The following is a 57671-nucleotide window of genomic DNA, read 5'->3' as shown; positions in this document are numbered from 1 at the left end:
TTTGGCTAGATTACTCTGTCGTGGTGTAAAAAACAAAACAAGGTCGTGGGGCATCACTCTACAGCCTAATGCCGTTAAGCCTTTGGTACGGCAGATAGTCTGTTACTTACAATTTGGACATGCCAAGAATTTAACAATGGGTGTTTTGTTAAACAGTTGTGGAATCTTTCTTCGTTAAATTATTTAAAAGCAAAGTCAAAGTCGTGGGGCTTCACCCCACACCCGACCAAGAGGGGAGCAACAGCAATTCCCTCTTGGATCTCCCTTGCCGCCTCCAACGGAGTTGAAAGCCCCTTGGGCATTAAGTGTCCTTATGCTATAGCGTCAGACGCTCGTCCCTGATTCGACTGACGCTATCTCGGCATCCATGCCTCGCTCACGCAACGAACGCAAATGCCCTGCGGCAACTCCGAGGGGAAGTGTATTCTGTTACGTCGGAGTTAACTGTTAATCCCAAAAGATTCAAGCATATTAAAACGTTGCCGCAGATTACACCGAGATTTGCTAAGGCGAATTCGATTGCGGACGTGACCTTCGATGATATGGATATCATCGCAGAGCCGCCATGGATGGCTTCACGGCGTGTCACGGAAGCAATGGAATTCGGCGTATCTACGACTGAACAGAAGTGCTTTATATTTGTTATCTCACCAAGCTTTCTGCCAATTTAGCCTGCAAACAAAAACAGCCGCAATATTTGCGGCTGTTTTTGATTAACATTCTGTATTTGAATGCGATTTAAAGCTTACGCTAAATCACTCGCTATTCATTGGTCATAGCTAATAGCGCAGGTAAGAACTCTTTATCTAATGCGGCAATTTCACCTTGCTCAATAAGCACTTGATTTAGGATCTCATGGCTAGTCAAAGGGTTGGCTAATACCACGCGAAACACCACTGTGGGTTGTCTAAAGTAACGCGCGGGTTGAATGCGGGTTCGGGAGACGAAGGATTTGCCCTGTTCGCGTTGGTGTTTTTGAATAAATTGGGTTAGACCATCGAGCAGCTCATTAAAGCGCGCGAGTTTCACCTTATCGTCTTGTTCAATCGCTACTTGCATAGTGGCCTGCACCTGCGAGGGCACATAACGATAGGTGAGCAGGCACAGCTCTGGCGCGGTGACCAGCTCAAAGTCAGGGTGTGCGTCGATTTGCTCGGCAAAATAACGGGCTTTTTCAAGGCTGTTGTTGATCAGGATTTCGTAACCATCGCGGCCGATAATCTGCAAGCAGGCATGTACTAACATGGCCATGCCGGGGCGTGAGCCTTCGAGCGTTTGGCTGCCTAAATCCTTAGAGCCTCGGCGCAAAATATATTCGGCGTGGTGGGCAATGGCATGGGCAAACTCAGGATTTTTAAACAGCACCATACCCGCGCCCATGGGGACATACATTTGCTTATGAGCATCGATGGTCACTGAGTCTGCGAGTTCAATACCATCGAGCAAGTGACGGTATTTATTCGATAATAAGCTTGCGCCGCCCCAAGCCGCATCCACATGGAAGTGGCAGTTTAGCTCACTTGCTAAGGCGGCAAGTTCGCGCAGTGGGTCGATATTGCCCGTCTCGGTTGTGCCAGCCACACCAACAATCGCCATGACTTTAATGCGTTTATTCGCTAGTTCCGCGGCGACTTCGCGCATTTTGGCTACATCGACTTTGTTATTGCCATCGGTTGGGATGCTGATGATATTGTCGCGACCGATACCGAGTAGATCGACGGCCTTACCTAAGGAGTAGTGGCCGCGCTCGGAGACCAGAATTGCTAAATCATCGAAGCCATAGTGGCGCAGCGCCTTGATTAAGCCTTCGCGGGTCACGCCTTTAAAGTCGCCATCGGCCTTGAGTAATTGGTTGCGGGCAATCCACAGGGCGGTGATGTTAGCCACTGTGCCGCCGGAACAAAATGCGCCGAGGGAATGGTTGGCACTGTGCATCCAATTACGATAAAAATCATCATCTTGAGCGTAAATCAAATGGTGCATCATGCCGAGCACTTGACGCTCAAGCGGCGTAAAGGCTTTGGAGGTTTCAATTTTGACCAAGTTTTGATTCAGCCCCACCATCATCTTCGACAGTGGTAACACGAAATAGGGCAGTGCCGAGGTCATATGGCCGATAAAACTGGGCGCCGCCGTATGCACCGAATGTGCCACCAGATTTTGCATGATTTCGTCGGTATAGTCGGAGACAAAACGTGGCTGGCTTGGAATTTCAAAGGCTTGAAAATCGGTTTCGATTTCGGAGAGCGGCTTTTCCAGCGCGGCAATGCTGTCACCCAAAAAGCCGGCTAAGTCCTCGGAAAGCTTCTGCTCGATAATGCTTAAGGTGGATTCCGCATCTTCGGGCACAGTGAAAATTCGCATCAAACTGTCTTCGGATGCGATGGCTTGGCGAGGGAGTTTTTGGGTCATGGGGCTTGCCGTCTATTAATTCTTATAGTGAAACCGCAAAGGTGATTAAGAGTATAACCAAATACATGGCGCTTAAACCCGTTTACGGATTACCAAAAAGGGAGCTCACTTTACTGCAAGGCCTTTTAGGCATCAAGCACTAAAACACCGCTTAAGTCTGTGCTTGGGTTACAGAATAAACAAAGGCGCTATGAATAGCGCCTTGGGTGTATGTCGTTAGCTATCACAACACTAAGGTAAAGTTAGCGCTTGCCCAGCATCAAGACCGCGCCAATATTACGGGCGGTATTGGTCAGATTCGCTTTGGCATTCGCCAGCACATCGTCCAGTGGACTTAAGTGTGGAATGATGGGGAAAATCGCCGCCATACCTTGCTCAAGCACGGCATTGGCATTGTCGCCAAGGCAACCCGCAATCCCGATAGTCGGAATATTTTGCAGCTGCGCTTGTTTTAATACGCCCATTGGGGTTTTGCCAAAGATGGTTTGGCCATCGATTCGGCCTTCGCCGGTGATGACAAGATCCGCGCCGCGAATTTTGTCAGCCAGTCCCACCGTTTGCATCACAATCTCAACACCGGGTTTAAGCTCGGCGCCTAAAAAGGCCATCACGCCAAGTCCCATTCCGCCTGCTGCGCCCGCGCCAGCTTGGTTGCGGTGATCGGTGACACCACTTTGGGCGATCACATCGGCATAGTGACTCAGTGCGGCGTCTAAAATGCTCACCATCTCTGGCGTTGCGCCTTTTTGCGGTCCAAATATGGCCGAAGCACCACGCTCGCCGCACAGCGGATTATCGACATCGCAGGCCACTTCAAAGGTACATTCTTTCAGTAGCGGATGAGCGTGGCTCATATCGATACTGGCAAGCTGAGACAGCGCCGCGCCACCCGCACTTAAGGTTTTACCTTGTTTATCCAGCAGCAAAATATCCAGCGCTTGGGCCATACCTGCGCCACCATCATTGGTCGCACTACCGCCTAAGCCTAAAATAATGTGTTTTATCCCGCGATTGAGCGCATCACAAATCAGCTCGCCCGTACCATAACTGGTGGTGAGTAGCGGGTTACGTTGATCCCTTGGTACATGGTGTAAACCCGAGGCAGAGGCCATTTCAATCACCGCAATCGTGCCTTGGGCTTGCTGGCCTAAAATACCGTAATGGGCTTTGACTTTATGGCCGAGTGGCCCCATGACCTCTAAATTGACAATGCTGCCGCCAGTGGCATCGACCATAGATTGCACCGTGCCTTCGCCGCCATCGGCGACGGGGATTTTGACAATCTCACAGTCTGGGATCACTTGTGTTAAGCCTTGTTCGATCGCATTAGCCACATCGAGTGCACTTAAGCTTTCTTTAAAGGAATCGGGGGCGATAACTATCTTCATTCAAAATCCTACAGCTTTTTGGGCGCAGGGGTGCGCCCAAGGATGAGAAAAGTGCTGCTTAGAGCAGCACTAAGCTTAGTACATACACGGTCAGCATTGCGGTGACGCCTTGGATAAGGGTCGCCATGGTTTGTGCTTTATAGGCTTGTTTAACGCTCATGCGGCTAAATTGAGTCACTACCCAGAAGAAACTGTCGTTGGCGTGGGAGACTGTCATGGCGCCGGCACCAATGGCCATTACGGTTAACACGCGGCCCATATCACTGCCAAGACCAATATCGCCGAGCATTGGCGCGACTAGAGCCGAGGTTGCCACTAGGGCGACGGTGGATGAACCTTGCGCCGATTTCAGTGCGGCGGCGACGATAAAGGGCATAAAGATACCCACCCCGAGTGCCGACAGTGAGCTACCTAGGTAGTCGCCAATTGGTGTGGCTTTTAAGACAGCGCCGAAGGCACCACCGGCACCAGTGATCAAAATAATCGGTGCTGCGGCAACGAGGCCTTGGCTAATGCGTTCGCTAAACTCGGCGATCTTGTTATCGCTTTTCAGTAACAGCAGTGACAGGAACAGACCAATAAGCAGGGCGTTAACGGGTTGACCAAGGAAGACTAACAGGCTGAATAGACCCTCTTTGCCCAGTGGTGCAGACGGGAAGTTGGCGATAGAGCCTAAGCAAATTAATAGGATAGGCACAAAAATCGGTGCAAATGCCTTTAATGGGCTAGGGAGTGTGCCATAGCTTTGTTTTAAGGCTTCAAAATCAGCAGCTTGAGCTTTGAGTTCTTCCGCACCTTCGCCATCGGGTTCAACACTGGCAAAACGGTTCGCCCAGAACATCCCCGCGAGCGCGGCAACGGCAGCAACCAACAAACCGACACCAATCACTAGGCCCAAGTTGGACTCTAACCCTAAGTTACCCGCCGCGGCGATAGGGCCTGGCGTGGGCGGCACGAAGGTGTGAGTGGCATACAGGCCTGTGGCTAATGCCACACTCATGGACACGCTCGAGACCTTCATGCGGTTGGCCATGGATTGTTTAAGCGAGTTTAAGATCACGAAACCCGAGTCACAAAACACCGGAATCGACACTAAATAACCGATGATGGACATAGTGAGTGTGGGGAAGCGTTTACCCAAGACTTTGATCACCACGTCCGCCATGGTAATGGCAGCGCCGCTCTTTTCGAGGATGATACCGATAATAGTCCCTAACACGATTACCAGACCGATATAGCCGAGGATATTACCAAAGCCTGTGGTGATGGTTTTGGCAATATCGCCACTCGGTAAACCATAGGCGAAGGCAGCGATAAAGGCGGCCAGAATTAAGGTTAAAAATGGATGGAGCTTAAATTTTGAGGTCGCGATAACAATAAATGCAATCACGCCGATGAGGATGAGCACTAAGTTCATAGGTTGTCCCGTTCAGTCTTGGCTGAAGTTCTTAAGTGGTTTTGGCTGTTTTTGTAGGGCGCAGTCTTTATTTAACCCCAAGTCAAATAAAGGTTGCTTTAAGATCAGCCTATTATTGAACACTGTAAACTGAATAGCTTTGGGTAAATCGACGGAATTACGGGCGGAATTGGCCATTATTTTGTGCGTGCGCACAAAATAATGGCCGTGAATTCGAATGTAATGCTGAGAATATTGTTTTGCTAACGCGAACCGCTAGCCACGAACCGTGCTTATTGACGACGGATAAAGGACTCGACATATGCCGCGGTGCGGGCATTGAGAATTGGGTCATCCGACGCTGCTATGCCTTTGGGTAGGAGCAGAGGGTTAAAGATGCTTCTATCACATTGTTGTACTTGATGATCGCTGTCGCGCTTACCATCAATCACTACTTGGCCGACGAGAATGCGCTGGCGGTTTTCGGGCCAGAGCACAGTCGGGTTATTGATATCATCGCCTTGTTCCGCTAACTGAATATACAGATCCCACTTGGCGGGTTGAGACTGAATTCGCTTGAGTAACTCAGGCTTGAGAAAGTCATCATCGAGCTGTGCCAATGCTTGTGGAGTGAGTGCTTGTGTGCCCGCTACGGGTTCAAAAATCCATTTACCCGCAATGCTGTTATTTTGCTTATCGGTAAACAGAAAGCTGTTCACTCCAAAGTACTGGCTATTGGCAAAGCTCGGGCTCGGTGGCAATTGTTTTAGATAGTCGAAAAAGGCTTTGGCGTCGGGCTTATTATCGATAAGCCATTGCTTACCTTCGGCGCCTTGCTTGGTTTTAGTTTGGAACAGGTAAAAATCCTCAAGGTTACTGGCAAAGAAGACTGGCACATTGGTGGTAACAAAGTTGAGGTTCTCCCGCTCCCCATCGATTTTCAATGACATAAAGCGCCCTGGAGTCTTATCGGACAGCTTAGGATTGGTGCCGCCGAGGGAAAAACGGGCGGTCACTTTAATGGGATTTTGATTAAAAAAGGGAATGTTGAGTGAATCGTGCAATTGGGGATTGGGGGCAAAGTAGCCCGAGGTACAAAATCCTTTTGTATGATTACGCAGTTTCACTTTTTTACCCGCCTCGCGACTCGCTGCATCTGGCGTGCCGTTCACTGCATCCACTAATTCGGGAATGGTACGCTCCGCCGCGCTGGCAAGTGGGGCGACAAACACTGAGCCGACCATTAGGCAAGCGGTGGCGAGTGAGCTGAGTTTGGCATGATATGGCTGCATGGGGTTTCCTTCCTTAAGCAATTTAACCGTATGGGTGTCTTGTGCATTTATAGGAAAGGACGAGGCGAAATTATCTTTCACTTATTTTGTGAATATCTGATCAGCGGACAGCAAAATTACGCAACGCCTGCTGGATTAAGTCTGCGTTTGAGTGAGTGATAATTGCTCGCTCATTTCAATTTATTCATTGAGTTAAAACTTGCTGATGTTGAGTTTTACTCTAGCGGTGATATGGGGCTCTACTCGAGTCGGTAATTTGAGGTATCTATCAACTGTCCAAGATAAAGACTTAACAGTCCGTGGAGGGAATGGATGTCACTCTTGGTGAGTTGCTGAATTTTATCTAACCGATATCTTAGGGTATTTCGATGAATAAACAATGCATTAGCACATTGCTGCGCATCACCAAAGTGAGTGATATAGGCGGCTAAAGTCTTACGTAGCTGGCCATTTTTATCGGCCTTGGCTAGCTGTTGGTAGGGGCTGGCCAGCGCCTGACCACGCCAATCATGCTTGAGTCCCGATAACAGCACTTGCAAGGAGTAGTCCTCAAACAGGTATTTAGTGCCCTCGGGGTTAAGCTGTTTGCCTAAGCTTAAGGTTTCCTGCGCGGTTTGGTAGGAGCGGGCAATGCCGCCTTTTTCAGGGAAAAAATGCCCAAGGGCGATTTTAAAATGTAAATCCATCTGCGCCGGTAACCGCTGCAGCAGTTTATCGATACGCTGGTTTTCAAGCTCGGGATCCCATTGTTTACCATCCAGAAACGCCGGTTTTAAAATCACCAGTTGCGACATGGAGGTCATGGCAATCAAGTTGCCGCGATCGGGGTTTTGCAGCAAATGCAGCACTTGTTTGAGGATTTCGCTGACTCTGGGGTTACGCTCGTCTGCGCTTTGCTCGCTCTGGATTAATGAAGAAAACGCAGCGGATTTTTGCTGGGGTGGCGCGGATTGCTTTTCACTGACTTCAATAATGGCGGCCACTCGCGGCAAACTGATATCGATATCAAGCTGTTTGGCCCAGCGATGCAATTGCTCATCGTCATCGGTTTGCGCCTTAATCAACTGCAGAATAAATTCCTCACGCTGGCGATTTTCCCACTGCTGCTGATCCTGCTGGTTGGCTTGTTCGACAATCATCTCGGCGGTCATTTTGAGCAGCTCGCCGTAGTGGGTTAACTCGGCCGGATCGCCAGTAATACCAATCACCCCAATAATTTGCCCTTGATAATGTAAGGGTAAGTTGATGCCGGGTTTGACGCCATGTAAGCCTGAGGCCACTTCTTCACTCAGTTCCACATTGCGGTTTTGGGCAATGGCGAGCAGCGCGCCCTCGTGGGTCGAGCCAATACGTTTGGGATCGCCCGAACCTAAGATCACGCCCTGACCATTCATCACATTGATATTGTGCCCAATGATTTTCATGGTGCGACTCACAATTTGTTTGGCGATGTGTTGATCCAAAACGTACATAACTCACCTTAGTTTTCAAACGATTGAGAAAGGGACTGGCGCAAGCGGCAATCTGGTTAGGGTAATGGCAAATAAGAGAAAAGGGCAGGTGTTTTTTAATCTTCTATACTGAGAATTGAACCTAACTCTCGTTAACTTTGTTTTAACAAATGAGAAGGGTGCAGATTGTAGCCAAATTTTGTTCCCTTAAGTGTCATTGGTTCCTCTGTGACCTATGGCAAAGGATATCGCGATGAAAGTTTATCTCTTACCTTCAGCAGTGGCGGTCTGTATTGCGGCGAGTCTTCAGGCGCAAGCAGTCGAAATCAAAGTGAATCACGGGCAATCCCTCTCGGCAGCGGCTGGGTTAAGCCAACAACACAGCTTTAAAGCGGTCAAAACGGTAACGCTTAATAAAGGTCAAACCAAAACAAAAGCGTTGCAATATTTTAATGGCGTACTCGTATATGGACATCATCTGGTGGTGAGTAACGATGATAGCGAGCAGAGTGCGATTGGGGATGTGGCACAAATTGCGGATGATTTTTCGGTAGAGGCAGGGATTTCTCAAGGACAGGCGATTGCGGCTTTGAATCGGTTATATCCAGGTTCGGCGGCAACAGGGAAAAAGGATGTTGAGCTAGTGATCCTGATGCAGGACGATACCCCGAGATTAGTGTATCGGGTGTCCTACTTAAGCGACCAAACCGATGCACTGTCTCGGCCAACGGGCTTTGTCGATGCGCAAACCGGCGAGGTGCTTGAGCATTGGAATGAAATCATGACTGCCAAGAATAACGCGGGTAAACCCGGTAGTGGTGGAGGCGGTTCAGGTGGCAGTAGCACTCCCTTTGATGCAACGGGCCCTGGCGGCAATGCCAAAATCAGCGGTTACTACTACGGCAGTGATTACGGTTTTCTTAAGGTGAGTGAGTCTAATGGTACATGCACTATGACCAATGCCAATGTGAAAACCGTGAACATGGCGAACTCGACCCGCCGTGGCTCGGTGTTCACCTTTACTTGCCCGGAGAACACCTATCAGACGGTCAATGGTGCTTATTCGCCTTTAAATGATGCCCACTATTTCGGTGGCGTTATTTTTAATATGTATAAGGATTGGTACAACACTGCGCCGTTAACCTTTCAGTTAGAGATGCGGGTGCATTATGGCCGTAACTATGAAAATGCCTTCTGGGATGGTTCTGCCATGTCCTTCGGTGACGGTGCCAGTTACTTCTATCCACTCGTGAGTTTGGATGTTTCCGCCCATGAAGTGAGCCACGGTTTTACCGAGCAAAACTCAGGCTTAAATTACAGTGGCCAGTCCGGCGGTATCAATGAGGCGTTTTCGGATATTGCCGGTGAAGCAGCAGAGTTCTACATGCGTGGCAGTAACGACTGGAAAGTGGGCTACGACATAGTCAAAGGTAATGGCGCACTGCGTTATATGGATAATCCGCCTAAGGATGGCCGCTCAATCGACAATGCCGCCAACTACACTAGTTCCATGGATGTGCATTACTCCTCTGGGGTGTTTAACAAAGCCTTTTACACGCTAGCGACCAAGAGTGGTTGGGATACCCGCAAGGCGTTCGATGTGTTTGTTTTAGCGAACCAACTTTATTGGACACCGACCTCGACCTTTAACAAAGCGGCCTGTGGGGTTCAGCAGGCGGCGAGTGCCAAAGGTTCTGGTTATCCGGTGGCGGATGTGGCTGCGGCATTTTTAGCGGTAGGGGTTAGCTGTCAGTAATCTTGTTATGAGTGCAGCGATTTGATGACAATTAAGCCGTAAGCCTAAAACCGTTTCTAAACTCCAGTTTTCAAGCTCTAATTTCGAAGCCCCTTAATGGGGCTTTTTATTGGGATTTGAGCAGGTTTTATTTCGGTTCGGGAGTGCTCGCCAGCAGGTCTGCGATTCTTGCTTGAAGTGTTGGGAGCTGTTCGCGCTCAAACTCGGGATGCTGTTTTAGCCAAAGATTGTTGCGCGGGCTAGGGTGGGGCATGACCATCAGCCTTGGCCAATATAACGACCATTGCTCAATGGCTTGGGTCACTGTGATCTTCTTGTTCGCTTGTGGGTTCGATACCGCTATCGTTTGGGAGTTTAACGCTTCGTCTGTGGTATCTATGACACGTGTGCGCGGTAGATGGTAATCAATGGCATATTGACCAAGGACGAGCACTAACTCTATCTGTGGCATCAAGGACAATAACTTCGCATGCCAAGTTGCGGCGCATTCAGGGCGTGGTGGCTTATCACCCTGCTTTTTACCATTGCGTTCAATGGTTCCCGGAAAACAAAATCCCATCGGCACTATGGCAAATAGTGCGGGGTCATAAAATTGTTCCCGACTGACATTAAGCCAAGCGCGCAGACGCTCGCCACTCGCATCGTCGAAGGGGATGCCCTTATGGTGGGTTTTTACGCCGGGGGCTTGGCCAGCAATTAAGATCCGTGCTTGGCTACTGGCTTGCAAAATGGGCTTCGCTGGCAGGGGCAATTCGGCCTGACATAGTTGGCAAGCGCGAATTTGTTTGAGCAGTTCACTTAGCTCGGCTGAGCTATTTGGTTCGCTAGCTGGGCGCGACATATCTGTCATCATCAAGCCCCAAATTTGCTCAATAGATGGTAGAGCCAATAGCCAAAGAGCGCATAGGACGCTACTAATACAAAATAACTCAATAACTTGCTGCCCAAGGCTTTAGTGGGGGCATTGGCATTAGAGGCTAAAGCAATATGGCCCAAGATAATGGCAAACAGGGCGCAGGGTGGCAGTAGATAACTGATGCCTAACATGAATAAAGCACCAAGACTCAGCAGCCAGTTCGCATGTCGGTTGCTGGGCTGGTTAAGTTGGCGTAATTGTAATGGTAATAAAATCAACCCAACGCCGACAATGATCATGCCGAGATTGAGTGCAAAGTCGCTCCAGGCACGGTGATCATAAAGGGTTAAGGCAAAGGCGAGCAGTGGTGCTATCAGTGCGATCAGCACATGGCGTTTAGCAAAGAGGGGATTACGATACTGACCCGCAAAAAAGAACAACCCCTGCATCAATGCGTTGATCAGGGTAAATCCACCCAGTCCGACGATGATAACTAAGCTCGCCGTGCCACCGCTAGAATCGAATGCCATAGCTGGGGTGGCGAACAAACTTAAGCCTATCGAGGCGGGCAGAGGCGATAAACGCCAAAAAGAACAACTAAAGGACGACATCTAAGATCCACTGATAGTTAACTCACTGAATTAACATCCGCTAAAGTGCCAGTAAACTCAAGGAATACCGCATCCTCGGCGCAAGTTTTGCCTCAGAGTCTGATCTTATTCAAGATTTTTGCTTCTGGAATTGCCAGAGCTTGCATGTAAAGCGCGGTGAGTTTTTGTTTTCATAACTAATAAAAAAGCCCGCAGTGCGGGCTTTTGACTATCAATAAACGCAGATTAGAGCTTGTAACTCATGCTCAGCATCAGCATTTGTGCGGTGTAGTCATGGCTGTTGCTGCCAAAGCCTACGACGTTCCAAATACCATCAACGGCGATATCGTTGGCGGCGTCATTGTCCTTATAGTTTTCAATTTTGTAATCGAAGCGTAGCGCGAGTTTCTCAGTCGCTTGATATTGAGCATATAAGTTAATGTTATGGACTTTGGCGAAATAGTCGCCATAGTCGCCGGTGATACCTTGTCTGACTTGAGTGTTACTGTCGGAGTCTGAGTAAGTGTAATCCAGACCTAGGCGTAACTTATTCTCCAGCAGATTGTTGTAGCTGATGCCTGCGCCCACCACATCCACTTTGTCTTCAATAAAGCCTGTCCAGGTTGGGGTGCTGTAATTGCTGCTACCCGCTTGTTCTGACTCAATGGTTTGGTGGTTGTAGAAGGCCGTTGCCAGTAAGTCAGCGGTGATCATATAGCTGATATTGGCGTCATAACTGGTGTCTTTTGACTCAGTTAAGCCAATCACTGTATCGGTATAATCATCCAGCGCATAACGGGCACCGAAGTCTATGGTCAGGCTGTCGAGTGGCGTATGGGTGATGCGTGCTTCGATTTGGGTTCTGTCACGGTCAGCCAGATTGTACTTACGTAACAGACTGTTGGTTTCAGAAGAGGTCCATTCAGACGCTTGGTATTGTGAGCCGTCACGGTTGCCGTAACTGCCTTTTACCCACATGTCCCACATGTCGAAGCTATTGACGCGCAAACGGGCCCAAACGGTGTTCTCATCCGTGCTTTCACGGTCTTGATACTCACGTTCGTCGCGCTTGAAGTCATAACCACCATCGAGCTTAATGCCGTGGGTAATGCGATAATCCGCCGCCACTTTAAAGCGCTGTGTGCGGTTATCGTAAGGGGTGTTATAGGCCACCTTACCGCTGACATTGTTGATGCTGATCTGCGTCCACTCTTCGATTGGGGTATTGTTGTCACGGTCGTAATAATCGTAACTACCACTCAAGCGAAGCGAGTTGCTGACTTTGCTCACCACTTTGAGGTTCATGCCCAGCAGATCGACTTTGGCGTCAACAGCATCCGTTGGCAGTTGATAACCGTAGCCCGAGGTCACCAGTGACTGATCTTGGCTCATTTGTCCGGTTAAAATACGGCCAGACAGTGAGTTACTGCCGTCGTTATACTGACCCATCAGCGACACTGTGTGTGACTGGTTATCGGGATCGAGTGCAATGGCACCAGAGGTTTGCGCACCAAAAGTGGGGTTGAAGGCACTGTCAAAGTTCAGCTGGTTGTATTCATTTTTGAAAATTGAACCATTGTAACTGAGCGCAGTGAACCAACGATCGCCTTTGAGTTTCACGCCCGCTTCTATGGTGTCAGTGGTGTAATCCACGGGTTCTGCCAACATCATAGATTGGTTGAAGAAGCTACCAGAGGTTTGTTTTAACCCGGTTTTTTCTTCACGCATGTAGTTCACATAGGTGCTCCACAGCGATTCACCCTGATATTCGAACCCAAGGCCTGCACGTTCACGTTTCAGTGATAACTCGAGGCTGTTGAGGCTGTCCATCAATAGTGGCATTTGGCTGCTCGAACCTGCGGTAACCCAGTTATCGGGCAAGGTCAGGTTGTTGCCGCCGATACCAGAATAGGGCGAGAGGGCGCTATTGCTATCGTAGGTGGCAATTTGACGGTAGTTTAGATTGATATTGTACTGGCCTTGTTTGCCCGCATTCACATCTAAACGTCCGCCATCCATGCCCAATTGATAGGCTTCAACACTGGCGCGGTAACCTTTTTCACCACGGTAGGCAAGGTCTGCATCGAACTTGCCCGCGACTTCGTTTTTAGAACCAAAGGCATTGGCAGAGCGAATATCCTCTTCGCCATTGTAACCGACGCCGACACCGACAGTGCCAGATACACCGGTTTCAACCACGCAGCCTTTACAGCTCCACGCTGAGAGTTTCACTTTGTCGGTATTGGCATTGGCGAGACCATAACCATCGGCAGCTACGGCGAAACCTGTGTTGGCTAATAACGCTAGAGTGATCAAATTGAGTTTGAATTTCATCTTCTCGTCTCCTTAGCGCTGTAATAGCTTGCCAGATGGATGGTTAGAACCATGGACCTGACTATGGCAATTTAAGCAGCTTCTTCCACCCGTAAAGGCATTGTCACCGACATTTGAACCTAAACCAGTGTTACCTAAGTAGGCATTGCTGGCATGGCCATCGCTGGCGTGACATTGCTGACATAACTGCGGTGCACGGGTTTTCAGCATGGCATCATTCACACTACCGTGAGGATTGTGGCAAGTAACACAACTCTCAGTGACGGGTGCATGCTCCCAGAGTTTTGGGCCGCGCTTCTCGGCGTGACAGGAATAACAAGTTTCGTTAATGCTTGGCTTGTTCAGATCAGAATCTGTCATGCTCCCATGGGGATTGTGACAGTCGCTACAGGTCATTTGTGCCCATTTGAGTGGGTGACTTGAGCGTTTGTTCATATCCGCTTTTTGCTTAGTGTGGCAGCTTGTACAGACGTCCATCTCAGTGTTTTTAGATAACACAGGGTCTTTCGCGACGTGTACTTGGTGGCACGAGGCACAAGCAACATCGGCGTTGTCATGGTGACCGCCATTCCAAGACATACGCTTATCGTCTTGGTGACAGCTCATACATACGCTGTTTTGCTTGTCGGCACTTAAGGTCGATTGCTTACCAAAAGTGATCATCGGCTCGTTGCCGCCCTTGTTGTGTTGACCCATAGGTCCGTGGCAAGCCTCACATTGTAGGCCAGCCATTGGGCTCTTAGTGGAGTCAATGGCGCCGTGGACACCTTTGAAAAGGTCCATGACTTTTTCAGATTTTTTATGGCACATCAAGCAAGAGTCGGCGCCTTTGGGTGAGTAGTTACCTTCGGCAAACTTCTTATCTAAGGTCGCTTCGACTTGCTCAGGCGTCATTTTTTCATCCCACTTGGAGGCGTGAGCGCTCGGTGCGATGGCAAATGCCATGACCGCAGACATCATCAATGCCGGCAGTAGGTTTTTCATTTTGTGGATGTTCTTCATAATAGGCTTCCCAATTTGTCCCAACAAAATTCAAGAAAGGGGGAGCGAACTCCCCCTGCTTGGGCAAATTACATTTTCACTTGAGTGTGATCTGCAACTGTTGGGGTATGGCAGTAGAAACAGGTTTCTGACTGTGCCGCTTGGTTGGCTTGAATATAATCACCGTTCACAATCGCGCCCATATTTTCTAAGCCGTGGCCAATAGATTCTGGCGCGTGGCATGAAGTACAAGTTGCTGTGATTGGCGTGGTGTATTTACCAGCAGAAGTGGCCAGTGCACCCTTCACTTTGAATGCGTCTAAGTTGAAGTCGTTGTGGCACTGAGTACATTCTTTGATAACGCCTTGCTCACCGTGAACCACGTGCAGTTTCATTTCGAAACCACCTTTGTTTGCACCGCTTGCATAGGTACCATCTGGGGTATGACAGGCCACACAGGCATCCACACCTACGATTGGTTTACCGCTTGCGTCTTTGGCATGTGAAACTTGTTCAGTCATCACAAAGCCTGAGTGGTGACCTTTGTGTAGCTCGAAGGTATCACTGTGACAGTTTTGACAAGTGCTGAAGTTCACTGAGTTCACATGGCGCATGCTGGGTGCATTGCCTGATTTAGTACCGAAGACTAAGTCAGCTTTCATGCTGGTGGTTGTGCTATCTGCAGTACAAGCCGTCAGCGTGGTGCCAGTGTTACACATTTCCAGACCGATAAAGGTAAAGGCGGTATCAGTATCGCCAGCACCAAATGGCAGTGCAGGGGTGGTGAATACCAGTTTACCGTCAACTAAGGTCACACCATCTTGCAGTGCACCATCTTTAACGAGGTCTTTGGCTACCTTAGCAGCACCGCTACCTGGGCTCTTGTTGTAGCCCATGATCGGGAAGTTAGGACCGACGTTAGTGATTGTTTCTAAACGTTTGATCTTATCTTGTACGCTTGCTGCATCGATGGCATTACCGTCTTTATCTAAGATAGATACGGTTAATACCGCAGTATTGTCTTCTTGACCCGCGAGTGTGGCAGACATACCTAACTGAGCCATAACCGCTTTCTTCTCAGCGGTTTTACCAGTGTGTAACTCGGCAGTCCAATTGCTGTTGTGACAAGCGATACAGTTAGAGTTATCTAACTGCTGAGAGTGGCCTTTGCCTGCGGCAAAATCAACGGCTGTATGGCAGCTGCCACAGGTAGCGGCAGTTGGGATACGTGACCAGTTGCCCCAATCAGGCGCGGCTTCGGTTTCAACGTGACAGCTTTGGCAGCTTTCTAACGAACCTAAGGTGAGGTCTTTATGTTTAGCGTGGACTAACACGTTAAATTCTTTACCTACACCCACTTTGCCAGAAGTATGGCAAGTTGCGCAGTAGTTAACATCTGAGTAAGCACCGCCGTGTTTCACATTGGCTAAGTCTTGGTGACAAGCATTACAGCTTTCAGTGGCGACGACTTTACGGCTGTAACCCGGTGTTGCACCAGTGTCAGCGGTAAAATCAACATAAGCGTTGCTGTTAGGGACTTGTGTGCCGTCTGGTAATGGCGTGTTGTAAGCGCGGATCAGAACACGTTGAGCCAGTTGGTCGTTATAGGTGATCTTAGCGTTGGCAGTGAGATTCATGTTGAAGGTGTAGCTGTAGTGGCCGTTCTTCATATCCACGAAGGTACCAGGACAGGTTGATGCCACATCGCAGGTCTCATCACCAAAGTATTGCCATTGAGAGGCATTACCTGCACCTGTTGCACCCTGTGGAATCAGCTGAGCAGCAGCAAAGCGCATTTTTTGCAGGCCCACTACTGGCAAATCGTCTTCGTTAGTGACAGTGAATTCCACACTTGGGACACCGTTAGTCACTACTGATTTGTTAAAGGTAAAATTGAGTTTTTGAATGGCTGGAGCTGGCTCGCCACCGGGTTCACCGGGTTTACCATCGTTACCATCACTTCCACCACAGCCAGTTAAGGCCATAGTGACGGCACTTGCTGCGAGCAGCAGTGCGATTTTTGATTTTTGTGCGTTCATCATTTTTTTCCCTGCATAGGTTTGGCATTACTTAAGCGCTTATCTTCTTCGCCCGACAGATTCTTTGTCTGTGCTTTGGTCTCGAAGGCGACTTAAGTGGATGCTGGAAATAGAATTCCCCAAGGAAAGGCTAACCTAACATGCCCCTAAAATCTTCAAGGCCTTTGCTAATGTGTGACTTGGATCTTTCTATTTCTAAAGAGGTAGTTAAACCACAGGGGAAAAACAAATTTAGATCAAAAAAACGGCGGATTGTGAGGTGGAAAATAAAAAAGAGAGAGGGGTTACCTCTCTCTTTTTGTCCAGTCTCTTTAATCGCTAAAGAGGTGGTTTATTTAGTTACCGTGTGCTTCGCGTAACTGAGTTGGAGTATGGCAAGTTGCACAGCTTTCAGACGCACGGGTTTGAACATCCGCAGCACTGGTACCATTTAAGATACCGCCGTTAGCTTCAATGTGAGACTTAGTCGCATCAGACAGATACTTCTGGTGACAGCTTAAACATGCACCCGCATCTGAAGATACCCAAATATCCGCGCCACTATTGGTGATGTCGCCATAGCGCCATACACGCTCAGGAGCACGTCCTAGGGTGATACCTTTATCAGTGTGACAGGTTGAGCAATCGGTCTTGAGTACAGTACCTGATTGAACGCCCGCATACTTGAGGTAATGGCCTTCACGTTCGTGGGCTTTCCAAGCAAAGCTGGTTGGGATCTTGCCGCCTGGATAGGCTGCATCATTCTTCAAGGTCTTATCCGATGTATGACAAGTTTGGCAGTTTACGCCGTTGTCATAGTGGTGGATTTCCTGATTGTGACAGCCTTGACACTTAGTTGGGTCGATGATTTCACGACGTGTTTTAGCGGTTGCAGCGCTATTTACACCTGTGTCTTTCCAAACGAAGTGGTAAGGGGCTTCTTTCACGGGCACTTTGCGCACGTTCGCCACACTACAATCGGTTGGAACGACTTCGGCAACACCGTAACCACCGCTGTTGAAACACACTTCTAATGTAGACCAGAGTTCAAAGGTTTTACCGTTAGCATCCGCTGGCAGGCTGAATTTAGTGCCAGTTAATGTATAGGTTTTGGTCGCTTCGTTGTAAGTGCCTTCGCTCAGTGCGATACGACGGTTGCTGTAAGAGGCGTCAGCATAGCTTGGGTAATCTTTATCAGAATCCCATGCAACTACAACGCGTGAGCCTTGGTTTACAAGTGCTTTATCGATAGCGTTGCCATCTTTATCAACCACTTGAACATCAAAGGTAATCTTACCTGTATCATTCACACCCACATTGCTGAACTTGATGCCCATTGCTTGAGTATCAGAATAGGCTTTCAGTACATCACCATGGCGTTTAGCTGCACTGCCAGTACCGCCGTAAGGCTCAGTAGCATTGTGGCAAGACGTACAATCTGTGCTGCTGTGGTGAGAAGATGGTTTTTCGGTGTGACAAGCAATACAAGCTTGATTGCTTAAATCGGCTTTGAAGAGGTCTGCATTCGCAGGCGCGCCCGCACCTTCAACGTGACATGCAGAACAGTCCGCGGCAGGTTTCAATGGGAAGCCTACTTTGCCGTAGTCGTGTAATGAACCACCGTAACCAACAATCTTGTAAGGTGCTGGAACTTCTGCGCCTGTCTCATCGAAGGTATGACGCTCACCACCTTTGTGGATAGCGTGGATCATGTAAGTGAATTCAATGCTATTGCCTGATTCTGGGTCACCAGAAGTTGCAGTATGGCAAGAGGCACAGTTTTCAAGATCGATACGACGACCACCATGCAGCTCTAAGCTTTCTGGTTGGTGACAGGTGTAACAGGCTTGAATAGAAACCACATTGCGGGTTTGAATGCCTTCAGTTTTGCCTGTAGAGGGTTGCCAATCGAAATGGGCGTTGGCCACAACCTGTGGTAAATCAAGCTCCATTGTGGCGCGTTGAGTCGCGTCGGCACTGTAAGTAACTGTGAGTGGCTCAGTTACATTGGCAATATTGGCCTGATAGGTGTAGCTATAGCTACCGTCACCGTGGTCAACTAAGCAAGTGTCGCATTTATTTGCCGCTTCAACGTTGGCTTGGAACTGGGCTGATGGATTAAGGTTATCGACACCTGATGGGACTGTGCCAGGCTCTTTTTTGGCATTGATATAGGCTTGCCATTGATAGCCGCGATCCGCTGGTTTAGCTGGATCATCCGTTGCTTCAGTCACATGGGTGAGCTGAGCAATACCAAATCGTAAATCGTGATCTTTCGTTAAGCCGAGTACGGCCACACCATTGGCATTTTCCAATGTAAAATCAACGGTGACTTTGCCAGCATCAACAGTGGCATTTGTGAATTTCGCTTTTAACGTTGAGGTTGAGTCGATATTAACACCAACAACGCCTGGTTTACCGTCTTCACCATCTTTACCATCACTGCCACCGCAACCAGTGAGAAGAAGTGAAAGTAAACCGGCACCCAACATCGCTTTTGTTGCGGTATTGAAATTGAACCGTTTCATCATGATATTTCCCTGCAATAGTTTTATTCATCATTAAGCGCTTAGCGAATAAGAATAAATCTCATTAACCGCATTTAATGTGTGGAATTAGATCCCACCTGTAAGGCTAACTAAGTCATTGGTATTTATCAGTCACTTTAAGCGGGTAATGTGATTGAGATCTGACTATTTCTTTAGAGGTAGATGACTGCATAGTATGAGTTCCTTTTATATCTGCAGTAGCAGGCCTTTCGGCCTGCATCATAGGGTTATTTAATAGGGTGGACTTTCAATACGTCAGCGACAGCACCTTGTCCGTGGCAGAAAGCACAGGTTTCTGTACCTGCGGTGGCGTCGGCTTTTGTTCCCGCAAATACCGCACCTTGCTGCATCATATGATTGTGGGTGGTATCACTTGAGTGACAGTTACTGCACACCGCGGCAATCGGACTCGTGAAGGTGCCGTTGTTTAGCGCAAGTGGTTGAACCGCCGCGTTTAAGGGCAGGGCAACCGTTGAAACTCCCGCCGCATCTTTGATATGGCATTGAGCACAATTACCGATTTTGCCTGGGTAGTTGAGGTCCTCAAAACCGGCAAATTGGCTGGTATGGATCCCATGGATTAACTGCTTAAAGTCAAAGGAGGTAATGGAGGGATTTGCCACCGTGGCGTCGGCCTGCATATTCGGGTTGTGGCAAAGTTGGCATTGGCCCGCTAAATCGTTGCGTGCGCCATGAATATTCAGTTGTTGATCGCCGTGGCAGTTAGCACAGTTGGCATTGCTAATGACTTCGCGTCTGCCAGTGGCAGTTAAGGCTGACATATCAAAGTAACTGTGGCTTGCCTTGATAACCAGAACCTCGGCAAGTTCAGTGCTGCAATCCACTAATGCTTTATCTTTGGCGCAAACTCGACCTTGAATCGCTAAGCCGCCGTGGTCGGCCTCAGTTCCCGCCGGAACCGTGAGACCCGAAATGGTATAAGTGTAAGTGCCGTTGCTGCCAGAGACTGGCGTGGACTCAGGCAGACGAATCGAACGCGCGGAGCGGGTACTGTAATCGAAACTGGTTCCCCAGTTGGCATAGACCCTTAGATCGCTGATAAATTTGAGCTTGTCGGCGCTATCACTGTATACAGTGCCGGTTGATGGATTGCTTAGCGTTACGGCAACGGTCACTGTGCCATTGGTATCCATACTTGCGCTACTGATGCTAGGACTAAACTGGGCTAACGCGGCTGTTTGATCTTCATTACCGTGTACGTTGGCGGTCCAATCGGCATTATGGCAGGCAACGCAATTGCTATTATCTGCTTGCGCAGGATGGCCTTGGCCCGCAGGGAAGTTAATTTGGGTATGGCAGGCTCCACAGGCTTCCATGGTGGGGACTCTATGCCAGTTTTGAGCTTCGGCTAAATCAGGATTATCAACGTGGCAAGTCTGGCAATTACTGATGGATTGAGGGAAACCCGCTAAGTGTTTGCTGTGGATCATTTGCGGGAAAATATCCGCAGGATTGCTGACTTTTTTACTGTTATGGCAAGTTACGCAGGTTTCAACTTGGTTGTAGCGTCCACCATGGAACGCCAAATTACTGTGGCAGCTATTACAGGTTTCAATGGTGACTAAGTTACGGGTGTAGGCTAGGGTATTACCCGAGGTTTGCCAATCGTAGTGTTGATTGGTAATAGGGAGCGCCGTGCCATCGGCTAGTGCATCTCCGCCCAATTTGATGACGACTCGTTGGGTTGCATCGTTAAGGAAGCTCACACCATTCATGCCGTTAAATGTGGCACTAAAACGATAACTGTAATGGCCGTTTTTATGGTCGACAAACGTGCCAGGGCAAGAAGCGGCGCACGTTTCAGAGGTAAAATGTTGCCACTCACTGCTATTGCCTGCACCTGTCGCGCCCTGGGGCAGTAATTGCGCCGCAATGAAGGTGGCCGAGGGAATACCAATCACAGCTTCATCATCTTGGTTTCTCACCTGATAATCGACTTGGGCGATGCCGTCGGTCACGGCGACTTTATCGACCATGATGTTTAGGCTAGTAATCGTCATCGCGGGTGGTTTACCTGGCTCACCGGGTGAGCCATCGTTACCGTCACTGCCACCACAGGCGGTAAGCAGGGTGGTTAAGGCCAGTAACAGACTGAATTGTGTGCTAAATCTTGCAAACTTGTTCATATTTCTATCCTTGGAATACGCTGTCAGTGCCTAAGTTACATTTGGTAGCTTAAGGTCAAACCTAAGTAATGAGCATTGTAGTCGTGGCTGATGTCGCCAAAACTGAGCACATTGGGGACTGTGTCCCAAGTGGTGTTTTGGTTTTGCCAGTTTGCATCTTGATATTTCTCGAACAACCAATCGAAGCGTAACGACATACTGTCGGCCAGCTTATATTTGGCATAGGCGTTAATATTGTGCTTGCGGCTGTAATAGTCACCGTAGGGACTGTTGATACCGTAGGTGACTTCGGAGTCGCTTTGGCCGTCGGAGTAGCTGTAGTCCAAGCCCAGATCTAAACGATTATCCAACAGGTTTTGATAGGCGATACCCGCGCCAATCAGGGTCGATTTCTCTTCAGATGTGCTGTACCAATCTGGGGTTGAGAAACGATTGCTTCCAGCCTGATCGGAATCGCGCCAGTCTTGGTTGAGATAGCCGTTGATACTCAAATTATCGCTAATCAAATACTGTGCTGAAACGTCATAGCCAAGGTAAGAGACTTGGGTGAGCCCGACCAAGGTGTGGTCATAGTCATCGTCGATGCTGTGTAAACTCGCTCCCACAGATAAGCTGATATCACTTTGATAATCTGTGTGTAGGGTGACTTTTTGACGTTTTCTGTCCGCGAGGTAGGATTTACGCAGCCAAGGGTTGCTCGGACTTTGGGTGCTGGTCACTGGATCGTATTCACTGCCATTGCGGTCTAATGCTTCTCCCTTTAACCAAGCTGACCAAGCAGGTGAATAACGGTAGCTGAGTTTGGCAAACAGCCCCGATTCGTCAACGGATTGCCTGTCTAGTTCAGAATAGATAATTTCATCACGACTATATCCTGCTTCAGCATAGGCTGACGGGGTTAGGCGGTATTTTCCTTTAAGGTCGAATTGTTTGCTGCGTTTATCGTAGAGGCGGTTTTGTTCTGCACCTTGATGAAAACTGTCGGTCACGACCTGTGGGAAATCTAGTTGAGCCGTCTTGTTTTCCCTGTCTTGATAGTTATAACTGGCTTGAACACTCAAATCCTGTGTGATGCGGCCTGAATACTTAAGCACCATATCTAGGATGTCCACTTGGGCATCTAAATTATCGGTTGGCAGTACAGGGGAGGGGCCATTAATGGTAGCAGGAAGAAAAGCTTCATCCTGCGACATTTTGCTGATACCCGCATGCATGAGGATGTTATGGCCATTTTGGCCACCACTGGCCTCGGCGGCGATCCGATAGGCCTTGTTATCAGGGTCAACAGCATTTTGCCCAAAGTAGGCCGCACCAAAGGTGGGAGTATAGGCCGATTGCCATAGCAGCGCCTGATGGTCATTCTTGTATTGGCTTATCTGGCTGTTAATGCCCGCTTGCCAGCCTGCGCCGCCAAAATAGACTCTGGCATCGATTTCATCTGTGCTGTCATCGATTGGCTGCGCCAACATCACACTGTTAGTGAGAATATTTGCGCTGGTCTTTTTCGCGCCGCTGCGGTTTTCATGCTGGTAGTTTACCGAGGTTTTGTAGCGGCTGCTCGATGAGATATGGCCAGCATAGTAACCGCCGAGGTTGAATCTATCCCGCGTAATGCTTAAGTCCTGCTCGATTAAACTCGATTGCAGTAACGGCATGGATTGGGTTGTTGCTCCCTCTACCCAATTTTCAGGCAAGAGCATCTTATCGTTATCGGTGAGATAAGGGCTCTTTAGCTGATTGTATTGGTAATTTGCGAGCCCTTTATAACCCAATTGGATTTGATAGTGCCCGGGTTGGCCTGTGGTGAGCTTGGCAGAACCCGTGTCAAATCCCAGTTTATCGGCCTCAAGCCTAGTTTGGTAACCACTCTCAGCTTGGTATTGCATATCGGCACCCACGGCACCGACCAAGCCATCCTTATCCGTGCCAGTGCGATTACCAAAACGGCTATCTTCGCCGTCATTGTAGGCGAGCGTGGCGCTGACGTTGCCTTGGCGCCCCGTCTTGGTCTGGCATTGCTTACAGCTCCAAGCCTCACTTTTTATGCCACTGCGATTCGCTTTTTGGATTTCATATCCTTCAGCATGGGCCGTGTTGAGGACGCCACTAATCGCCCAAGCCAGTAATGTGAGTGAGAAACAAGCTTTAGGAGTCGATATGTTCATTATTTGCATGATCATTCCCTTGTTATCTCTGGAGCAACTTGCCGGATGGATGGTTTGAACCATGCACTTGTCCATGGCAATTCATACAGGAATTACCCGAGGTGAAGGCGTTGGTTTGATTACCAAAGTAAGCATTACTGCTGTGGCCATCGGAGGCGTGGCACTGCTGGCATAACTGTGGCGGTTTGCTAATGAGCATGGATTCGTTGACGCTGCCGTGGGGGTTATGACAGTTCGCGCAATTGTCGGTGACTGGCGCATGTTCCCACAATTTAGGACCGCGTTTTTCGGCGTGGCAGCTGTAACAGTTTTCGTTGACGCTCATTTGTTTGAGACTGGCATCATTTAAACTGCCATGGGGATTGTGGCAATCGCTACAGACCATTTGTTGCCATTGCAGTGGATGGGATGAACGTTTGTGCATATCCGCTTTTTGTTGGGTATGGCATTGGGTACAAATCGCCACTTCGTTGGCTTTGTCGCTGATAGGGTCTTTTGCTACGTGTACTTGGTGGCAGCTACTGCAGGGGATATCGGCATTGTCATGGTGGTTACCTTTCCACGCGATGCGTTTATCGTCGTTATGGCAACTCATGCAGACACTGTTTTGTTTTTGCGCGGGCACCGGGGAATTCTGGCCGAAGGTGATCATCGGCTCTTTGCCGCCCTTGTTATGATTACCGAGTGGACCGTGGCAAGCCTCACACTGTAAGTCGGCCATGGGGGAATCTTTGATATTGGGATTACCATGTACGCCATCAAAAATAGCCATTACAGTGGCACTTTTCTTATGGCACATCAGGCAAGTGTCAGCCCCTTTAGCCGAGTACTTACCTTCGGCAAATTTTTTGTCCAAAGTCGCGACGACCTCCTCAGGGGGCTTGTCATCCCAAGGTGTCGCTAACGTTGAAAGGCTGAGTATCGATAACATCACAGCAAGCATAACCTGAGTTATGCTTTTGAACTTTAACCCAATATCCATGTTCATCTATTCCCGAGTGCGTTTTATTTGTTATTTTTCAAGCTTTCGACATCGCTAATTTAGCTGATTAATACTAGAACAAGTTTGAGACAATCGCGTAACATTTTTGTGGGCATTGACAGTAAAGAAGGATGATTTTGCTCGTGATAAATAACGAAGTGTGATCTTGTTCTCACTTTGGTTTGTGGGGCACTCGTTTACAGCTCGTTGACTTTTACTCTAACTTGCACAGCGTGATGTACCTTTATGGGGATTTTTATTTTTGGTCAGGCGTTTATTCATTGAGATTTTTGTCACATAATACTCAACACAATTGAAAACTATTATCGTTACCAGTCATAAAGCTTGATCTAGGTAAAGTTATTAGAGCCATCGCTCAGATACAATGGGCGCAGTTTTTCAAGCTGAAGCTGTTACAAGGTGAAATAGGTAATGAAGTTAAGCGAACTCAGTCCCGGTGACCGTGGCATTATTTCTGAAATCGGGCGATTAGATCTGCCGCAGACAGTGAAGCGTAAATTATTATCAATGGGTATCACCCCAAATACACGATTTTCGTTGATCCGCAGAGCGCCAATGGGCTCTGGTTTAGAGTTGGATATTCGTGGCAGTAAGCTTTGTATGCGCAGAGATCTGGCAGACATCATAGAGGTGGAAAAGGCGAATGACTAAGCAGTTTCATTGCGTCACTGTTGGTAACCCAAACGCGGGAAAATCAACACTCTTTAACGCGCTTACTGGCGCGAATCAACAAGTAGGTAACTGGTCCGGTGTGACCGTTGAGAAAAAAACCGGTCATTTTACTCTTAATGGCGCCGACGTTTACTTAACTGACTTACCCGGCATTTACGATTTACTCCCTGCGGGTAACAGTTGTGATTGTTCCCTCGATGAGCAGATTGCTCAGCAGTACCTCGCCGAACAACGTGTCGATGGCATCATCAACTTAGTCGATGCGACCAATATCGAGCGTCACCTCTATTTGACAGCACAGCTTCGCGAGCTATCGATCCCTATGGTGGTGGTATTGAATAAAATCGATGCGGCCATCAAGCGTGGGATCCGAGTCGATTTAAAGAAAATGAGCCAAGAGTTAGGTTGCCCTGTGATTGGCGTGTGTTCTCGCGACCCTGCCGATGTGGCCAAAGTGCAAGCGCAGGTATTGGACTTACTCCAAGGCCGCGTATCCGAAGCACCTTTAATACTCGATTACGACGAGCAAATTGAAGCGGGCGTGCAACTCCTTTGCAGCAAAGATCCCAACTTAAGCCGTGGCCGCGCCTTGGCGATGTTAGGTAATGGTTCTGGTTGTGGCAGTTGTAAAAATGCTGAACTGCAGGATGAAGTGAATACTTGCACCCAGCAAATTGCGCAGCAAGGGCATGACATCGAAGTACTGGTCGCCACGACACGTTTTAACTTTGTCGAGCGCGTATTCCAAGGTTCAGTGAAAGCGGATGGCTTTCTAACCTTAAGTGACAAACTCGATAAATTAGTCTTACATCCCGTACTTGGCATTCCGGTGTTCTTATTTGTCATGTATCTGATGTTTATGTTCAGCATCAACATTGGCAGTGCGTTTATCGATTTCTTCGATGTGCTTGTCGGGGCATTGCTGGTAGACCATTTTGGTGCATTCCTTGGCAACATGGGCGCGCCGGCATGGCTTGTGACGATTCTTGCGGGTGGTGTCGGTCAAGGTATTCAAACCGTTTCAACCTTTATTCCGGTTATCGCAGCGCTATTCCTCGGTTTATCCATTCTTGAAAGCTCAGGCTATATGGCCCGCGCGGCCTTCGTGGTGGATGGCTTAATGCGCCGTATTGGCCTACCGGGTAAAGCCTTCGTACCTATGATTGTGGGCTTTGGTTGTTCGGTGCCAGCCATTATGGCAACTCGTACCTTAGGCAGTGAGCGTGAGCGTATCGTGACAGGTATGATGGCGCCCTTTATGTCCTGCGGTGCACGTCTACCTGTGTATGCGCTATTTGCCGCGGCCTTCTTCCCTGATTCTGGCCAAAACCTGGTGTTTTTACTGTATGTGATTGGGATTTTTGCGGCGATTGGTACTGGGTTATTACTGCGCAGCACCTTATTACCCGGTACTAGCAGTGCGGTGGTGATGGAGCTGCCAAGCTATGAATTACCTAAATTTAAAGCCGTGATGGTGCGTACTGGTAAGCGGACTAAGAGCTTTATCTTAGGTGCGGGTAAAACCATCGTACTTGTAGTGACACTGCTCAACTTTATCAATGCGATTGGGGTTGATGGCACTTTTGGCCATGAAGATAGCCAAGCGTCACTCTTAAGTGTGGCGAGCCAAAAGGTGACTCCTATCTTTGCTCCAATGGGGATTGAACAAGATAACTGGCCTGCGACTGTGGGTATTATCACGGGTATTTTCGCTAAAGAAGCGGTAGTCGGTACACTCAACAGCTTATATACCAATGCCGCTCATGACGATGGCGAATTAACACCATTGGCTGACAGTTTCAGCGAAGCGTTGGCGACGATTCCTGCTAACTTATTCGGTTTGGATTTGGAAGATCCGCTTAAGTTATCTGTAGGTGATGTATCGAGTACCGATGTTGCCGCAGAGGCGCAAGGTGTCGCAACATCAACCTTTAGTGCCTTGCAGTCAGGCTTTACTACTACGGTCGCGGCGTTTGCTTATCTGCTGTTTATCTTACTCTATACACCCTGTGTCGCCGCGATGGGCGCCTTAGTGAATGAGTTTGGTACTCGCTGGGCAACCTTTGCTGCCACTTGGACATTCTCACTGGCCTACGGCAGTGCAACCATTGCTTACCAAGCGGCGACCTTTAGTTCGCATCCACTGCAATCGAGTCTGTGGATTGGTTTCTTCCTCGTGGCGCTCGTGGTGTTCTACCTGTGGCTCAAACGTAAGGGCCGTAGAACCCAACAGATCATTCCTGGCGTTAGGATCATTACCGAGTAACCGCTGAGTAATAAATGTCAGCTTAGTAATGACAAAGATAAAAGCAGCTTTCATGGCTGCTTTTATTGTTTTACTATCCATGCCATAAACCATAGTTTTTTATACTGGGCATTGTAACTGGCCGAGATCTGTAGGATCATGCGGGTTTTGTTAAAATTGCCATTGTTCGCAAAGAGGAATTCCATGAGTCATGTGGACACTGAAGTACGTCCGAGTAACTTTATCCGTAATATCATTGATGAGGATCTGAAAAGCGGTAAGCACACCAGTGTGCAGACGCGTTTTCCTCCCGAGCCAAATGGTTATCTGCATATTGGTCATGCTAAGTCTATCTGTTTGAACTTCGGCATTGCGCGCGATTACCAAGGTCTTTGTAATTTACGTTTTGATGATACCAATCCTGAAAAAGAAGACATCGACTATGTGAATTCTATTCAGGCGGATGTGCGTTGGTTGGGATTCCAGTGGGATGGTGAAGTCCGTTATTCCTCTAACTATTTCGACCAATTACACCAATACGCGGTTGAGTTGATCAACAAAGGCTTAGCCTATGTGTGTTTCCTCAATGCCGATGAAACCCGTGAATACCGCGGCACCTTAAAAGAGCCAGGTAAAAACAGCCCGTACCGTGACACTTCCGTTGAAGAAAACCTGCAATTGTTCGAAAAAATGCGTAAGGGTGAATTCAAAGAAGGTGAGTGTGCGCTGCGTGCCAAAATCGACATGGCATCGCCTTTCATGTGTATGCGCGATCCGGTGATTTATCGTATTCGTTTTGCTCACCATCATCAAACAGGTGACAAGTGGTGCATTTATCCAATGTACGACTTCACTCACTGTATTTCCGATGCGCTGGAGCACATTACTCACTCGTTATGTACGCTTGAGTTCCAAGACAACCGTCGTCTTTACGATTGGGTTCTCGACAATTTAGATGATTTCCAAGCGCCGAACCGTACTCGTCAGTACGAATTTTCTCGCTTAAATCTTGAATATACGTTGATGTCTAAGCGTAAATTAAATGACTTAGTGACGCGTAAGTTAGTCTCTGGATGGGATGACCCACGTATGCCAACAATTGCTGGCTTGCGTCGTCGTGGTTATACCCCAGCGTCTATCCGCGAGTTTTGCCAACGTATTGGTATCACTAAGCAAGAAAACATGATTGAAGCGGCAATGCTTGATGCTTGCATCCGTGAAGAGCTCAACGAGTATGCGCCACGTGCGATGGCCGTACTGCGCCCATTAAAAGTCGTGATTGAGAACTACCCAGAAGGTCAAATCGAGACGATTCAAGCGGCTTCTCATCCAAGCGATGAAAGCATGGGCACTCGTGAACTTGCCTTTGGTCGCGAACTGTATATCGATGTGGCGGACTTCAGAGAAGAAGCCAATAAGCAGTACAAGCGTTTAGTAATGGGCAAAGAAGTGCGCCTGCGTAACGCTTATGTGATTAAGGCTGAGCGTTGTGACAAAGACAGCGAAGGCAATATCACCACCGTTTACTGTAGCTACGATGCGGATACCTTGGGTAAAAACCCTGCCGATGGTCGCAAGGTAAAAGGCGTAATCCATTGGGTTGAAGCCACTACAGCTAAACCTGCTGAATTCCGTTTATACCAACGCTTGTTCACGGATCCAAATCCTGCAGCAGCAGAGACAGTGGATGAAGTACTTAACCCTAACTCACTTGAAGTGGTGAATGGTTTAGTTGAGGCAAGCCTTGCGAATGCGCCAGCGGAAAAAGCATACCAGTTTGAACGTGAAGGTTATTTCTGTGCTGACAATAAAGACTCGTCAGCCGAGCATTTAGTCTTTAACCTAACAGTTGCACTGCGTGACTCGTTTGAATAGCAAGTCGTTAGTCGCGAGTAATGGTTGTCACTCTATGATTCATTGCTGTCGCTGCTAGCAACAAACTGCATTAACGAATAAAAAGGCCCTTAGTGATATAAAACCTAAGGGCCTTTGCTTTTTACATCTTTTAGATTTCACAATTTTTATCAGCTGTTATCGCTACTTTTAAGCCATCTCTTGCTTGTTGATTAAACGTCTACTGATACCTTATTGGTACATAGGACCAAAGCCAATGCTCCAGAGGATTACGCTGGTGGCCATTAGACCGACCAAGAGCACTAAACCCGCAGTGACCATAGAGCTAGCGTAAATAAAGCCTTTCTCTTCAGGGATATTCATAATGATAGGCACACCTGCGTACAGCAGATAAACCGAGTAGGCTAAGCCAATCAACCCAACAATCATAATAAACCAGAGTACCGGGTAGAGCGCCGCCAGACCGACCATAAACAGCGGTGTTGCAGTGTAGGACGCGAGTTCTAATGCTTGGGTGAAAGTCGGCTGGGCATCGAAGGTTTTGGCCATCCAATAGGCTAAATAGGCGAGGGCAAAGACGCCCACAATCAGGCCAAAGTACATTCCCACAGACATAAACATGGCGCTTTGTGGTGTGAGATAAATCGGATCGCCCGAACCCGGATTCCAACCAATATATGCGGTGGCGATAAAGCTACAAACCGCCGGAATGAGTGCGATGAGAATAACGTGACTTAAACTACTTTTGAGAGCCTCGTGATTCTTCTCAATCGCGTGCCACTCTTGTTTTGGATGAGTGTATAACCCCATTAAGTGATTCAGTATCATTATAATTATCCTTGTTCAGCATTGATGATGGCTCGCCAAACGTCAGACGAGCTGACAACAGCTCTACAATCAGGGTTAAACGCTCTCCTATCCCTCAACGCCCGACTGTGTACACTCCGAATTGAGACGCGGTGTGATCAGGATCTCAGTTCTTAAGGTGTAGATTATTTATTGAACAAAAAGTTCATCTCGTCAAGTTTACTGCGGTGTAAAGCTATAGCTTGTCGATAATTACGCGTAAAATATGACGATATTTTTTTAATGATTTTGAGTGATCCCATGCTGCAATTATTGGCACCTGTTCATGCGTTTCTTCGTTGTGAGACGCCGCAAGCTTGGATTGATATGGCTCGAGCCTCTGCCTCGTTAGATGAACTCTTAATTGACCATTGTAATTGTGAGCTAAAAGCGGCGCAGACTGCGATGTTCTTATTGAGGCGATACGCATTAGATAAAGACAGCGGGCAATCGCTATTGGCGTGGGCAAAACCCTATGAAGAATTTGTTTATCACAAGGATCGTGATATCGAGCAGTTTTTGGCTCGCGACGTTAAAAAGAACGAGCTGGTTGCCAATCTACAGCCGAATCAGCATTTTGCCTTTGCTCAGGATCTTATTCCGCCACTGATCCGTCTGATAAAAGAAGAATTCCATCATTTTGAGCAAGTGCTGGAGCTGATGCACGCACGGCACATTTCGTATCGCAATATTCGCGCGGGACGTTACGCAAAGGGCATGATGAGCCACGTGACCACCCATGAGAAGGATATTCTGCGGGATAAATTGATTGTGGGCGCGTATATTGAGGCGCGCTCCTGTGAACGCTTTGCTAAATTAGCGCCTTACTTGGATGCAGAGTTAAGTAAGTTTTATGTGTCCTTGCTGCGCTCTGAGGCGCGTCATTTTGAGGATTATCTTAAGCTGGCGCAGCTGGTTTCAACGGAAGATATTACCGAGCGGGTCGCTTATTTTGGCGAGAGGGAAGCCGAATTGATTATGGCGCCCGATGACGAGTTTCATTTCCACAGTGGTCAACCCTTAGTTGCCTAGTGAAAATACACATAGCGGCCTCAACCATATACAGGTATGAGGCCTAAGCGCTTCGATGCGTTAATGGTGAAGACGCTATGGGTTCTTAGCTGGCGTCGAAGGGCAGGCTTTTTAACTCCACGCCATCTGTGCTGACCACTAACACACTGCCTTGCTCGTACCAATCACCGACCACAATACGTTTACAGCCATGAGTTAAGTCGTGGATGGCGGGTCTGTGGGTATGACCGTGGATCATCTGCTTGCAGTGGGTCTGGGCAAATAACGCATCCACCGCACTCGGTTCCACATCCATGATGACATAGCTTTTTTGTTGATTGCTGCTCTGACTATTGCTGCGGATCTTATTGGCAATGGCTTGACGTTTCCTCTTCGGCAAACAGCTATACAGCCAACGGGCGAAGGCAAAACTGCGTAATTTGCGAAAGCGTTGGTAGGCTTTATCTAAGGTACACAGGCTATCGCCGTGCAAGATAACCGTATTTACACCATAGAGATCTAAACAAGTGACTTCGGGTAACATTTGCATGCCCGCAGCATCGGCAAATTGTTTGCCTAACATAAAGTCACGATTACCGTGAATAAAGTAGATGGGCAATCTTTGGGAAACTTGCTTGAGCTTGCGCGCTAATTCGAGGGCAAAGGGCGCAGCTAAATCGTCGCCGACCCATACCTCAAATAAATCCCCCAAAATATAGAGGGCATCGGCATCATCAAGTTCTGTATCGAGGAAACGATTAAAGGCTTGGGTGATATCGAGGCGATCGGCACTTAAGTGCAGATCGCCAATAAATAAGGTCCGCATCCTAGGGAATTAGGCCGCACTGACTTTTTCAATCACAACCGCTTCTAATGGCACATCTTGGTGCATGCCACGGTTACCAGTGCTGACAGCTTTGATTTTTTCAACGATGTCCATGCCTTCAACCACTTCACCAAATACACAATAACCCCAGCCTTGCATGCTTTCAGATTTGAAATCGAGGAAGGTGTTATCGTTTACGTTGATGAAGAACTGAGCCGTCGCAGAGTGTGGATCAGAAGTACGCGCCATCGCGATAGTACCAGTACGGTTTGATAAACCGTTGTTGGCTTCGTTTTGCACTGGCTCATGGCAACGTTTTTGGCTCATTTCAGTGGTGAAGCCACCACCTTGGATCATAAAGCCGTCAATTACACGGTGGAAAATGGTGCCGTCGAAGAAACCTTCGTCAACATATTTCATAAAGTTTGCCACGGTCAGCGGTGCTTTTTCGGCGTTCAGTTGCAGTTTAATGTCGCCAAAATTAGTGTGTAATGTGATCATGTTTTCATACTCTCAGTAAATAGTGGCGCGATTCTAACTTATCTCGGATTGCACGCAAAGTGCAGTATTCAAAACCCTTGTCAGCGTGGTAGACTGACCCCTTGATTTTACACTCGAATCTATCATTGAAGAGAATGCCGATGTTGAAGATTTACAACAGTATTACCCGCCAAAAACAGGAATTTAAGCCAATTACTCCCGGAAAAGTTGGGATGTATGTATGCGGAGTGACCGTATACGATTTGTGTCATATTGGCCATGGGCGTACTTTTGTTTCCTTCGATATGATCGTTCGCTACCTGCGTTACGCGGGTTATGAGGTGAATTTTCAACGTAACATCACCGACATTGATGACAAAATCATCAAACGCGCCAACGAAAATCAAGAAGATTGCAATACATTAACCGATCGCTTGATTGGTGAAATGCACAAGGATTTCGATGCGCTGAATATGATCCGTCCCGATTTCGAGCCACGTGCCACTCTGCACATTGCCGAAATTATCGATATGGTTGAGCGTTTACTGGCCCGCGGTCATGCCTATGTGGCAGCCGATGGCGATGTGCTGTTCAGTGTGGCCTCTTTCCCTGAGTACGGACGCCTATCAGGTCAGAATCTGGAGCAATTGCAGGCGGGTGCACGGGTTGAGGTTGACGATAACAAGCAAAATCCAATGGATTTCGTGCTGTGGAAAATGTCTAAACCGGGCGAGCCAACATGGGAATCGCCATGGGGACCGGGTCGTCCTGGCTGGCATATCGAATGTTCGGCAATGAACAGCAAGCACTTAGGTCTGCATTTCGATATTCACGGTGGCGGCTCAGATTTACAATTCCCTCACCATGAGAACGAAATTGCTCAGTCTTGCTGCGCCCATGATACGCCATACGTGAATTACTGGATGCACACTGGCATGGTGATGGTTGACCGCGAGAAGATGTCAAAGTCTTTAGGTAACTTCTTCACCATTCGTGATGTATTAGGCCATTACGACGCTGAAACCGTGCGTTACTTCCTGCTATCGGGTCACTATCGTAGCCAAATCAACTACTCAGAAGAAAACCTCAAGCAGGCACGTGCCGCCCTAGAGCGTTTATACACTGCGATTAAAGATGTTGACCTGACTGTTACAGCAGCACCTGCGGAAGAGTTTGTCGCTAAGTTTAAAGCGGCCATGGACGATGACTTTAATACGCCAGAAGCTTATTCAGTGCTGTTTGATATGGTACGTGAGATCAACCGTTTGAAAACCACCGATATGGCGCAGGCGTCAGCTATGGCTGTAGCCATGAAGCAACTGGCCGATGTATTGGGATTATTGCACCAAACGCCCGATGCCTTCTTTAAAGGCGAGGGGAGCGATGATGAAGTGGCAGAGATTGAAGCGCTTATCGTTGAGCGTAATCGTGCCCGCGCCGAGAAAGATTGGCCAGCGGCTGATGTTGCGCGCAATCGGTTAAATGAGCTTGGTGTAGTCTTAGAAGATGGTCCAAGCGGTACCACTTGGCGTAAGAAATAGGTTGGCGTAAGAAATAACCTCATCGCCTAAGTGAGATTTGCATCGATAATAAAAAACCTGCCAATGGCAGGTTTTTTATTGGTTTCACGCGTTTGATTAAGTTTACGTTATTCGTTACAGGCTACTGGAGCTTAGATGGCTAAATAGCAGGTTTAAATGCTGCGATTTACGCCATCATTTAAGCCATTATCTACGCGATGGCGAAGCTGATTAGTCGTGATATTGCTCTGCAGCATACAGGGTATTTTCAAGTAAGCTGGCAATCGTCATAGGGCCAACACCACCGGGTACTGGGGTGATAAAGCTGGCGTTTTGCGCAGCAACCTCATATTGCACATCGCCCACTAAGGTGCCGTTTTCTAAGCGGTTGATGCCTACATCGATAACAATCGCGCCGGGTTTAATCCATTCACCTGGGATAAAGCCCGGTTTACCCACGGCTACCACGACTAAATCTGCCTGACGGATTTTTTGTTCGAGATTTTTTGTAAAACGATGGCATGTGGTTGTGGTGCAGCCCGCCAGCAATAGCTCCAGTGTCATTGGGCGACCGACAATATTTGATGCGCCCACTACAACGGCATCTAGTCCATAGGTATCGACACCCGTTGATTTGATTAAGGTCATGATCCCCATTGGGGTGCATGAACGTAATACGGGAATGCGCTGGGCTAAACGGCCAACGTTATAGGGGTGGAAACCGTCGACATCTTTATCGGGGCGAATACGCTCGATCACTTTAGAGTCTTCGATATGCGCAGGCAGAGGAAGCTGTACTAAGATACCGTCGATCGTCGGATCATCATTGAGTTCGTCGATAAGGGCTAATAATGCTTCTTCGGTATAACTGGTATCGAGATCGTAGGAGCGAGAAATAAATCCCACTTCTTCACAGGCTTTACGTTTACTACCAACATAAACCTGAGAAGCGGGGTCGGCTCCCACGAGAATGACGGCTAAACCTGGTACGCGTTGTCCTGCCTCTTTGCGGGCGGTTACTTTTTCGCGAAGTTGTGTGCGGATGGATTGAGCAATCGCCTTGCCGTCGATTATTTGGGCTGTCATGGGTGTAGGATATCCTTTATATGGGCGATGGTGAAAACTGTCGTTAACACAGAGAGTGGCAATCGCGGCTATTTTAACAGGGCGTTGCGGGTGTGTCATGGTGAAAGCCGCAGCGAAATGGATAAAAACAGGCGTATTCGCCTGATAATTCAGCATCTAGTTTGAATGCTTAAAAAAATCGTTGACGGGTGCAAAGTGAGGGGCTAAGATGCGCTCCGTTCTCAAGCAGATGTGCTCATTTGCTATGAAAACAAAGATTCTCGGTGATTAGCGCAGTCCGGTAGCGCATCTGGTTTGGGACCAGAGGGTCAGAGGTTCGAATCCTCTATCACCGACCACTTTAATATTATTGGCTCATTATTATTTAGTTAATTTGAGCGGGTAATAGCGGATAACCTAAGTCAGTTATCCCACGTAGGTTAGGATACAGCAGAGTCTGTAAACCATGCGCCCGTAGCTCAGTTGGATAGAGCATCCGCCTTCTAAGCGGATGGTCGCAGGTTCGAATCCTGCCGGGCGTGCCAGTTTCAGTGGTGATTGTAGCTCAGTTGGTAGAGTCCCGGATTGTGATTCCGGTTGTCGTGGGTTCGAGCCCCATCAGTCACCCCATTTTTAAGTACTTTGAGTACAAAATAAAAAAAGCGACCTCTGGTCGCTTTTTTTATACCCTAGATTCGGCCGTAGAGGCTCGACTCTGCACAAAACGGTGGCTATAATGTCGCGTCTTGATAGATATCAACTAACAGCGACCTGTGCCGAAAGCCAATAGTGGTGGGCATTGTAGTCAAATTTAATGATCAAGAAACGAATACCTGAATAGTTGATGACTCGACTATTACAAAGGACGTTAGACAAATTTCGAGGTAAAACAATGCAAGTTTCTGTTGAAGCAACCCAAGGCCTAGAGCGTCGCCTGACCATTTCTGTTCCTGCTGAACAAATTGAAAAACTGGTTAAAGACAGTTTACAACGTGAAGCTAAGCGTGCTCGTATCCCAGGTTTCCGTCCTGGCAAAGTGCCTGTTACTGTAATCAACAAACGTTATGGCGCCGCTATTCGTCAAGACATCACTGGTGAAGTGATGCAACGTAACTTTATCGAAGCGATCATCGCTGAGAAATTAAACCCAGCTGGCGCACCCACTTTCGTACCTGGTGCGACTGACGGTGAAAAATTCGAATTCGTAGCGACTTTCGAAATCTACCCAGAAGTTGAGCTGAAAGGTTTAGATGCAATCGAAGTAGAACAACCAAAAGCGTCTGTAACCGATGCTGACGTAGACAGCATGATCGAAACTTTACGTAAGCAACACGCGACTTTCGCCGCTGTTGAGCGTGAAGCGGCTGATGGCGACAAAGTGAAAATGAACTTTGTTGGTTCAGTTGACGGTGTTGAATTCGAAGGCGGTAAAGCTGATGATTTCGAACTGCAATTAGGCAGCGGCCGTATGATCCCTGGTTTCGAAGCGGGTATCTTAGGTCACAAAGCCGGTGAAGAATTCGTTATCGACGTGACTTTCCCTGAAGAATATCACGCTGAAAACTTAAAAGGTAAAGCGGCTAAGTTTGCTATCACTTTAACTGAAGTGTTAGCGGCTAACTTACCAGAAGTAAACGATGAGTTTGCTGCATTATTCGGTATCAGCGAAGGCGGCTTAGAAGCGCTGAAAACTGAAATCCGTAAGAACATGAACCGTGAACTTGAGCAAGCGTTAAAAGCAAACGTGAAAGAGCAAGTGATCACTGGTTTATTAACTAACAACGACATCGAACTGCCAAAAGCACTGATCGATGGCGAAGTTAACGTACTGCGTCAACAAGCGATGCAACGTTTCGGCGGTCAAACGGCTAACATGCCAGAACTGCCAGCGGAATTATTCACTGAGCAAGCGGCTCGTCGCGTGAAAATCGGTCTGTTATTAGGCGAAGTAATCAAGACTAACGAGCTGAAAGCGGAAGATGAGCGTGTACAAGCGTTAATCGCTTCTATGGCTTCTGCATACGAAGATCCAAGTGAAGTTGTTGCGTATTACAACAGCAACAAAGAGCTGATGCAAAACATGCGCAACGTTGCGCTTGAAGAGCAAGCTGTTGAAGCATTGCTGAAATCTGCCAAAGTGACCGAAAAAGAAGTCGCTTTTGAAGAATTTATGAACAAGGCTACAGGTCGCGCATAAGCTAAGCTTGACTTGATTGGCAGTTCGCCATTTATAATGGCTCGTATGAGGCTCCTCATGCGAGCCATTTTTATTTAGGGAAACGAATAATGCATAATGCGTCAGACATACAAAGTGCTTTAGTGCCTATGGTGATCGAACAGACGGCTAAGGGTGAACGCTCATTCGATATTTATTCTCGTCTGTTAAAAGAGCGGATTATCTTTTTAGTGGGTCAAGTTGAAGAACATATGGCGAATCTGATTGTGGCGCAGTTGCTATTCCTCGAGTCAGAAAGCCCAGATAAAGATATCTTCTTATATATCAACTCACCCGGTGGCTCAGTCACTGCGGGTATGGCGATTTACGATACCATGCAATTTATTAAGCCGAACGTCAGCACTGTGTGTATTGGTCAAGCGGCCAGCATGGGCGCGTTTTTATTAGCGGGTGGTGAAAAGGGCAAGCGTTTCTGTTTACCTAACTCACGCGTGATGATCCACCAACCACTGGGTGGATTCCAAGGTCAGGCTTCTGATATTGCTATTCATGCCCAAGAGATCTTAGGCATCAAGCATAAACTGAACCTGATGTTGTCAGAGCACACTGGCCAGCCACTCGAAGTGATTGAACGTGATACCGATCGCGACAATTTCATGAGTGCGACTCAAGCAGTTGAATATGGTTTAGTTGACGCAGTGATGACTAAACGCGGCTGATTTTTACTTTTGACTGGGCTATGCTCTATTAAGCAAAGCCCAGTAAAGGGTTAGCAAGTTTAAGACAAGCAGTAGAGCAGACTGCAAATGAGGTAATTAATGGGCGACAACAAAAATAATGGTGACAGCGGTAAATTGCTGTACTGCTCTTTTTGCGGTAAGAGCCAGCATGAAGTCAGAAAACTGATTGCAGGCCCATCAGTATACGTATGCGACGAATGTGTTGAATTATGCAACGACATCATTCGTGAAGAGATTAAAGAAATCTCCCCTAAGCGTGATAATGATAAATTGCCAACGCCACATGAGTTGCGTGCGCATTTAGACGATTATGTGATTGGTCAGGACAGAGCTAAAAAAGTACTGTCTGTGGCTGTGTACAATCACTATAAGCGCCTGAGAAATTCTTCTCCTAAAGATGGCGTGGAATTAGGTAAGAGTAATATTCTGCTGATTGGTCCAACGGGCAGTGGTAAGACGTTGCTGGCCGAAACGCTTGCGCGCTCATTGAATGTCCCATTTACTATGGCAGATGCCACCACCTTAACCGAAGCGGGTTATGTGGGTGAAGACGTTGAAAACATCATCCAAAAGCTGCTGCAAAAGTGCGATTACGATGTTGAAAAGGCACAGCGCGGTATCGTCTATATCGATGAAATCGACAAGATCAGCCGTAAATCGGATAACCCATCGATTACCCGTGACGTATCGGGTGAAGGCGTGCAGCAAGCGCTGCTGAAGCTTATCGAAGGTACGGTTGCCGCGGTTCCGCCTCAAGGTGGCCGCAAGCATCCACAACAAGAGTTCTTGCAGGTAGATACCTCTAAGATCCTGTTTATCTGTGGTGGTGCATTTGCTGGCCTTGAAAAAGTGATTGAACAGCGTGCTCACGTAGGTTCTGGTATCGGTTTCGGTGCGCAGGTTAAGGGCGAGAAAGATAAGGCAACGATTTCGCAAACCTTATCTCAAGTCGAGCCCGAAGATTTAGTCAAATATGGCTTGATCCCTGAGTTTATCGGCCGTCTGCCCGTTGTTGCGACGCTGACCGAGCTGGATGAAGAAGCCTTAGTGCAAATCCTGTCTGAGCCTAAAAACGCGCTGACAAAACAGTACAACGCGTTGTTTGAGATGGAAGGGGTTGAGTTAGAGTTCCGCGAAGATGCACTCAAAGCGATTGCACATAAAGCCATGTCCCGTAAAACAGGTGCCCGTGGTCTACGTTCAATCGTTGAAGGTATCTTACTCGATACTATGTACGATATTCCTTCAATTGAGGGCGTGGTGAAGGCGGTTGTCGATGAATCTGTAGTGAATGGTGAGTCTGCACCTATCCTGATTTACGAGCGCAACGAAGCGCAAGCGGCCTCTGGCGAGCAATAATTGTACTGATTGCTAATAATCTGAAAATCAAGGAGTCCATCGGGCTCCTTTTTTTATTTTGCCCATTGAAACCCTGTAAAGCGCCCCAATATACTCCTTAACTAATCCCTTTCATCTAAACGGAATCGAACTATGACCTTAGAGCGTGAAGCGCATATCGAACTCCCCGTGCTACCACTGAGAGATGTGGTGGTCTATCCCCATATGGTAATTCCGTTGTTCGTTGGCCGAGAAAAATCGATTCGTTGTCTCGAAACGGCAATGGCCCAGGATAAGCAAATTATTTTAGTAGCTCAGCGTGACGCTGAGTTAGACGAGCCGACCAAAGACGATATCTTTGAAGTCGGTACCGTGGCGTCTATTCTGCAACTGCTTAAACTGCCTGATGGTACGGTAAAAGTGCTGGTCGAAGGCGGTCGCCGCGCTCGTATTAAACGTTATACCCAAGAAGCGGATTTCTTTGTGGCTAAGGCGGAGTATCTTGAGTCTGAGCCTTTGGAAGACAAAGAAGAGGAAGTCTTGGTTCGTAGCGCGATTGGCCAATTTGAAGGCTATATCAAGCTCAACAAGAAGATACCACCTGAAGTCTTGACCTCACTCTCGGGCATCGATGAAGCGGCGCGCCTTGCCGATACCATGGCGGCCCACATGCCACTCAAGCTTGAAGACAAGCAGTCTGTGCTGGAAATGACTAACGTAGGTGAGCGTCTGGAATATTTAATGGCGATGATGGAGTCGGAAATTGACCTGTTACAGGTCGAGAAACGCATCCGTACCCGCGTTAAAAAACAGATGGAAAAGAGCCAGCGTGAGTATTATCTGAACGAACAGATGAAAGCCATCCAAAAAGAATTGGGTGACTTAGACGAAGGCCACGACGAGTTTGAAGTCTTAAATCGTAAGATTGAAGAAGCCAACATGCCTAGCGATGCCAAAGAGAAGGCCGTCGCCGAGCTAAACAAATTACGCATGATGTCACCTATGTCTGCCGAAGCGACCGTGGTTCGCAGCTACGTGGATTGGATGACCTCAGTGCCTTGGAGCCAACGCTCTAAAATCAAACGTGATTTAGCCAAAGCCCAAGAAGTGCTAGATACCGATCACTATGGCCTGGAAAAGGTCAAAGACCGTATTCTGGAATACCTGGCAGTACAGAGCCGTGTGCGTCAACTTAAGGGGCCTATCCTGTGCTTAGTCGGCCCACCAGGGGTAGGTAAAACCTCATTAGGTCAATCGATTGCGAAAGCAACCGGTCGTAAGTATGTGCGTGTTGCCTTAGGCGGCGTGCGTGATGAAGCGGAAATCCGTGGTCATCGCCGTACTTACATTGGCTCAATGCCGGGTAAAGTCATTCAAAAGATGGCGAAAGTGGGCGTGAAAAACCCCTTATTCTTGCTCGATGAAATCGACAAAATGAGCTCGGATATGCGCGGTGACCCAGCGTCAGCACTGTTAGAGGTGCTTGATCCTGAACAAAACGCGACCTTTAACGACCATTACCTCGAAGTCGATTACGACTTATCCGATGTGATGTTCGTGGCGACCTCGAACTCGATGAATATTCCTGGTCCATTGCTGGACCGTATGGAAGTCATTCGCCTGTCGGGTTACACCGAAGATGAGAAGCTCAATATCGCTAAGCAGCATTTACTGACCAAGCAAATCGAGCGTAACGGCCTTAAAGCGAACGAAATTCATATCGAAGACAGTGCAATAGTCGGTATCATCCGCTACTACACCCGTGAAGCTGGTGTGCGTGCACTAGAGCGTGAATTGTCGAAGATTTGCCGCAAAGTCGTGAAAATGATCCTGCTGGATAAATCCATCAAGTCAGTCACAGTGACCGCGGACAATCTCAAGTCTTTCCTCGGTGTGCAGCGTTTTGACTACGGTAAGGCGGAGTCGAACAACCAAATCGGTCAAGTCACAGGTTTGGCGTGGACCGAAGTGGGTGGCGATCTGCTCACCATTGAAGCGACCTCAGTGCCAGGCAAAGGCAAGTTGACCTACACAGGTTCACTTGGCGATGTGATGCAAGAGTCGATTCAAGCGGCGATGACCGTCGTGCGTGCCCGTGCGGAACAATTAGGTATCAATGGCGACTTTTATGAGAAGCGTGATATCCATGTTCACGTGCCAGAAGGGGCTACGCCAAAAGATGGTCCATCTGCGGGCGCGGCAATGTGTACTGCGTTAGTGTCTAGCTTAACGGGTAACCCTGTGCGCGCTGATGTAGCGATGACGGGTGAAATTACCTTACGCGGAGAAGTGTTACCGATCGGCGGTTTAAAAGAAAAACTGCTCGCGGCACACCGTGGTGGCATTAAATTGGTACTTATTCCAAAAGAAAACGAGCGTGATCTGGAAGAAATTCCTGCCAATGTGATTGCCGATTTGGAAATTCGTCCCGTGCGTTGGGTCGACGAAGTGTTAAAACTGGCGCTAGAAAGACCGGTTGAAGGCTTCGAAGTGGTTAAAAACTTGGCATAACGCAAGAAAATGCGCTATCACGCTAAAAAAAATGAAAAAAGGGGCTTAACAAAGCGCAGACCTGTGGTAGCCTAGGTCTGTGGAGAGTCGGTTGCTCCAAGCCCTTGGCGCAACTGGCTTTGAGCTGTATCCAGTTTTATTTCTTTGGTTTTCGAACTCAGCTTGAACTTTGAATTCAAGCTTGTTATAAAAGCCTCCGCAGACCGCTCTAGAGACGGATTTGGTTGCGGCGCAAAAAAATTACATTCAAGGGGATGACATGAACAAATCTGAACTAATCGAGAAAATCGCTTCTGGTGCTGACATTTCTAAAGCCGCTGCTGGCCGTGCACTGGATTCTTTTATCGCTGCTGTGACCGAAGGTCTGAAAGAAGGCGATAAAATTTCTCTTGTTGGTTTTGGTACTTTTGAAGTGCGTGAACGTGCTGAGCGTACTGGTCGCAACCCACAAACGGGTCAAGAAATCAAAATCGCAGCAGCAAAAATTCCAGCATTCAAAGCTGGTAAAGCTCTGAAAGACGCTGTCAATTAATTTTTGATATCGTAGCCTTTGTAAGGCGTTCGTAATGATAAGCACTGTTTAAACAGTGCTTTTTACGAATTGAAAGTAATGGATTTTGAAGCACAATTTCTACCATTACTCGGGGTTTTAGCACTTACCAGTGGTAGCGTCTGAATAATCCCCATAAATTACAGAAAGGCGCATCTCAAGTTGATGCGCCTTTTTATTTTGTTAATCGCAACGAGCGAGAAATCTGATGTTAGAAAAGATCCGCGACGGTTCGCAAGGCGTGATTGCTAAAGGCATTCTCGTACTTGTGATTTTATCTTTTGCATTTGCAGGCGTGAGTAGCTATTTAGGCTCAAAATCGGACGTCCCTGCCGCAGAAGTCAACGGTGACAAAATCACTAAAGCCGAGTTAGAGCAGGCCTATCAGAGCGAACGCGCTCGTATGGAGCAACAACTGGGCGAAATGTTTGCTGCGTTATCTGCCGACGAAAGATACCTAGAAAGCATCAAGCAGAGCGTACTCGAACGTTTAGTGGCCGATAAATTGATTGACCAAGCTGCCGCCGCGATGGGGCTGCGTGTGTCTGACGAGCAAATTATCACGGCGATTAAATCAGAACCCGCTTTCCAAACCGATGGCAAATTTGATAACGACCGTTATCAAGCGATTTTGCGTCAGTTAGGCTATCAGCCACAAACCTTCAGAAGCATGATGCGTGTCGATATGACCCGTCGTCAGTTAACTGCGGCGTTAGTGGGCACTGAATTCGTATTACCTGGTGAAGCTAAGCAATTAGCTGAGCTGCAAGGTCAAACTCGCGACATTCGCTACTTAGTAGTCGATTCTGCGCCATTCCTTGCGAATGCCTCTGTGACAGACGAGCAAGTTAAAAACTACTACGACACTAATCAAGGCCAGTTTATGAGCCCTGAGAAGGTGAGCTTAGAGTATGTCGAGTTAAACGCGGCTGATTTTGCTAAAGACAGCAAAGTGACCGATGAAGAAGCTCAGGCTTACTACGATGAACATAAGACGCAATATGTGTCTAACGAGAAACGTTTAGCGGCGCACATTCTGATTGGCCCAGGCAGCGATGAAGCGGCGGCAAAAGCCAAGGCTGAAGATTTAGCTAAACAGTTAGATAACGGTGCTGATTTTGCTGAGTTAGCTAAAGCCAATTCTGAAGATACCTTAAGTGCGGAGCAGGGCGGTAAATTAGACTGGTTTGAACCCGGTGTCATGGACCCAAGCTTTGATACTGCACTGTTTGCACTGCAAAAAGGTCAGCATTCAGCGGTAGTGAAAACGGATTTTGGTTTCCACATCATCAAACTGTTAGACGTTCAGCCTGGTACTACCGTGCCATTTGCGGATGTGAAAGCGAAGATTGTGGCTCAGCTACAAGAGAAGAAAGCGGTCGATCAATTCTATAGCTTACAAAGCAAACTGGCTGATACCAGCTACGAGGTGCCTGATACCTTAGCTGAAACCGCAAAAGTGGTGGGCGTTGAGATTAAGACTACGCCAATGTTCTCACGTGATGATGTGCCAGCGGCATTGAACAAGCCTGATGTGGTTAAAGCGGCATTCTCTGACACTGTGTTACGCCAAGGCTTAAACAGTGAAGTCATCGAGCTTGAGCCAAACCATGTTGTGGTTATCCGTATGAAGGAACATCACGATGCGGGCACTATGCCATTAGCCGAAGTGAAGGCTGACATCGCTGAGCGTTTGAAGCAAGATCAAGCGAACGAAGCAGCTCGTGCTAAAGCTCAAGAGCTGATGACCCAAGTTAAAGCGGGCGCGACTGATGTGAGTTTAACGGCTAAGACTAAACTAGGCCGTGGCGCACAAGACGTAGACGCAGCGATTGTAGGCAAAGCCTTCCAAATGCCAACACCGAGTGCTGCACCTGTGGTTGACACTGTTGGTTTAGCCAATGGCTATGCTGTGATTGCGCTGGATAAAGTGAACGCGGCAGAGTCGGTTAGCGATGAGTTAGTCAATGCGCTGAAACAACGCTTAAATGCACAATACAGCGAAGCGGATTACCGCGGTCTGATTGAGTCACTCAAAGCGAATGCGAAAGTTCATTACCCTGTAGAAGGTTAATGATGATAAGGGATAACTGAGCTTATCCCTTATATTTGCGAAGCAATAAAAGCTTTCGCGAAGCAAATAGAAAAGGCCAAGTGTTTACTTGGTCTTTTTGTTTATCTTGAAACCGTGTTATCAAACGATCTGGGCGCTATACTAGCCGCTTAATCATCCACGCCAATCATCACGCTGCTAGCTTTAATGAGTGCGTAAGCCGAATCACCCACCTTCAAGTTTAAACGCTCACAGGAGGCTTTAGTCACGACAGAGGTTAACACTACGCCAGGTGCCAGTTCGATAGTGATTTCGTTGTTTACAGAGCCAATTTCAATCGCGGTAATAGTGCCACTCAGGGTATTACGTGCACTGATCTTCATTCTTTGTCCTTAGTTAGTGTTTGAATGGTCATGCTAGTTTAGCCTATTGCCGTGGGTTTGCAGCAAATAAAAACGCCACCCGAGGGTGGCGTTTAAAGGTAAGGTGTCATCGCCGATTACAGCTCGATCACATCGAACTCAACGTATGGATTCACATCAGCATCGTAGTCGATGCCTTCGATACCAAAGCCGAACAGTTTAATAAACTCGGCTTTATATTCTTGATAATCGGTCAGTTCTGACAGATTTTCAGTGGTCACTTGTGGCCACAGATCACGGCAATGCTGCTGGATATCTTCTCGCAGTTCCCAATCGTCTAAACGCAGACGGTTGTCGCTGTCGGTCTCTGGTTTTGCACCATCGGCACGGAACAGGCGCTCGCTGAACATGCGGTAGATTTGTTCCATACAGCCTTCGTGCAGGCCTTCTTGGCGCATCTTCTTAAATACCATCGCGATATACAGTGGCATTACTGGGATAGCAGAGCTGGCTTGAGTGACAACGCTTTTGAGCACGGCAACGTTAGCGCTACCGCCTTTGGCCGCGAGTTTATCATTTAAGGCTTTAGCCGCGCGGTCTAAGTCCATCTTGGCTTGACCTAATGCGCCGTGCCAGTAGATTGGCCAAGTTAGCTCAGTGCCGATATAGCTGTAGGCAACGGTTTTGCAGTTATCGCTTAATACGCCAGCCTCGGCGAGTGCATTAATCCACAGTTCCCAATCTTGACCGCCCATCACAGTGACAGTATCGGCAATTTCTTGCTCAGTCGCAGGCTCAACGGTGGCTTCGATAATGCAGTCTTTGTTGGTATCAACGGCGGTCGCTGTATACACTTCACCGATTGGCTTGAGTGCAGAACGCACTAGCTCACCTGAGTCAGGCAGTTTGCGCACGGGTGATGCTAATGAATAGACCACCATGTCCACTTGACCTAAATCTTGCTTGATAAGCTCGATAACTTTTTGCTTAGCTTCATGGCTGAAAGCATCGCAGTTGATGCTCTTAGAGTACAAACCTTCAGCTTTGGCAAACTTGTCGAAAGCGGCAGAGTTGTACCAGCCCGCGGTACCAGGTTTTGCTTCAGTACCAGGCTTTTCGAAGAACACACCAATGGTTGCAGCATCGCTACCGAAGGCGGCGGCAATGCGTGAAGACAGGCCATAGCCACTTGATGAACCAACAACAAGTACTTTCTTTGGACCGTTGGCGATTTTGCCTTTGGCTTTGGTTAAAGCAATTTGTTCTTGAACGTTAGCTTCACAACCAACGGGATGAGTTGTGGTACAAATGAATCCACGAATTTTGGGTTTGATAATCATGTTTAAGCTTCTTCTATCAAAATGACCAATAGGATAAATACTTCGGCGGCTAAATGGCATCTATTTTTAGCTAATTCGCCTGAATATTTAAGTGGTTGGAGCAGTTTAACGCTTATGAACAAACAGGCTCTGCTCCTGAATCAGCCTTTGGGTATATTCGTGCTGAGGCGAATTAAATATCTGTTCTGTTGGGGCTTTCTCAACCATCACGCCTTTGTGTAACACCATAATTTTATCGCTGACATGGCGAATAATATTCAGGTTATGGGACACGAAGATGTAGGACAAGCCTAAGTCCTTCTGCAGTTTAAGCAGCAGGTTGAGGATCTGTGAGCGTACCGAGAGATCCAAGGCGGTTAATGCTTCATCGGCAATGATAATCTTCGGATTGAGCATCAGCGCCCGCGCCACTGCAACCCGCTGTTTTTGACCTTCGGAAATCATATGGGGATAAAAATCCGCATGCTCGGGTAATAAGCCGACTTTCCTTAAGGTATCAATCACTTGGCCACTACGCTCCTTGGCGGATAACTCAGTGTTAAAGCGCAGCGGTTCATCCAGTAATTGGCCAATGGTGAGCCTTGGGTTGAGTGAAGTATTGGGATCTTGGAAAATCATCCGAATAAGGCGACAGCGCTGCTTAATATTGCGACTATCAAGCGCCTCGCCCTCAAAGTAAATTTCACCGCCGCTGCGGGGCTCTGCGCCCACCAAAATACGCGCTAACGTACTCTTACCTGAACCCGCTTCACCCACAATCGCTAGGGTTTCGCCGCGGTTTAATTCAAAGGAAACCGGGGCTAAGGCATCGTTATATTGGCGGGTAAAGCCTTTATAGCCGGTATCGTACCTCTTAAAGAGATCGTTAACTTTAAGCAGTGGGGTCGTCATTTGTCGTTTCACCGTGGTAAGGGAAATGGCAGGCAAAGTAGCGGTCGCGTAAATGACTCAAACTTGGCTGATTAACACATTTCTTTTGTGCCTCAGGGCATCTTGGCCCTAGGCGACAACCAATGGGCAGATGCTGCAGGGCGGGGGCCGAGCCTGGCAGAGTCGGCATGATGGCCTTGTGCGCCTCTATCCCCGAGTAATCCGGCATATTATCCAAGAGTGCCTTAGTGTAAGGATGATAGGGCTGATTGATCAGTTCTTCCGTTGGGCCAGATTCCATCACTTGGCCGCAATAGAGCACGGATAGGTGATCGCACCACTGAGCCAGCGTTTCAAGCTCGTGGCTGATGATTAAAATAGACACGTTTTGCAGTTGGTTAAGCTGTGATAGCAGACGGAAAATCTGCGCCTGAGTGCTCAGCTCCATCGAGTTGGTCGGTTCGTCGGCAATCAATAATCGCGGTTGGTTGGCAATCGCCATGGCGATCATCACTTTTTGGCATTCGCCTTCCGAAAGCTCCCAAGCATAGCTCGACATCACTTTTTGCGGATTTTTAATCCCGACCTTATGCAGCCACTTTTGTGCCGTGAGTTTGGCATGTTTGTGTTTTTGCCAAAAGTAAGCCTTCGGATTCTTAGGCATGGCCTGCATCAGCTGACTGCCCACGGTTTGCGAAGGGTCAAGGCTGCCAGACGGGTCTTGGAAGATCATTGCCATATCTGAGCCCATCAGATTACGGCGCTCCTTCGAGGTCATGGCCATCAGATTATTACCGTCCCACATCATGCGGTCGGCGGTAATGGTCCAATTGGGGCCTGGGATCCCAAGAATGGCTCTGGCGAGCAGACTGCGGCCCGAGCCCGATTCACCCACCAGACCGTGAATTTCCCCCGCGTTCAGGGTCAAACTCACTTTCTCAAGGGCGCGCACTCTGCCGTGGGGTGTGTCGAGCTCAATGGTCAGGTTTCTAACGTCGAGTAATGGCATAGGTTAGTTTCTGATGGGCGCAAGCGCCGATCTCAAGCCATCGCCCACCAAGTTAATGGCGAGCACACTAAAAAGAATTGCCAACCCTGGAATGGTCACAGTCCAAGGTGCGGTCAATAAATTATCCATGCCTTGGGCGACCATTGCACCCCATTCAGGACTGGGAGCTTGGGCGCCAAGGCTTAAAAAGCCAAGGGCGGCAATATCTAAAATCGCGGCAGAAATGGCTAAGGTGGTTTGAATAATCACCACTTCCCACACGTTTGGCATGATCACATACCAAAAAATCTGCAGCGAATTGGCGCCGTCTAAACGGGCGGCAGTTACGTATTCTTTCTGTAACTCTTCATGCACCGATTGATGAATGGAGCGTACAAACTGCGGCGTTAAGGCAATGCCCACAGCCCAGAAGACGTTTTCAAGCCCTGGCCCCATCACGGCAACCACTAAAATCGCCATTAATAGTGAAGGAATCGACAGCAATGCATCGAGCAAGTGCCCCAAAATACTGGACTTTAAGCCGCGCATCATGCCTGAGAGCGAGCCTATGATGAAACCCATAAACAGCGCGGTGCCGACAATCATTAGCGCCATGCCGAAGGTTAAATGCGCCCCATGTAGCAAGCGGCTAAAGATGTCTCGGCCCAGATCGTCTGTGCCTAAAAAGTGCGCCACTGTGCCCGAAGGGTCCCAAGAGGGCGGTAACAGCAAAGCCCGTGGATCCTGTGCCTCGGGTGAGAAGGGGGCAATCATTGGCCCGAATAGGGTGAGCAGCAGCAGAAAAGCAATGGTCCACAAACCCGCTAAGGCAAAGGGGTTTGCCGAAAAATTCTGCCAGACCCGCATCATCGGCGAGGCGATTTGATCTTCCTGATAAATTTTAATTGGAGGCATAAAGATCTTTTCTGCTCAAGGGATTGAAGACGGTATGCAGCACTTCAATCAAAATACTTAAAAAGATGATCAACAAGGCCACGGCTAAAATCCCGCCTTGGATAACCGTATAATCCCGTTGATAAATACCCGACACCAACCAAGAACCGACACCCGGCCAAGAGAAAATCATTTCAACAACAATCGCATAGCTCGCAAATGCTCCGAGCATTAATCCTAAGTGCTTCAATACGGGGATCAGCGCGTTGGGTAAGGCGTGGCGCAAAATAATGGTGTTGGTGTGCATGCCTCTGGCTTCGGCGGCGCGGATAAAGGTTTGGTTCATCACATTCATCATCGCCGAGCGCGTGCTGCGTACGACCACGGTAAAAGGCAGCACGGCGAGCGTGGTGGCGGGCAGGACGATATGCAATAAGGCATCTTTAAAGGCCGATATCCGATATTCAGAATCAGACAGCAAAATGTCGACCAACATAAATCCCGTAACAGGTTTTATCTCATATAACAGATTGAGTTGCCCCGAAATTGGCAGCCAGCCTAGGTCGACACCAAACCAGAGTGACAAATACAAACCTAACCAGAATACAGGAACGGAATAGCCCGTCAGGGTAATCGCCATAATGGTATTTTGGGTGAGTTTATGTTGGCTCTGGGAGGCCAACACGCCAAGCGGCACACCTAAACCAATGGCTATCACGGCCGCCATAACCGCAAGTTCGAAGGAGGCGGGTAGCACAGAGCTTAATTCTTCGGCCACGCTCTGGTGCGAGGTGACGGAGACGCCCAAATTGCCGCTCAGCCTTTGCTGTAAATAAGCAATAAACTGCATGGCCTTATTGCTATCTAACTTATAGTCCTGCTCAATTTGCACCAGTTGGCTCTCTGACGGTGCATGGATACCCGTTAGGGCGAAGGTGCGTTCAACAGGAAACAATCCTGTTGCATAAAACAGTACGCCGACCATCACGAGCGAAGTGGCAAGAAACAGATTGAGGCGCCGTAACAGGTATCTGAACATCAGTGTGTCTCCTGCTCAGCTTGGCTGGTTCGGGCAAATGAGATGCCACCAAAGGGGGTCAACTGCATATCATGAATATTGCTGCGACTGAGAGCGACTCGCTTGGCATGGGCCAGACTCAACATTGGCACTTGCTCAGCTAAGAAGGCTTCGGCTTCCTGGTAAATCTCCTTGCGCTCGGCCTGAGTCGAGACTTCCCTCGCTCTGTCTAGAATGGCATCAAACTCTTTATTGCACCAGCGAGAGCGGTTGTTGTTTGATTGCATCGCCGAGCAACTTAGCAGTGGTGTGAAGAAGTTATCGGGGTCACTGTTATCGGCGTTCCAGCCGATGAGGACTGAGTCATATTCATCTCGACTCAATCTTTGGCTAAAGACGCTCCAATCGTAACTGATAATATTGACCTTAACGCCGATATTAGCCAAGTCAGATTGAATTAACTCGGCGGTCTTCAACGCGTTAGGGTTGTAAGCACGGGCGACGGGCATGGCCCAGATATCGATACTGAGATGTTTGATCCCCGCTTCTTTTAACAAATCCCGTGCTTTTTGTGGATTGTAATCTAACAGTTTTTTATTGCTATCGTAGGCCCAAGACGCTGGCGGCAGCACTCCAATGGCTTCTATTGCGGTGTTTTGATACACGGCACGTAAGATATTCTGCTTATCCACGGCATAGGCGAGGGCTCGGCGCACGCGTACATCATCTAAAGGAGGTTTTTGTGTGTTAAAGGCCCAAAACGCGACGTTAAGACCGGGTTGAGACTCAATGCTCAGCTGTTCATGTTGTTTGATAACGGGCAGTTCCCCCGCCTTGGGCAGGGCCGATACGCTGCAGTCACCGGCGATAAGTTTTGCCAGTCTCACTGTGCTTTTGGGGGTGATATCGTAGACCAGCATATCGACTTTGGCGGGCTCGCCCCAAAAGTCGGGATTGCGTCGATAGCGAATATATTCGTTTTTAGCGTAATGCACTAAGGTAAAAGGCCCAGTGCCGATGGCGAAATGATCGATATTTTCAGGGTGCCCCTGTGCCAGTTGCTGATCGGCATATTCGCTCGAGAGGATAACGGCAAAGTCGGTGGCAAGATTTGATAAGAACGATGCATCTTTGCGCGCTAGCCGAAAGATCACCTCGTGGTCATTGATTTTTTCGACACTTTTAACTTGTTCTGAAAAGCCAATACTTTGGAAAAAGGGATAACCGGTACGTGATACGCCATGGTAAGGGTGATTTTTATCGATAATTCGATTGAAGGAAAACAGCACATCGTCGGCATTAAAATCGCGACTCGGGGTAAAACGGGATGAATGTTGAAACTTAACATTTTCCCTGAGGGTGAAACGGTAACTTAAGCCATCGTCACTCTCGGCCCAACTGGTGGCCAGCGCGGGCACAAGCTGGCCTGAGAGCGCATCATAGTCCACTAAGCGGCTATAAATTTGGTGTGAGGTCGCATCGATAGTGGTGCCTGAGGTCACCAACTGCGGATTAAAAGACTCGGGATTCCCTTCGGAACAATAGACCAAACCAGAAGGGAGTCGTTGGGGGCCACATGCAACCAACAACCCACTCATGCAGAAAACTGCAGTTGATAGGCACAGGCGTCTTATTAGCACACTCATTTATAAATCATTATTTTATCGACTATGAACGGCTATTTTAGCAGTGCATCTCGCCCGTGGGCAATCTGCTTATGCTTTATCGAGCAAATTGTACTTCTTCAGAATGCCGCGCAGCTGGTGATAGCTTAAGCCAAGGATTTCAGCCGTCTTCTTTTGATTGTACTGACTGACCGACAAGGCTTGCAGGATAAGCTCCATCTCATAACGTTCGGTCTGCTCTTTAAAGTCCAAGGGAAAACTAAACAGGTTGCTCATGGACTCTGCAATGGCGGCCGTGTCGGTATCGGTTTTGGCCGACGTTACCACGGGCGTGCTCAGCGGCGCTTCAGGTGCGGTGATTTGGCGCTCACGTGTACGCACTCGCGTGGTTGGGCGATAGGGGGATGCAAAGGGGTCGAGAATTATCTGCTCAATAGGGCGGTTTTCGCCGCTGCTGCGATACACACTGCGCTCGACGACGTTTTTAAGTTCACGGATATTCCCCGGCCAGTCATGGCTCATCAGCTGATCGACCGCGCTGGCACTGAAGCCACTGAAGAGTTCCAGCTTAAGTTGCCGCGCCATGCCAACGGCAAAGTATTCGGCTAAGGTCATGATATCTTCTGGGCGACAACGCAGCGGCGGCAAGGTGATCACATCGAATGCTAAGCGGTCGAGCAAGTCGGCCCTAAATTCACCGGCGTCGGCGAGAGAAGGTAAATCTTCGTTGGCTGCGCAGATAAGGCGCACATCCGCTTGAATGGTTTTACTGCCGCCGACCCGTTCAAATTCACCGTATTCGATGACCCGTAGCAGTTTTTCTTGGATTAATCCCGAGGTGTTGGCTAACTCATCGAGGAATAGAGTGCCACCGTCGGCGCGCTCAAAACGGCCTTCGTGTTTGCCTTTGGCGCCAGTAAAGGCACCTGACTCATGGCCGAATAATTCACTTTCGAGCAAATTTTCACTCAAAGATGAACAATTTAGCTTAATAAAACTTTGATCCCAGCGTTTAGACAGATAATGTAAGCGTTCAGCAATCAGCTCTTTACCCGTACCCCGTTCACCAATAATGAGCACAGGTTTAGAAAGCGGCGCTATCTGCGACACATGCTCTAACACTTCGAGTAGGGCGTTCGATTGGCCGATGAGGTTGTCTTGCTGAAATTTATTATCCACGATATTTTTTAGTCTTTCGCGCTAAATTTTGGTGAAAATGATAATAAGTGGCTTGAGCCATAAAATAAAGAAAAAAGTTAAAAATATGTTTATCTTTATGAATTTAAACATAAAATAAAAGTTGGCACACTTAGTGTATTACCCTAAGCGAGACCAACATCAATTTGAGGATAGCATTATGGGAATTTTCTCTCGTTTCGCCGATATCATTAACTCCAATATCAGCGCATTACTCGATAAAGCAGAAGACCCTGAAAAAATGGTTCGTCTGATTATCCAAGAGATGGAAGATACACTGGTAGAAGTTCGTTCAACGTCAGCAAAAGTGTTAGCTGAAAAGAAAGAATTAATCCGTCGTATCAGCCGTGTTGAAGAACAAGTTCAAGATTGGCAAGACAAAGCAGAGCTGGCACTGTCGAAGGATCGCGAAGATTTAGCCAAGGCCGCTTTAGTTGAAAAACAAAAAGCCGCGGGTTTAGTTGATACTTTAAACCAAGAGTTGGCCGTGATCGACGAGCACATTGTGCGCTTAAAGGATGAAGTTAGCCTGCTGCAAGAAAAGTTACTGGATGCTAAGGCGCGCCAAAAGACCATTATTTTGCGTAAACAAACCGCCTCATCACGTTTAGAAGTGAAGAAGCAGTTAGACTCAAGCAAAATCGACAACGCCATGCTGAAATTTGAGCAATATGAGCGCCGTGTCGAAGGGTTAGAAGCGCAGGTTGAATCCTACGATCTGGGTAATAAAAAGACATTAGCCGATGAGTTTGCCGCACTGGAAGCTGAAGATTCAGTGAATGCCGAGCTGGAAGCATTAAAGGCCAAAGTAAAAGGCAAAGCCGCGACTAAGTCAAAAGAATAACAATTCAGAGGTGAGTTATGGATATGGACATACTAATGGCACCAATTATCATCTTTATGATAGTGGTGGCGCCCATATGGTTAGTTCTTCATTATCGCAGTAAGCGACAAGTGAGCCAGGGACTCACTGAGGAAGAGTTTTCACAGCTCAATGATTTGATTGCTAAAGCTGATAAGATGGCTGCACGCATCGAAACCTTAGAGGCCATTCTGGATTCAGAATCGCCTGAATGGAGGGGCAAACATGAGAGGAACTAGTGGCCGTACTATGTATCGTATTCCCCAGTCAGGTAAAGTCGCAGGTGTGTGTGCGGGGATAGCCGAATACTTTGCAATTGAAACATGGTTAGTGCGAGTACTTGCGGTTTCTATCTTCCTATTAGGTGGTTCGGGCGTCGTGTTTATCATCTATGTTGCGTTATGGGTGATACTCGACATCAAACCCCAAAATAGCACTGTTAGGGATGACATTGAGGTGAAGAAGAAACCTTGGCAATCGGGAGAGCCTGCTAAACAAGCGCTGAGCGATGTGAGCAGGCAATTTAGAAGCCTAGAGGTGAGACTGCAAAACCTTGAACGCCATGTAACATCTGATAACTTTGATTTAAAAAGACAAATCAATAGCTTGTAATCCCTCTAAAGGGCGGCCATGTCCGCCCTTGTTGCTTAATCTCCCGTCAAATCCAGTGTATAGTTAACCTCATTCAACATTTAGGGACATCCTTATGGGAATGCTTGACGTTTCGCTCCATAAATTAACTCAAAAGAGCCAATCCCTGCTCCATAGAACGGCTGACAGGCATTTACGACTCGCGGTAACAGGGTTATCGGGGGCGGGCAAAACCGCATTTATTACCGGATTAGTCAATCAACTACTCAATAGTGGCGCGGCTTCTCAGGTCTCCCATTCCCGCCATGGGAATGCCTTGCCCCTGTGGCAAGTGAGCCGTGAGCAACGTTTGCTCGGGGTGAAGCGGGCGATGCAGCCGGATCTTGAAATTGCCAGCTTCGATTATCAGGGCGCCATGTTAGCGCTTACTTCGACACCTCCGACTTGGCCAGCATCGACCCGCACGATTTCGGAGCTGCGTTTAGCCATCAAATATCAGCCGCAGAAGGGGCTGCTCGCCAAGTTTGCCGATACCGCCACGCTGTATTTAGATATTGTCGATTATCCCGGTGAGTGGCTATTAGATTTACCTATGCTGCGTCAAAGCTTTATCGAGTGGTGCAGCGCGCAGCAACAGCGTGTCGCTGTGTTAAAAAGCTCGCCGCTATATGCAGAGTTTCAAGCCTCGTTAAGTGCGCTTAATTTAACCGAGGCGGCCGATGAGCTGCAGCTCAAACGCATTGCCGACGAGTATCAACGGTTATTGCACGATTTAGTGCATGTGCAGGGCTATTATCAGGCGCAACCCGGACGAATGTTATTACCAGGGGAGTGGGAAGGCGCGCCGCTGCTGGCGTTTTTTCCGCTGTTATCTGTGACAGATAATCAGTGGAGCGAGCTTAAACAAAGCGATAAACACAGCGCCTTTCATGTCTTAGAAAAGCGCTATCAAGAATACGTGGCCAAGGTAGTAAAACCTTTCTATAAACAGCATTTTGCGGGGTTTGATCGCCAGTTAGTACTGGTTGATTGCTTCAGCGCCTTAAACCGTGGCAAAACCCAGTTTGAGGATATGGGCGCGGCGTTAAATGCCATTATGGAGAGTTTCCAATACGGCCAGTCCAGTTACTTACGCCGATTGTTTGCGCCGCGGATAGACAGATTATTATTTGCCGCCAGTAAGGTTGACCATGTGACGCGGGATCAACAAAGTCATGTGTTATCCCTGCTCACCGATATGCTCAAACACAGCCAGCACTTTGCCAGTTTCGATGGTTGTAAAGTCGAGACTATGGCCATTAGTGCCATTAAGGCGACGCGTCATGGCATGGTGACCACTCAAGAAGGGGATGTGGAAGTCGTGCAGGGGATTGGATTGAACGGCCAAGCCCTGACGCTTTTCCCCGGCGAAGTGCCCACTCGCTTACCCGAGCCCAGCTTTTGGCGCGATCAGGGGTTTCATTTTATGGGGTTTGCTCCGCCAAATAACAGCAATGTGGATCCATCTGCGGTGCATTTTGACCATATCCGTCTCGATCACCTTCTGCAGTATCTCGTGGGGGATAAACTGGAATGAGTTTAGATTCGTTACCACCTTCAAGTGAGTCAGAGACAAACGGGCTTGATAAGCCAATGTCTGAAAATACACTTGAAAGCCAACCGCTCAAAAAACAACAAGTATTTGATTCTGACAAGATCAAGCTCCAGTCAGCGTCAGATGAGCTTAAGAGTGCCCAAGCCTTTGCACCACAGACACCCTTAAAAGCGGTGGATGAGGTTGTCGATGATACCTTAGCGGCCCATTCGCAAGCATTGGATGTGTCATCCATTCGGCCAACACTGCATCAATCTCGCCGTTGGTCTTGGTTGGCGCGCTTTTCCGTCATTGGGTTATTGCTACTGGTTTTAGTGCAAACGGCACTAGGTTTGCGGGATGCTTGGTTAGCAAGCCCTTGGTTATTTAGCTTTTATGGCGCCGTACTCGGTTTAGTCGGCAGCTGGGCTATGGTAGGAGCCTTGGGCGAATACCGTAAATTAAAACGCCTCAAGCAGGTTGCCGATACGCAAGAGTCCGGCGCAAGGCTTGCCGTCAGTATGCAAATGGGGGAGGCCGATGGCTTTATCAATAATATAGTGCGTCATTATCCCGATAGTCAGGGGCTACAGCGGCTGCGTCAGTCGCTCAAAGATGAACAGAATGACGCCGAAAAAGTGCTGCTATTTGAAGACTTAGTGCTGACAGAGCGGGATGAACTCGCGAAAAAAATTGTCCGTCGATACGCGGCCGAGTCGGCAGTGTTGCTTGCAGCGAGTCCACTTGCTGCATTGGATATGGCCATTATTCTTTGGCGTAACCAACGCATGCTGCGGGATGTCGCAGCATGTTACGGGATAGAGTTAGGCTATTGGAGCCGTATTAAGCTCATTCGCAGCATCATCATTAACATCATCTATGCCGGTACCAGCGAGTTAGTGACCGATTTAGGTACCCAACTGCTGTCGGTTGAGATGACGGGGAAATTATCCGCACGGCTTGCTCAAGGCTTAGGTGGCGGGCTGCTCACGGCGCGCCTAGGATATCAAGCCATGGCGCTATGTCGACCGATTCAGTTTAGGGAGGAGCAGCGCCCCAAATTGTCCAAAGTTCATCAAGAGTTGTTGATTGAGCTTAAACAGTTTGCCGGTAAGTTATTGACTAAAGACGGACGAGATGCGCTTAAGAACCAATTAGAGGCAGCAGAGCTTAAAACAGGCTCAACACCCAAAGAGAAATAACCTAGCCGAATACACAACACTGTGAGTGCACTTAAGGCTAAATGCTAATGCGCTAATGACCCAGTCATTAGCGCATTTTTTATTGCTGATTGTCTGCCAAAAATCCTTGAATGTAACAACTTAGTTACAGCGTCGTTATTGCTATTTTCACCAGGGCACTGGTTTCGCCCGCCCGGCGAGGTATGTTAGTGCTTATTCGATAGGGCTAATGTTTCATTAACTTATCAATAGGACTTATCAAGATGCTAAGCATGGCCTCATTAAAACGAACAATGAAACAATAAGCGAATGAGGCACTGCGACAACAAGGAGTGAGCAATGCAAGATGAATCAAGCAAGCAGTGGAAAGCCGCAACCCAAGCCATTCATGCCGGACATGAGTGTGAAGCCTTTGGTACTTTAGTGACGCCACTTTATCAAACGGCGACCTTTGTCTTTGAGTCGGCGCAGCAAGGTGGCGAGCGATTTGCTGGCAACGAACCCGGTTATATTTATACTCGCCTAGGTAACCCGACCGTTGCCGAGCTGGAGCGTAAAATGGCGATTTTAGAAGGGGCAGAAGCGGCGGCGGCAACGGCCTCTGGCATGGGGGCTGTGTCGGCGGCGCTGCTGGCTAACTTGCAGATGGGCGATCATTTAGTGGCTTCCAATGCGGTTTATGGTTGTACTTTTGCCCTTATGACCAGCCAATTTGCCCGTTTTGGCATCGAAGTCACCTTAGTCGATTTTACCGATTTAGCCGCGATTGAACTGGCCATCAAACCCAACACTCGGGTGATTTTTTGTGAAACTCCGGTTAATCCTCATCTACAGGTGTTTGATCTCAAAGGTATCGTCGATATTGCGAAACGGCATCAACTTGTCAGCATTGTCGATAATACTTTTATGACACCATTACTGCAGCAACCCTTAGCATTCGGTATC

At 48.1% G+C, this 57671-nt stretch carries 44 protein-coding genes and 3 tRNA genes (1 of these 47 cut by a window edge); 21 read left to right on the top strand and 26 right to left on the bottom strand.

Annotation, left to right across the window (positions count from 1 at the left end; translation table 11 throughout):
* Nucleotides 1-762 precede the first annotated feature (762 nt).
* The 5 genes from panP to K0H59_RS13565 form a co-directional block, all read right to left on the bottom strand.
* Entirely contained in the window at nucleotides 763-2412 is a 1650-nt protein-coding gene (panP, locus tag K0H59_RS13585; RefSeq protein ID WP_220053409.1) for a pyridoxal-dependent aspartate 1-decarboxylase PanP, read from the bottom strand.
* A gap of 242 nt (nucleotides 2413-2654) precedes the next feature.
* A complete protein-coding gene (locus K0H59_RS13580; protein WP_220053408.1) occupies nucleotides 2655-3800 on the bottom strand; it encodes a glycerate kinase in 1146 nt (381 codons plus the stop codon).
* Nucleotides 3801-3858: 58 nt separating this feature from the next.
* Complete coding sequence (locus K0H59_RS13575) at nucleotides 3859-5217, bottom strand: GntP family permease (protein WP_220053407.1); 1359 nt, start codon at nucleotides 5215-5217, stop codon at nucleotides 3859-3861.
* A gap of 272 nt (nucleotides 5218-5489) precedes the next feature.
* Nucleotides 5490-6488 carry a catalase family peroxidase gene (locus K0H59_RS13570; protein WP_220053406.1) on the bottom strand — a complete coding sequence of 333 codons (999 nt, stop codon included), beginning with the start codon at nucleotides 6486-6488 and terminating at the stop codon, nucleotides 5490-5492.
* 239 nt (nucleotides 6489-6727) lie between these two features.
* Nucleotides 6728-7960, bottom strand: coding sequence for a sugar diacid recognition domain-containing protein (locus K0H59_RS13565; RefSeq protein ID WP_220053405.1), 1233 nt, complete (start codon nucleotides 7958-7960; stop codon nucleotides 6728-6730).
* A 232-nt stretch (nucleotides 7961-8192) separates the two neighbouring features.
* Between K0H59_RS13565 and K0H59_RS13560 the strand changes: the two genes are divergently transcribed.
* Entirely contained in the window at nucleotides 8193-9695 is a 1503-nt protein-coding gene (locus K0H59_RS13560) for a M4 family metallopeptidase (protein ID WP_220053404.1), read from the top strand.
* 127 nt (nucleotides 9696-9822) lie between these two features.
* Here K0H59_RS13560 and K0H59_RS13555 read toward each other — a convergent pair whose 3' ends face one another.
* The 9 genes from K0H59_RS13555 to K0H59_RS13515 form a co-directional block, all read right to left on the bottom strand.
* Nucleotides 9823-10548 (bottom strand): uracil-DNA glycosylase family protein, encoded by a 726-nt coding sequence (locus K0H59_RS13555; protein ID WP_220053403.1) that lies wholly within the window; start codon nucleotides 10546-10548, stop codon nucleotides 9823-9825.
* A complete protein-coding gene (locus tag K0H59_RS13550) occupies nucleotides 10548-11162 on the bottom strand; it encodes a hypothetical protein (protein WP_220053402.1) in 615 nt (204 codons plus the stop codon). Before K0H59_RS13550 ends, K0H59_RS13555 begins: the two co-directional genes overlap by 1 nt.
* A gap of 225 nt (nucleotides 11163-11387) precedes the next feature.
* Nucleotides 11388-13475, bottom strand: coding sequence for an MtrB/PioB family decaheme-associated outer membrane protein (locus K0H59_RS13545; RefSeq protein ID WP_088210728.1), 2088 nt, complete (start codon nucleotides 13473-13475; stop codon nucleotides 11388-11390).
* 12 nt (nucleotides 13476-13487) lie between these two features.
* Nucleotides 13488-14477, bottom strand: a complete 990-nt coding sequence (locus K0H59_RS13540) for a DmsE family decaheme c-type cytochrome (protein WP_220053401.1) — start codon at nucleotides 14475-14477, stop codon at nucleotides 13488-13490.
* 68 nt (nucleotides 14478-14545) lie between these two features.
* A complete protein-coding gene (locus K0H59_RS13535; protein WP_220053400.1) occupies nucleotides 14546-16498 on the bottom strand; it encodes a multiheme c-type cytochrome in 1953 nt (650 codons plus the stop codon).
* 332 nt (nucleotides 16499-16830) lie between these two features.
* On the bottom strand, nucleotides 16831-19005 hold the full coding sequence (locus tag K0H59_RS13530) for an OmcA/MtrC family decaheme c-type cytochrome (RefSeq protein WP_220053399.1): 2175 nt from the start codon (nucleotides 19003-19005) through the stop codon (nucleotides 16831-16833).
* Nucleotides 19006-19250: 245 nt separating this feature from the next.
* The gene (locus tag K0H59_RS13525) at nucleotides 19251-21170 is read right to left on the bottom strand and encodes an OmcA/MtrC family decaheme c-type cytochrome (protein WP_220053398.1); all 1920 of its coding nucleotides are present in this window, start codon (nucleotides 21168-21170) and stop codon (nucleotides 19251-19253) included.
* Nucleotides 21171-21205: 35 nt separating this feature from the next.
* Entirely contained in the window at nucleotides 21206-23344 is a 2139-nt protein-coding gene (locus K0H59_RS13520) for an MtrB/PioB family decaheme-associated outer membrane protein (protein ID WP_220053397.1), read from the bottom strand.
* Nucleotides 23345-23357: 13 nt separating this feature from the next.
* A complete protein-coding gene (locus K0H59_RS13515) occupies nucleotides 23358-24323 on the bottom strand; it encodes a DmsE family decaheme c-type cytochrome (RefSeq protein ID WP_220053396.1) in 966 nt (321 codons plus the stop codon).
* A gap of 426 nt (nucleotides 24324-24749) precedes the next feature.
* On the opposite strand from K0H59_RS13515, the gene K0H59_RS13510 reads away from it, so the two are divergent.
* From K0H59_RS13510 to glnS, 3 genes are all read left to right on the top strand, one after another.
* A complete protein-coding gene (locus tag K0H59_RS13510; protein WP_011623257.1) occupies nucleotides 24750-24989 on the top strand; it encodes a FeoA family protein in 240 nt (79 codons plus the stop codon).
* Nucleotides 24982-27276 (top strand): Fe(2+) transporter permease subunit FeoB, encoded by a 2295-nt coding sequence (feoB, locus tag K0H59_RS13505; protein ID WP_220053395.1) that lies wholly within the window; start codon nucleotides 24982-24984, stop codon nucleotides 27274-27276. Before K0H59_RS13510 ends, feoB begins: the two co-directional genes overlap by 8 nt.
* 183 nt (nucleotides 27277-27459) lie before the next feature.
* Nucleotides 27460-29130 carry a glutamine--tRNA ligase gene (gene glnS / locus K0H59_RS13500; RefSeq protein WP_220053394.1) on the top strand — a complete coding sequence of 557 codons (1671 nt, stop codon included), beginning with the start codon at nucleotides 27460-27462 and terminating at the stop codon, nucleotides 29128-29130.
* Between the two features lie 210 nt (nucleotides 29131-29340).
* Here the strand turns inward: glnS and K0H59_RS13495 are convergent, their stop codons facing one another.
* Nucleotides 29341-29937 carry a Yip1 family protein gene (locus tag K0H59_RS13495; RefSeq protein WP_088210738.1) on the bottom strand — a complete coding sequence of 199 codons (597 nt, stop codon included), beginning with the start codon at nucleotides 29935-29937 and terminating at the stop codon, nucleotides 29341-29343.
* Nucleotides 29938-30216: 279 nt separating this feature from the next.
* Here K0H59_RS13495 and miaE point away from each other — a divergent pair, with 279 nt between their 5' ends.
* Complete coding sequence (gene miaE / locus K0H59_RS13490; RefSeq protein WP_220053393.1) at nucleotides 30217-30987, top strand: tRNA isopentenyl-2-thiomethyl-A-37 hydroxylase MiaE; 771 nt, start codon at nucleotides 30217-30219, stop codon at nucleotides 30985-30987.
* Between the two features lie 85 nt (nucleotides 30988-31072).
* On the opposite strand, the gene K0H59_RS13485 is transcribed toward miaE, so the two are convergent.
* Together K0H59_RS13485 and K0H59_RS13480 are read right to left on the bottom strand one after the other, a co-directional pair.
* Nucleotides 31073-31792, bottom strand: a complete 720-nt coding sequence (locus tag K0H59_RS13485; RefSeq protein ID WP_220053392.1) for a UDP-2,3-diacylglucosamine diphosphatase — start codon at nucleotides 31790-31792, stop codon at nucleotides 31073-31075.
* Between the two features lie 9 nt (nucleotides 31793-31801).
* Entirely contained in the window at nucleotides 31802-32293 is a 492-nt protein-coding gene (locus K0H59_RS13480; RefSeq protein ID WP_220053391.1) for a peptidylprolyl isomerase, read from the bottom strand.
* A gap of 140 nt (nucleotides 32294-32433) precedes the next feature.
* Between K0H59_RS13480 and cysS the strand changes: the two genes are divergently transcribed.
* The gene (cysS, locus tag K0H59_RS13475; protein ID WP_039978331.1) at nucleotides 32434-33813 is read left to right on the top strand and encodes a cysteine--tRNA ligase; all 1380 of its coding nucleotides are present in this window, start codon (nucleotides 32434-32436) and stop codon (nucleotides 33811-33813) included.
* 210 nt (nucleotides 33814-34023) lie between these two features.
* Here the strand turns inward: cysS and folD are convergent, their stop codons facing one another.
* Nucleotides 34024-34878 carry a bifunctional methylenetetrahydrofolate dehydrogenase/methenyltetrahydrofolate cyclohydrolase FolD gene (folD, locus tag K0H59_RS13470; protein WP_011626601.1) on the bottom strand — a complete coding sequence of 285 codons (855 nt, stop codon included), beginning with the start codon at nucleotides 34876-34878 and terminating at the stop codon, nucleotides 34024-34026.
* Between the two features lie 261 nt (nucleotides 34879-35139).
* On the opposite strand from folD, the gene K0H59_RS13465 reads away from it, so the two are divergent.
* The 9 genes from K0H59_RS13465 to ppiD all read left to right on the top strand — a co-directional run bounded on the left by K0H59_RS13465 (nucleotide 35140) and on the right by ppiD (nucleotide 44246).
* Nucleotides 35140-35216: transfer RNA gene (locus K0H59_RS13465), tRNA-Pro, on the top strand.
* 109 nt (nucleotides 35217-35325) lie between these two features.
* Nucleotides 35326-35402: transfer RNA gene (locus K0H59_RS13460), tRNA-Arg, on the top strand.
* 9 nt (nucleotides 35403-35411) lie between these two features.
* Nucleotides 35412-35487: transfer RNA gene (locus tag K0H59_RS13455), tRNA-His, on the top strand.
* 262 nt (nucleotides 35488-35749) lie between these two features.
* Nucleotides 35750-37054, top strand: a complete 1305-nt coding sequence (tig, locus tag K0H59_RS13450) for a trigger factor (protein WP_220053390.1) — start codon at nucleotides 35750-35752, stop codon at nucleotides 37052-37054.
* An 89-nt stretch (nucleotides 37055-37143) separates the two neighbouring features.
* Entirely contained in the window at nucleotides 37144-37752 is a 609-nt protein-coding gene (gene clpP / locus K0H59_RS13445) for an ATP-dependent Clp endopeptidase proteolytic subunit ClpP (RefSeq protein ID WP_011717550.1), read from the top strand.
* A 99-nt stretch (nucleotides 37753-37851) separates the two neighbouring features.
* The gene (gene clpX, locus K0H59_RS13440; RefSeq protein ID WP_011717549.1) at nucleotides 37852-39132 is read left to right on the top strand and encodes an ATP-dependent protease ATP-binding subunit ClpX; all 1281 of its coding nucleotides are present in this window, start codon (nucleotides 37852-37854) and stop codon (nucleotides 39130-39132) included.
* A 132-nt stretch (nucleotides 39133-39264) separates the two neighbouring features.
* Nucleotides 39265-41622, top strand: coding sequence for an endopeptidase La (lon, locus tag K0H59_RS13435; protein WP_208659280.1), 2358 nt, complete (start codon nucleotides 39265-39267; stop codon nucleotides 41620-41622).
* Nucleotides 41623-41881: 259 nt separating this feature from the next.
* Nucleotides 41882-42154, top strand: coding sequence for a nucleoid-associated protein HU-beta (gene hupB, locus K0H59_RS13430; protein ID WP_011717547.1), 273 nt, complete (start codon nucleotides 41882-41884; stop codon nucleotides 42152-42154).
* 226 nt (nucleotides 42155-42380) lie between these two features.
* Nucleotides 42381-44246, top strand: coding sequence for a peptidylprolyl isomerase (gene ppiD / locus K0H59_RS13425; RefSeq protein WP_220053389.1), 1866 nt, complete (start codon nucleotides 42381-42383; stop codon nucleotides 44244-44246).
* A gap of 149 nt (nucleotides 44247-44395) precedes the next feature.
* Here the strand turns inward: ppiD and K0H59_RS13420 are convergent, their stop codons facing one another.
* The 8 genes from K0H59_RS13420 to pspF all read right to left on the bottom strand — a co-directional run bounded on the left by K0H59_RS13420 (nucleotide 44396) and on the right by pspF (nucleotide 52501).
* Nucleotides 44396-44608, bottom strand: a complete 213-nt coding sequence (locus K0H59_RS13420) for a molybdopterin-binding protein (RefSeq protein ID WP_011717545.1) — start codon at nucleotides 44606-44608, stop codon at nucleotides 44396-44398.
* Nucleotides 44609-44724: 116 nt separating this feature from the next.
* A complete protein-coding gene (fabV, locus tag K0H59_RS13415; protein WP_011717544.1) occupies nucleotides 44725-45927 on the bottom strand; it encodes an enoyl-ACP reductase FabV in 1203 nt (400 codons plus the stop codon).
* Nucleotides 45928-46032: 105 nt separating this feature from the next.
* A complete protein-coding gene (locus tag K0H59_RS13410; RefSeq protein ID WP_011717543.1) occupies nucleotides 46033-46818 on the bottom strand; it encodes an ATP-binding cassette domain-containing protein in 786 nt (261 codons plus the stop codon).
* Nucleotides 46799-47806, bottom strand: coding sequence for an oligopeptide/dipeptide ABC transporter ATP-binding protein (locus K0H59_RS13405; protein ID WP_023267527.1), 1008 nt, complete (start codon nucleotides 47804-47806; stop codon nucleotides 46799-46801). The genes K0H59_RS13410 and K0H59_RS13405 overlap by 20 nt, the downstream gene beginning before the upstream one ends.
* Before the next feature lie 3 nt (nucleotides 47807-47809).
* Nucleotides 47810-48700: an ABC transporter permease subunit gene (locus K0H59_RS13400; protein WP_011623240.1), complete on the bottom strand. Its 891-nt coding sequence runs from the start codon at nucleotides 48698-48700 to the stop codon at nucleotides 47810-47812.
* Entirely contained in the window at nucleotides 48687-49718 is a 1032-nt protein-coding gene (locus tag K0H59_RS13395; RefSeq protein ID WP_011623239.1) for an ABC transporter permease subunit, read from the bottom strand. Before K0H59_RS13395 ends, K0H59_RS13400 begins: the two co-directional genes overlap by 14 nt.
* Entirely contained in the window at nucleotides 49718-51343 is a 1626-nt protein-coding gene (gene sapA, locus K0H59_RS13390; RefSeq protein ID WP_220053388.1) for an ABC transporter substrate-binding protein SapA, read from the bottom strand. The genes K0H59_RS13395 and sapA overlap by 1 nt, the downstream gene beginning before the upstream one ends.
* Nucleotides 51344-51412: 69 nt before the next feature.
* Nucleotides 51413-52501 (bottom strand): phage shock protein operon transcriptional activator, encoded by a 1089-nt coding sequence (gene pspF, locus K0H59_RS13385; RefSeq protein WP_220053387.1) that lies wholly within the window; start codon nucleotides 52499-52501, stop codon nucleotides 51413-51415.
* A 178-nt stretch (nucleotides 52502-52679) separates the two neighbouring features.
* Between pspF and pspA the strand changes: the two genes are divergently transcribed.
* From pspA to megL, 6 genes are all read left to right on the top strand, one after another.
* A complete protein-coding gene (gene pspA, locus K0H59_RS13380) occupies nucleotides 52680-53363 on the top strand; it encodes a phage shock protein PspA (RefSeq protein ID WP_011717539.1) in 684 nt (227 codons plus the stop codon).
* A gap of 17 nt (nucleotides 53364-53380) precedes the next feature.
* Nucleotides 53381-53620, top strand: a complete 240-nt coding sequence (gene pspB, locus K0H59_RS13375; protein ID WP_011071929.1) for an envelope stress response membrane protein PspB — start codon at nucleotides 53381-53383, stop codon at nucleotides 53618-53620.
* Nucleotides 53607-53993, top strand: coding sequence for an envelope stress response membrane protein PspC (gene pspC / locus K0H59_RS13370; RefSeq protein ID WP_011717538.1), 387 nt, complete (start codon nucleotides 53607-53609; stop codon nucleotides 53991-53993). The genes pspB and pspC overlap by 14 nt, the downstream gene beginning before the upstream one ends.
* A gap of 94 nt (nucleotides 53994-54087) precedes the next feature.
* On the top strand, nucleotides 54088-55548 hold the full coding sequence (locus K0H59_RS13365; protein ID WP_220053386.1) for a YcjX family protein: 1461 nt from the start codon (nucleotides 54088-54090) through the stop codon (nucleotides 55546-55548).
* Nucleotides 55545-56747, top strand: coding sequence for a TIGR01620 family protein (locus K0H59_RS13360; RefSeq protein ID WP_220053385.1), 1203 nt, complete (start codon nucleotides 55545-55547; stop codon nucleotides 56745-56747). Before K0H59_RS13365 ends, K0H59_RS13360 begins: the two co-directional genes overlap by 4 nt.
* 318 nt (nucleotides 56748-57065) lie before the next feature.
* Nucleotides 57066-57671: the 5' portion of a methionine gamma-lyase gene (gene megL / locus K0H59_RS13355; RefSeq protein WP_220053384.1), read on the top strand. 588 nt of this gene lie beyond the right edge of the window; the window shows 606 of its 1194 coding nt (coding positions 1-606); the start codon lies at nucleotides 57066-57068; the stop codon falls past the right edge of the window.

This window comes from Shewanella sp. FJAT-51649 (assembly GCF_019457435.1).
GTDB classification, from domain to species: domain Bacteria; phylum Pseudomonadota; class Gammaproteobacteria; order Enterobacterales; family Shewanellaceae; genus Shewanella; species Shewanella mangrovisoli.
The sequence above is the reverse complement of the archived record's forward strand: the minus strand, read 5'-3'. Positions and strand labels throughout refer to the sequence as shown.

Excerpts from the sequence above, each read along its gene's own strand:
- K0H59_RS13495 (WP_088210738.1), bottom strand. The coding sequence starts at position 29,937 with ATGATACTGAATCACTTAATGGGGTTATACACTCATCCAAAACAAGAG.
- cysS (WP_039978331.1), top strand. The coding sequence starts at position 32,434 with ATGTTGAAGATTTACAACAGTATTACCCGCCAAAAACAGGAATTTAAG.
- pspB (WP_011071929.1), top strand. The coding sequence starts at position 53,381 with ATGGATATGGACATACTAATGGCACCAATTATCATCTTTATGATAGTG.
- pspC (WP_011717538.1), top strand. The coding sequence starts at position 53,607 with ATGAGAGGAACTAGTGGCCGTACTATGTATCGTATTCCCCAGTCAGGT.
- tig (WP_220053390.1), top strand. The coding sequence starts at position 35,750 with ATGCAAGTTTCTGTTGAAGCAACCCAAGGCCTAGAGCGTCGCCTGACC.
- K0H59_RS13360 (WP_220053385.1), top strand. The coding sequence starts at position 55,545 with ATGAGTTTAGATTCGTTACCACCTTCAAGTGAGTCAGAGACAAACGGG.
- K0H59_RS13365 (WP_220053386.1), top strand. The coding sequence starts at position 54,088 with ATGGGAATGCTTGACGTTTCGCTCCATAAATTAACTCAAAAGAGCCAA.
- clpX (WP_011717549.1), top strand. The coding sequence starts at position 37,852 with ATGGGCGACAACAAAAATAATGGTGACAGCGGTAAATTGCTGTACTGC.
- K0H59_RS13580 (WP_220053408.1), bottom strand. The coding sequence starts at position 3,800 with ATGAAGATAGTTATCGCCCCCGATTCCTTTAAAGAAAGCTTAAGTGCA.
- K0H59_RS13565 (WP_220053405.1), bottom strand. The coding sequence starts at position 7,960 with ATGTACGTTTTGGATCAACACATCGCCAAACAAATTGTGAGTCGCACC.
- K0H59_RS13575 (WP_220053407.1), bottom strand. The coding sequence starts at position 5,217 with ATGAACTTAGTGCTCATCCTCATCGGCGTGATTGCATTTATTGTTATC.
- K0H59_RS13395 (WP_011623239.1), bottom strand. The coding sequence starts at position 49,718 with ATGTTCAGATACCTGTTACGGCGCCTCAATCTGTTTCTTGCCACTTCG.
- K0H59_RS13525 (WP_220053398.1), bottom strand. The coding sequence starts at position 21,170 with ATGAACAAGTTTGCAAGATTTAGCACACAATTCAGTCTGTTACTGGCC.
- K0H59_RS13420 (WP_011717545.1), bottom strand. The coding sequence starts at position 44,608 with ATGAAGATCAGTGCACGTAATACCCTGAGTGGCACTATTACCGCGATT.
- K0H59_RS13530 (WP_220053399.1), bottom strand. The coding sequence starts at position 19,005 with ATGATGAAACGGTTCAATTTCAATACCGCAACAAAAGCGATGTTGGGT.
- K0H59_RS13545 (WP_088210728.1), bottom strand. The coding sequence starts at position 13,475 with ATGAAATTCAAACTCAATTTGATCACTCTAGCGTTATTAGCCAACACA.
- K0H59_RS13485 (WP_220053392.1), bottom strand. The coding sequence starts at position 31,792 with ATGCGGACCTTATTTATTGGCGATCTGCACTTAAGTGCCGATCGCCTC.
- panP (WP_220053409.1), bottom strand. The coding sequence starts at position 2,412 with ATGACCCAAAAACTCCCTCGCCAAGCCATCGCATCCGAAGACAGTTTG.
- sapA (WP_220053388.1), bottom strand. The coding sequence starts at position 51,343 with ATGAGTGTGCTAATAAGACGCCTGTGCCTATCAACTGCAGTTTTCTGC.
- fabV (WP_011717544.1), bottom strand. The coding sequence starts at position 45,927 with ATGATTATCAAACCCAAAATTCGTGGATTCATTTGTACCACAACTCAT.
- K0H59_RS13535 (WP_220053400.1), bottom strand. The coding sequence starts at position 16,498 with ATGATGAACGCACAAAAATCAAAAATCGCACTGCTGCTCGCAGCAAGT.
- K0H59_RS13510 (WP_011623257.1), top strand. The coding sequence starts at position 24,750 with ATGAAGTTAAGCGAACTCAGTCCCGGTGACCGTGGCATTATTTCTGAA.
- miaE (WP_220053393.1), top strand. The coding sequence starts at position 30,217 with ATGCTGCAATTATTGGCACCTGTTCATGCGTTTCTTCGTTGTGAGACG.
- clpP (WP_011717550.1), top strand. The coding sequence starts at position 37,144 with ATGCATAATGCGTCAGACATACAAAGTGCTTTAGTGCCTATGGTGATC.
- K0H59_RS13560 (WP_220053404.1), top strand. The coding sequence starts at position 8,193 with ATGAAAGTTTATCTCTTACCTTCAGCAGTGGCGGTCTGTATTGCGGCG.
- K0H59_RS13540 (WP_220053401.1), bottom strand. The coding sequence starts at position 14,477 with ATGAAGAACATCCACAAAATGAAAAACCTACTGCCGGCATTGATGATG.
- K0H59_RS13480 (WP_220053391.1), bottom strand. The coding sequence starts at position 32,293 with ATGATCACATTACACACTAATTTTGGCGACATTAAACTGCAACTGAAC.
- K0H59_RS13405 (WP_023267527.1), bottom strand. The coding sequence starts at position 47,806 with ATGCCATTACTCGACGTTAGAAACCTGACCATTGAGCTCGACACACCC.
- K0H59_RS13555 (WP_220053403.1), bottom strand. The coding sequence starts at position 10,548 with ATGATGACAGATATGTCGCGCCCAGCTAGCGAACCAAATAGCTCAGCC.
- K0H59_RS13400 (WP_011623240.1), bottom strand. The coding sequence starts at position 48,700 with ATGCCTCCAATTAAAATTTATCAGGAAGATCAAATCGCCTCGCCGATG.
- glnS (WP_220053394.1), top strand. The coding sequence starts at position 27,460 with ATGAGTCATGTGGACACTGAAGTACGTCCGAGTAACTTTATCCGTAAT.
- pspA (WP_011717539.1), top strand. The coding sequence starts at position 52,680 with ATGGGAATTTTCTCTCGTTTCGCCGATATCATTAACTCCAATATCAGC.
- K0H59_RS13570 (WP_220053406.1), bottom strand. The coding sequence starts at position 6,488 with ATGCAGCCATATCATGCCAAACTCAGCTCACTCGCCACCGCTTGCCTA.
- folD (WP_011626601.1), bottom strand. The coding sequence starts at position 34,878 with ATGACAGCCCAAATAATCGACGGCAAGGCGATTGCTCAATCCATCCGC.
- hupB (WP_011717547.1), top strand. The coding sequence starts at position 41,882 with ATGAACAAATCTGAACTAATCGAGAAAATCGCTTCTGGTGCTGACATT.
- feoB (WP_220053395.1), top strand. The coding sequence starts at position 24,982 with ATGACTAAGCAGTTTCATTGCGTCACTGTTGGTAACCCAAACGCGGGA.
- K0H59_RS13550 (WP_220053402.1), bottom strand. The coding sequence starts at position 11,162 with ATGTCGTCCTTTAGTTGTTCTTTTTGGCGTTTATCGCCTCTGCCCGCC.
- ppiD (WP_220053389.1), top strand. The coding sequence starts at position 42,381 with ATGTTAGAAAAGATCCGCGACGGTTCGCAAGGCGTGATTGCTAAAGGC.
- K0H59_RS13410 (WP_011717543.1), bottom strand. The coding sequence starts at position 46,818 with ATGACGACCCCACTGCTTAAAGTTAACGATCTCTTTAAGAGGTACGAT.
- lon (WP_208659280.1), top strand. The coding sequence starts at position 39,265 with ATGACCTTAGAGCGTGAAGCGCATATCGAACTCCCCGTGCTACCACTG.
- K0H59_RS13520 (WP_220053397.1), bottom strand. The coding sequence starts at position 23,344 with ATGCAAATAATGAACATATCGACTCCTAAAGCTTGTTTCTCACTCACA.
- K0H59_RS13515 (WP_220053396.1), bottom strand. The coding sequence starts at position 24,323 with ATGAACATGGATATTGGGTTAAAGTTCAAAAGCATAACTCAGGTTATG.